The organism is Methanomassiliicoccales archaeon (assembly GCA_013415865.1).
Classification (GTDB): domain Archaea; phylum Thermoplasmatota; class Thermoplasmata; order Methanomassiliicoccales; family UBA472; genus MVRC01.
On sequence record CP058896.1, the window covers coordinates 230,687 to 288,357 of the forward strand.

General features: G+C 48.4%; 47 protein-coding genes and 1 tRNA gene (2 of these 48 running past the window's edge). 23 read left to right on the forward strand and 25 right to left on the reverse strand.

The features are described 5' to 3' along the window. Both HPY73_01215 and HPY73_01220 read left to right on the forward strand, forming a co-directional pair. A protein-coding gene (locus HPY73_01215; GenBank protein ID QLH74202.1) for a helix-turn-helix transcriptional regulator crosses the window boundary here: on the forward strand, nucleotides 1–195 show its 3' portion. Its footprint begins 156 nt before the window's first position; the window shows 195 of its 351 coding nt (coding positions 157–351); its start codon lies beyond the left edge, outside the window; the stop codon is at nucleotides 193–195. Nucleotides 196–294: 99 nt separating this feature from the next. Further along, nucleotides 295–1,119, forward strand: coding sequence for a universal stress protein (locus tag HPY73_01220; GenBank protein ID QLH74203.1), 825 nt, complete (start codon nucleotides 295–297; stop codon nucleotides 1,117–1,119). Here HPY73_01220 and HPY73_01225 read toward each other — a convergent pair whose 3' ends face one another. Further along, nucleotides 1,120–2,694, reverse strand: coding sequence for an aldehyde dehydrogenase family protein (locus HPY73_01225; GenBank protein ID QLH75597.1), 1,575 nt, complete (start codon nucleotides 2,692–2,694; stop codon nucleotides 1,120–1,122). It lies immediately after the preceding gene. Nucleotides 2,695–2,749: 55 nt separating this feature from the next. Beyond that, nucleotides 2,750–3,967: a glycosyltransferase family 4 protein gene (locus HPY73_01230; GenBank protein QLH74204.1), complete on the reverse strand. Its 1,218-nt coding sequence runs from the start codon at nucleotides 3,965–3,967 to the stop codon at nucleotides 2,750–2,752. 138 nt (nucleotides 3,968–4,105) lie between these two features. On the opposite strand from HPY73_01230, the gene HPY73_01235 reads away from it, so the two are divergent. The 4 genes from HPY73_01235 (at nucleotide 4,106) to HPY73_01250 (ending at nucleotide 8,132) form a co-directional block, all read left to right on the forward strand. Continuing rightward, a complete protein-coding gene (locus tag HPY73_01235; GenBank protein QLH74205.1) occupies nucleotides 4,106–5,029 on the forward strand; it encodes an ABC transporter ATP-binding protein in 924 nt (307 codons plus the stop codon). Continuing rightward, nucleotides 5,023–5,775, forward strand: a complete 753-nt coding sequence (locus HPY73_01240) for an ABC transporter permease (protein QLH74206.1) — start codon at nucleotides 5,023–5,025, stop codon at nucleotides 5,773–5,775. Before HPY73_01235 ends, HPY73_01240 begins: the two co-directional genes overlap by 7 nt. An 81-nt stretch (nucleotides 5,776–5,856) precedes the next feature. Then, nucleotides 5,857–6,612, forward strand: a complete 756-nt coding sequence (locus HPY73_01245; protein QLH74207.1) for a ribonuclease H-like domain-containing protein — start codon at nucleotides 5,857–5,859, stop codon at nucleotides 6,610–6,612. A gap of 2 nt (nucleotides 6,613–6,614) precedes the next feature. Further along, complete coding sequence (locus tag HPY73_01250; GenBank protein QLH74208.1) at nucleotides 6,615–8,132, forward strand: DHH family phosphoesterase; 1,518 nt, start codon at nucleotides 6,615–6,617, stop codon at nucleotides 8,130–8,132. Between the two features lie 58 nt (nucleotides 8,133–8,190). Here the strand turns inward: HPY73_01250 and HPY73_01255 are convergent, their stop codons facing one another. From HPY73_01255 to HPY73_01280, 6 genes are all read right to left on the reverse strand, one after another. Continuing rightward, entirely contained in the window at nucleotides 8,191–8,475 is a 285-nt protein-coding gene (locus HPY73_01255; protein ID QLH74209.1) for a hypothetical protein, read from the reverse strand. 427 nt (nucleotides 8,476–8,902) lie between these two features. Continuing rightward, nucleotides 8,903–9,832, reverse strand: a complete 930-nt coding sequence (gene argF / locus HPY73_01260; GenBank protein ID QLH75598.1) for an ornithine carbamoyltransferase — start codon at nucleotides 9,830–9,832, stop codon at nucleotides 8,903–8,905. A gap of 142 nt (nucleotides 9,833–9,974) precedes the next feature. Continuing rightward, nucleotides 9,975–10,916 (reverse strand): GDP-L-fucose synthase, encoded by a 942-nt coding sequence (locus HPY73_01265; GenBank protein ID QLH75599.1) that lies wholly within the window; start codon nucleotides 10,914–10,916, stop codon nucleotides 9,975–9,977. A gap of 9 nt (nucleotides 10,917–10,925) precedes the next feature. After that, the gene (gene gmd / locus HPY73_01270) at nucleotides 10,926–12,005 is read right to left on the reverse strand and encodes a GDP-mannose 4,6-dehydratase (protein ID QLH74210.1); all 1,080 of its coding nucleotides are present in this window, start codon (nucleotides 12,003–12,005) and stop codon (nucleotides 10,926–10,928) included. 92 nt (nucleotides 12,006–12,097) lie between these two features. Further along, nucleotides 12,098–13,000 (reverse strand): glycosyltransferase family 2 protein, encoded by a 903-nt coding sequence (locus HPY73_01275; GenBank protein ID QLH74211.1) that lies wholly within the window; start codon nucleotides 12,998–13,000, stop codon nucleotides 12,098–12,100. 76 nt (nucleotides 13,001–13,076) lie between these two features. Then, complete coding sequence (locus tag HPY73_01280; GenBank protein ID QLH74212.1) at nucleotides 13,077–13,880, reverse strand: CPBP family intramembrane metalloprotease; 804 nt, start codon at nucleotides 13,878–13,880, stop codon at nucleotides 13,077–13,079. A gap of 296 nt (nucleotides 13,881–14,176) precedes the next feature. Here HPY73_01280 and HPY73_01285 point away from each other — a divergent pair, with 296 nt between their 5' ends. From HPY73_01285 to HPY73_01295, 3 genes are all read left to right on the forward strand, one after another. After that, on the forward strand, nucleotides 14,177–14,752 hold the full coding sequence (locus tag HPY73_01285; protein QLH74213.1) for a helix-turn-helix transcriptional regulator: 576 nt from the start codon (nucleotides 14,177–14,179) through the stop codon (nucleotides 14,750–14,752). 53 nt (nucleotides 14,753–14,805) lie between these two features. Then, nucleotides 14,806–14,879: transfer RNA gene (locus HPY73_01290), tRNA-His, on the forward strand. A 326-nt stretch (nucleotides 14,880–15,205) separates the two neighbouring features. After that, on the forward strand, nucleotides 15,206–16,585 hold the full coding sequence (locus tag HPY73_01295; GenBank protein ID QLH75600.1) for an RtcB family protein: 1,380 nt from the start codon (nucleotides 15,206–15,208) through the stop codon (nucleotides 16,583–16,585). Here HPY73_01295 and HPY73_01300 read toward each other — a convergent pair. From HPY73_01300 to HPY73_01330, 7 genes are all read right to left on the reverse strand, one after another. After that, entirely contained in the window at nucleotides 16,582–17,283 is a 702-nt protein-coding gene (locus tag HPY73_01300; protein QLH74214.1) for a sodium:calcium antiporter, read from the reverse strand. The two genes, HPY73_01295 and HPY73_01300, sit on opposite strands and share 4 nt — an antisense overlap. A gap of 43 nt (nucleotides 17,284–17,326) precedes the next feature. Continuing rightward, nucleotides 17,327–18,646 carry an HD domain-containing protein gene (locus HPY73_01305; protein ID QLH74215.1) on the reverse strand — a complete coding sequence of 440 codons (1,320 nt, stop codon included), beginning with the start codon at nucleotides 18,644–18,646 and terminating at the stop codon, nucleotides 17,327–17,329. Between the two features lie 128 nt (nucleotides 18,647–18,774). Further along, nucleotides 18,775–19,152 (reverse strand): cell division protein SepF, encoded by a 378-nt coding sequence (sepF, locus tag HPY73_01310; GenBank protein QLH74216.1) that lies wholly within the window; start codon nucleotides 19,150–19,152, stop codon nucleotides 18,775–18,777. A gap of 238 nt (nucleotides 19,153–19,390) precedes the next feature. After that, on the reverse strand, nucleotides 19,391–19,567 hold the full coding sequence (locus HPY73_01315; protein ID QLH74217.1) for a hypothetical protein: 177 nt from the start codon (nucleotides 19,565–19,567) through the stop codon (nucleotides 19,391–19,393). Between the two features lie 36 nt (nucleotides 19,568–19,603). Then, the gene (locus HPY73_01320; protein QLH75601.1) at nucleotides 19,604–20,590 is read right to left on the reverse strand and encodes a DUF1616 domain-containing protein; all 987 of its coding nucleotides are present in this window, start codon (nucleotides 20,588–20,590) and stop codon (nucleotides 19,604–19,606) included. Between the two features lie 41 nt (nucleotides 20,591–20,631). Next, on the reverse strand, nucleotides 20,632–21,141 hold the full coding sequence (locus HPY73_01325; GenBank protein QLH74218.1) for an RNA-binding protein: 510 nt from the start codon (nucleotides 21,139–21,141) through the stop codon (nucleotides 20,632–20,634). A gap of 36 nt (nucleotides 21,142–21,177) precedes the next feature. Then, nucleotides 21,178–21,414, reverse strand: coding sequence for a hypothetical protein (locus HPY73_01330; GenBank protein QLH74219.1), 237 nt, complete (start codon nucleotides 21,412–21,414; stop codon nucleotides 21,178–21,180). Nucleotides 21,415–21,624: 210 nt separating this feature from the next. On the opposite strand from HPY73_01330, the gene HPY73_01335 reads away from it, so the two are divergent. Both HPY73_01335 and HPY73_01340 read left to right on the forward strand, forming a co-directional pair. Then, nucleotides 21,625–22,788 carry a hypothetical protein gene (locus HPY73_01335; GenBank protein QLH74220.1) on the forward strand — a complete coding sequence of 388 codons (1,164 nt, stop codon included), beginning with the start codon at nucleotides 21,625–21,627 and terminating at the stop codon, nucleotides 22,786–22,788. A 1-nt stretch (nucleotide 22,789) separates the two neighbouring features. Beyond that, on the forward strand, nucleotides 22,790–23,935 hold the full coding sequence (locus HPY73_01340; GenBank protein QLH74221.1) for a hypothetical protein: 1,146 nt from the start codon (nucleotides 22,790–22,792) through the stop codon (nucleotides 23,933–23,935). A 7-nt stretch (nucleotides 23,936–23,942) separates the two neighbouring features. On the opposite strand, the gene HPY73_01345 is transcribed toward HPY73_01340, so the two are convergent. Further along, entirely contained in the window at nucleotides 23,943–25,205 is a 1,263-nt protein-coding gene (locus HPY73_01345) for an oligosaccharide flippase family protein (GenBank protein ID QLH74222.1), read from the reverse strand. Nucleotides 25,206–25,396: 191 nt separating this feature from the next. On the opposite strand from HPY73_01345, the gene HPY73_01350 reads away from it, so the two are divergent. Continuing rightward, nucleotides 25,397–26,068 carry a hypothetical protein gene (locus tag HPY73_01350; protein QLH74223.1) on the forward strand — a complete coding sequence of 224 codons (672 nt, stop codon included), beginning with the start codon at nucleotides 25,397–25,399 and terminating at the stop codon, nucleotides 26,066–26,068. A gap of 151 nt (nucleotides 26,069–26,219) precedes the next feature. On the opposite strand, the gene HPY73_01355 is transcribed toward HPY73_01350, so the two are convergent. From HPY73_01355 to HPY73_01365, 3 genes are read right to left on the reverse strand one after another with little or no spacing between them, the layout of a single operon-like run. Continuing rightward, on the reverse strand, nucleotides 26,220–27,845 hold the full coding sequence (locus tag HPY73_01355) for an FkbM family methyltransferase (GenBank protein ID QLH74224.1): 1,626 nt from the start codon (nucleotides 27,843–27,845) through the stop codon (nucleotides 26,220–26,222). A gap of 22 nt (nucleotides 27,846–27,867) precedes the next feature. Then, nucleotides 27,868–28,614, reverse strand: coding sequence for an ABC transporter ATP-binding protein (locus HPY73_01360; GenBank protein ID QLH74225.1), 747 nt, complete (start codon nucleotides 28,612–28,614; stop codon nucleotides 27,868–27,870). Nucleotides 28,615–28,627: 13 nt separating this feature from the next. Next, nucleotides 28,628–29,317, reverse strand: a complete 690-nt coding sequence (locus HPY73_01365) for an ABC transporter permease (protein QLH74226.1) — start codon at nucleotides 29,315–29,317, stop codon at nucleotides 28,628–28,630. Between the two features lie 717 nt (nucleotides 29,318–30,034). On the opposite strand from HPY73_01365, the gene HPY73_01370 reads away from it, so the two are divergent. Together HPY73_01370 and HPY73_01375 are read left to right on the forward strand one after the other, a co-directional pair. Beyond that, a complete protein-coding gene (locus HPY73_01370) occupies nucleotides 30,035–31,153 on the forward strand; it encodes a hypothetical protein (GenBank protein ID QLH74227.1) in 1,119 nt (372 codons plus the stop codon). Further along, nucleotides 31,150–32,391 (forward strand): hypothetical protein, encoded by a 1,242-nt coding sequence (locus tag HPY73_01375; GenBank protein QLH74228.1) that lies wholly within the window; start codon nucleotides 31,150–31,152, stop codon nucleotides 32,389–32,391. The genes HPY73_01370 and HPY73_01375 overlap by 4 nt, the downstream gene beginning before the upstream one ends. 4 nt (nucleotides 32,392–32,395) lie before the next feature. Here HPY73_01375 and HPY73_01380 read toward each other — a convergent pair whose 3' ends face one another. Next, complete coding sequence (locus HPY73_01380) at nucleotides 32,396–33,913, reverse strand: glycosyltransferase family 2 protein (GenBank protein QLH74229.1); 1,518 nt, start codon at nucleotides 33,911–33,913, stop codon at nucleotides 32,396–32,398. A 139-nt stretch (nucleotides 33,914–34,052) separates the two neighbouring features. Here HPY73_01380 and HPY73_01385 point away from each other — a divergent pair, with 139 nt between their 5' ends. The 3 genes from HPY73_01385 (at nucleotide 34,053) to HPY73_01395 (ending at nucleotide 41,311) form a co-directional block, all read left to right on the forward strand. After that, nucleotides 34,053–35,342 (forward strand): nucleotide sugar dehydrogenase, encoded by a 1,290-nt coding sequence (locus tag HPY73_01385; protein ID QLH74230.1) that lies wholly within the window; start codon nucleotides 34,053–34,055, stop codon nucleotides 35,340–35,342. Between the two features lie 275 nt (nucleotides 35,343–35,617). Continuing rightward, a complete protein-coding gene (locus tag HPY73_01390) occupies nucleotides 35,618–38,356 on the forward strand; it encodes a glycosyltransferase (protein QLH74231.1) in 2,739 nt (912 codons plus the stop codon). A gap of 153 nt (nucleotides 38,357–38,509) precedes the next feature. Then, a complete protein-coding gene (locus tag HPY73_01395) occupies nucleotides 38,510–41,311 on the forward strand; it encodes a glycosyltransferase (GenBank protein ID QLH74232.1) in 2,802 nt (933 codons plus the stop codon). Here HPY73_01395 and HPY73_01400 read toward each other — a convergent pair. Further along, the gene (locus tag HPY73_01400) at nucleotides 41,280–43,187 is read right to left on the reverse strand and encodes a hypothetical protein (protein ID QLH74233.1); all 1,908 of its coding nucleotides are present in this window, start codon (nucleotides 43,185–43,187) and stop codon (nucleotides 41,280–41,282) included. The two genes, HPY73_01395 and HPY73_01400, sit on opposite strands and share 32 nt — an antisense overlap. A gap of 230 nt (nucleotides 43,188–43,417) precedes the next feature. Between HPY73_01400 and HPY73_01405 the strand changes: the two genes are divergently transcribed. Next, complete coding sequence (locus tag HPY73_01405) at nucleotides 43,418–43,957, forward strand: hypothetical protein (protein ID QLH74234.1); 540 nt, start codon at nucleotides 43,418–43,420, stop codon at nucleotides 43,955–43,957. On the opposite strand, the gene HPY73_01410 is transcribed toward HPY73_01405, so the two are convergent. Continuing rightward, nucleotides 43,958–44,518, reverse strand: coding sequence for a hypothetical protein (locus HPY73_01410; protein ID QLH74235.1), 561 nt, complete (start codon nucleotides 44,516–44,518; stop codon nucleotides 43,958–43,960). Between the two features lie 130 nt (nucleotides 44,519–44,648). Here HPY73_01410 and HPY73_01415 point away from each other — a divergent pair, with 130 nt between their 5' ends. Then, nucleotides 44,649–45,524 (forward strand): DMT family transporter, encoded by an 876-nt coding sequence (locus tag HPY73_01415; GenBank protein ID QLH74236.1) that lies wholly within the window; start codon nucleotides 44,649–44,651, stop codon nucleotides 45,522–45,524. A 16-nt stretch (nucleotides 45,525–45,540) separates the two neighbouring features. On the opposite strand, the gene HPY73_01420 is transcribed toward HPY73_01415, so the two are convergent. Together HPY73_01420 and HPY73_01425 are read right to left on the reverse strand one after the other, a co-directional pair. Continuing rightward, entirely contained in the window at nucleotides 45,541–46,293 is a 753-nt protein-coding gene (locus HPY73_01420) for a hypothetical protein (GenBank protein ID QLH74237.1), read from the reverse strand. Continuing rightward, nucleotides 46,280–47,098, reverse strand: a complete 819-nt coding sequence (locus HPY73_01425) for a hypothetical protein (GenBank protein QLH74238.1) — start codon at nucleotides 47,096–47,098, stop codon at nucleotides 46,280–46,282. Before HPY73_01425 ends, HPY73_01420 begins: the two co-directional genes overlap by 14 nt. Before the next feature lie 398 nt (nucleotides 47,099–47,496). Here HPY73_01425 and HPY73_01430 point away from each other — a divergent pair, with 398 nt between their 5' ends. Continuing rightward, the gene (locus tag HPY73_01430) at nucleotides 47,497–47,838 is read left to right on the forward strand and encodes a hypothetical protein (GenBank protein ID QLH74239.1); all 342 of its coding nucleotides are present in this window, start codon (nucleotides 47,497–47,499) and stop codon (nucleotides 47,836–47,838) included. Between the two features lie 150 nt (nucleotides 47,839–47,988). Here HPY73_01430 and HPY73_01435 read toward each other — a convergent pair whose 3' ends face one another. Beyond that, the gene (locus tag HPY73_01435; GenBank protein ID QLH74240.1) at nucleotides 47,989–48,864 is read right to left on the reverse strand and encodes a hypothetical protein; all 876 of its coding nucleotides are present in this window, start codon (nucleotides 48,862–48,864) and stop codon (nucleotides 47,989–47,991) included. A gap of 179 nt (nucleotides 48,865–49,043) precedes the next feature. On the opposite strand from HPY73_01435, the gene HPY73_01440 reads away from it, so the two are divergent. From HPY73_01440 to HPY73_01450, 3 genes are all read left to right on the forward strand, one after another. Beyond that, nucleotides 49,044–53,192: a C1 family peptidase gene (locus HPY73_01440; protein QLH74241.1), complete on the forward strand. Its 4,149-nt coding sequence runs from the start codon at nucleotides 49,044–49,046 to the stop codon at nucleotides 53,190–53,192. Nucleotides 53,193–53,305: 113 nt separating this feature from the next. Further along, nucleotides 53,306–54,469, forward strand: a complete 1,164-nt coding sequence (locus HPY73_01445; GenBank protein ID QLH74242.1) for a pyridoxal phosphate-dependent aminotransferase — start codon at nucleotides 53,306–53,308, stop codon at nucleotides 54,467–54,469. 270 nt (nucleotides 54,470–54,739) lie between these two features. Further along, on the forward strand, nucleotides 54,740–57,671 hold the 5' portion of the coding sequence (locus tag HPY73_01450; protein QLH74243.1) for a RecQ family ATP-dependent DNA helicase. Its footprint extends 392 nt past the window's final position; only the first 2,932 of its 3,324 coding nucleotides appear in the window; it begins with the start codon at nucleotides 54,740–54,742; its stop codon lies off the right edge, out of view.

Sequence of the window (57,671 nt, forward strand, 5' to 3'; positions counted from 1 at the left end):
GCAGGAATGATCTATTGTTGCGAGAGAAGATTGACGCAGGCAGGAAAGCGCATCTCGATGTATAAATCGCGGGTCAGGAACGCACAGATAATAGTCGAAAGGAACAGGCTCAGCGCCAAGATAGAAATGGTGGACGGCACTTCCACCGTGGCATCCTATGAGATGAACCTTTTCGCCGATGTGGCCGTTCCATGAAACGATATCCTTGATGAACATGATGATGGGCCAAGTGGCCTGTCGATTCATTTCTTCATGTCATATTATTATACCTTGACCTGCATAATGTTCCAATAGATGTTGTTCGACAAGGTCCTTATACCGGTCGACCTGAGCGATGCTTCTGTCGGTCAGGTCGATTGCATCGTAGGGATGAGGCATTATGGCCTCAAGGAGGCCGTTCTCTATTATGCGATAGACGTGGGAGACGCCCCGACCCAGGACGAGAGGTCGAAGCTTGAGGCGTTGGCAGAAAAATTTTCCTCTGCGGATATCCCGGTCAAGGTCGTGACCGAGGTGGGCAAACCGTCAACAATGATCCTGAAGGCGGCAAAGAAGGAAAAGGCGACCATGATAGCCATGGCATCTTCGGGGAAATCGAAGAAAAGGGAACTTGTCGTGGGCTCGGTCTCTCTGGAGGTCGTAAGGAGGTCAAAGGTCCCTGTACTGATAGGCAAGTTCGAAGGGGGCCTTTCCCACAAGGTCGAGAAATGCCCTTTTCTGCTGGAGAGCGTTCTAATATCTATGGACCTCGGTCCAAGCACCAAGATTCTGATGCAGACCTTCAAAGAGATCGATGCTGCTGGTTGCAAGAAGGCGGTCCTATTTCATGTGGTCCAGAGCGCCAAATACAGCGTCGAGGACGATGTGAAGTTCCAGCAGGTCAAGGAAGACCTGCTTAAATGGAAAGAGGGCCATAAAGGGACGAGCGAGCTCGATACCCACCTACATTATGGAACGCCCGCATACAATATCCTTGAGGCGGCCAGAGAGTTCGATTCGACCCTCATCATCATGGGAAATGTCGGTAAAGGGCTGCTGCACTCGATGACGCTAGGTTCGGTCTCTGACGAGGTATTGAGGAAGTCGCCTGTTCACGTCCTCATTGTCCCGGTCAGATGATCATTGGATGGTCCGGGCGTGTTGCCTCATGAACTGTGTGAGATAAAGTGCGGTCCCCGTGCCCTTGCCCGTGCTTCCAGATGCCTTCCAACCGCAGAACGGCTGAGAACCGACCATCGCTCCGGTCGTAGCACCCCTTGCTCTGTTCGCATAGCATACGCCGGCCTCTATGTTGTCAAAGAAGTATTCGATCTCCGACCGCTCGGTCGAATATATCCCCGCCGTGAGACCGAAGTCCACATCATTGGCCTTCCTAAGGGCCTCTTCCAGGGACCTTACTCTCTGCACGCATAATATCGGAAGGAAGAGCTCGTTCTTCAGCAGGAAATGGTCCTCATGCAGGCCGGTGACTATTGTGGGGGCCACATAATAGCCTTTTAGGCCAGGCACCTCTATCTTCTTTCCGCCGCAATGCACCTTTCCATCCTTTCGCGCCATCTCCACGTATCTCTCATAATCTTGGACGGCCTTGGCATGAATGACAGGGCCGGAATAGGTGTCCGCCTTCCTCGGGTCGCCGAACCTGAGGGATTCTGTCCTGCGTACGAGCCGGCCTACGAGATCATCGAAGATCTCCTCATGAACGTATGCTCTGGAGCAGGCGGAGCATTTCTGACCAGAATAACTGAACGCCGAGTGAGCTATGCCCCTGACGGCCTTTTCGAGGTCCGCGGACGGCATGACCACCGCGGGATTCTTCCCTCCCATCTCCGCGATGACCGGCACAGGGTATCTCCTCAATGACCTTTTGATCAGGTCAAAGCCCACTTCCTTTGATCCAGTGAAGACGAATCCGGATATTTCGGGGTGAGCTGTCAATCTGCCTCCTACCTCGGCCCCTCCTCCGGTGACGACGTTCATGACACCTGGGGGCAGCCCCGCTCTCTCCAATATGTCATAGTAGAGGTAAGGCATCAAAGGGGCCGGCGACGCTGGTTTGACGACGACGGTGTTCCCCGTGACCATAGCCCCTGTCATCATGCCACAGCTTATGGCCAATGGGAAATTGAATGGGCATATGACGGCCCAGACGCCATATGGCCTCAGGACGCTCTGGGACCGTTCGTCCTCATAGGCCCTGGGGGTCTCATTTGAAAAGCCGTTGTTCTCCTTCATGCATCCCACATAGTATCGCACGAAATCGATGGCCTCGTCCACCTCGGCTATGGCCTCGTGCCTGTTCTTACCATTGTCATAGGTTATCGCCGCAGCAAGTCTGAACCTTTCCTCATCCATGATGTCAGCGGCCTTTGTGAATATCCCCAACCTTGTCTCGAGATCGGCCCTCGACCAGTCGCTGAAGGCCCTTTTTGCGGCATCGACGGCCGCGTCGACATCCTCCGCGCTCCCCCTTGGGAATCTTCCAACAATGATGTTCTCATCGATGGGGGAGCGGTCATCGAAGTGCGATCTGCCCGTGATCCTTTGGCCATCGATGACAAGCGGGTATTGCTTTGGACCCAAGGCCAGGTCCTTGGTCATGATCTCGATCTCGCCCTCGTAGCGAAGGTCGTACAATCTCGCCTGCCCGTCCCTGACCATGTTGTGATAGGTGTTGACGTTCCGGAACACCATGAGGTCCACCAAGCTCTTACAGGAAGCTCGAGATAGATAATCCCTTGGGAAGGCATTATTTGGCCATCACTTCCTTGTATAATTTCTCCACCTTCGTAAGTATGGTATCAGGCGAGTATCTGGACAATACTATTCTTCCATGCGCCCTCATCTCGTTGGCCTTGACCTTATCATATAATACCGTCTCAAGCTTTTCCGCAAGGTCCCTGGCATCTCCAGAGCGGAATGAGAGGCATGCCTCCTCCAATATCCTGCTGGAGGGCCCCTTGTCCGAGACCACAAGGGGGACATTGAAGGCCAACGACTCGAGGAGCGTCCTCGCGAACGGCTCCGGCCATAATGCAGGGTGGACAAAAACATCGGCCAATGCATAATATCTCGCTATCTCCTCTTGAGGAAGGAAACCTGGAAAGACGACCCTGTCCCCGACCCCCAGCTTAACGGCAAGTTCCTTCAATTGTTCGGTATAATCGCCCTTCCCTACCAGATAAAGCACGATGTCCTTCCTGTCGATGATAGAGAGCGACTCGATCAGGACCTGCAGTCCCTTCTCGACCTCTAAACGACCAGTGTAGATGATGTTCTTCGTGCCCTTGTGCTCGGTCCTCGGCGTTGCATTGGCCAGCCCCATCATCGCGGGGTCGAACATGTTCGGTATCACCCTGATCTTATCTGGATCGAAGCCGGATGATACATAATATCGCTTTGTCTCCTCTGATAATGCTATGTACATATCAACATCCCTGGCATACCTTCGGAGCGCATGGAACTGGGCCCAGTGGAACGGCATGAAGGCCTTCATGGCGATCCCCCCTTTCCTTTTCATCGCGCATGCGAGCGTGTCCAAAGGAGTGCATGCGGTACATTCATCCTCCTCGAAGTTCGAAGGGTTTGTGCATACGGGGACCATATTGTTCAGCGTTGCCACGACCTTCGACCTGTTCTTTCTGGCATAAAAAACGGCCGCCGGGATCTGTTGGCAGTTGTAAACATGTATGATGTCATATCTCTTGTTCAATCCCTTCATCGCCTTGACCGCATACATGTTGAGCTGGAGAAGCACCTCCCTGCGCGGGTGGGGCAGATATCGGACGAATCCTCTTTCAGAGGTGATCTCGTCCCTGATGTCCCCGTTGAAAGCGAGCACGTCCACATTCATCCCTCTTGACCTCAGGCCCTCGACGAGAAGCCTGCAGCTGAGGGCACAGCCCCCTGTTATCCTCGGGGGGTAGTCTGGAGTTATCATCAATACAGTAGGTGCTCCTGCTTTCATTCTTATGACCTCATTAACAACTGGCTTATAGTTATAATTCACCTTTCGGCATGGTCAGGATGAGGGCCATCAAGCATATCCAAGGAAGATATCATTAAATGTGGTTTACTTAGATATGGGGGGAAATGGGGTTTTAATTTGCGTTCCATAGAGGTCTCGGGCCTTTTGAAACGATTTGGCAACATAACGGCCGTCAATAACGTTTCATTCTCGGTAGAGAAAGGAGAGTTCTTTGGGCTGTTAGGCCCGAACGGGGCAGGTAAGACGACCACCATAAGGATGATGACAGGCGTGCTGAGACCAGATGCTGGGAGCATCTATATCGAGGGGACCGATGTATTAAAACGACCTCTCGAATCAAAGATGAAGACCGGCGTCATCCCAGAGGTAGGGAATGTTTACCCTGACCTCTCGGCCAAGGAGAACATCGACCTTGTCGGCAGGTTCTATGGGCTCTCGGCCGAGAAAAGGAGATCGAGGGCCGAGGAGCTGCTGAAGGACCTGGGTCTTTTGGAGCGAGGGGACGACCTTGTCCGAAGATTCTCAAAGGGGATGAAGCAAAGGGTCTCGATAGCCTGCGCGATGATCCATGAGCCGCCGGTCCTATTCCTTGATGAGCCGACAGAAGGCTTAGATGTCCAGAGCAGAAGGATGATCGTTGACCTAGTAAAAAAGATGAACGCGAAGGGGAGCACGGTCGTCCTTACGACCCATAACATAGAGGAGGCCAACCGCCTGTGCCAGCGTGTCTGCATAATAAACAAGGGATCGGTGGTCTGCATAGAGGCCCCCGAGAAGCTTAGACGTACGTATGAAACGACCCAGACACTGGAGGTCTCTTTCGACAGAAAGATCGACCTTGGGTCGTTCTCGGCCCCGCATATATCGAAGGTGGAGATGGCGGGGGACAAGTGGCGGTTCTATACTGACGATCCCGACCTTGCCATAGAATCGGTGATGAGATTAAAGGAGGAAAAGGGCGCAAGGATACTTTCGATCACAACCTTAGGGCCGAGCCTTGAAGATGTTTTCGTCAAGCTTACCTCATCGGGGGTGTGCTGATGAACCTGGACGTCATGTTGCGAGGGGTCTCGGTCGTGATGCGCAAGGATGTCCGCATCTATTACAGGAAGGCCCCCGTCTTCATATTCGGTCTCATACTGCCCACATTCCTTTTCTTTGCCTTCTTCATAGGCCGCGACCTCGATATACCGACCTATTTCCCAGGGTTCCTTGCGATGTCCTTATTCTTCACGTCCTCGTCAGTGGGCCCTCTTATCGTACCATGGGAGAAGCAGACTGGGACGTTTGAGAGGCTGTTGTCCATGCCTGTGAACGTGACGACGGTCGTTCTCGGTGATGCGTTGGCTGGGGCCATCTTCGGGATGCTGATAGCAGGCATTGTTGGCATAGTAGGTATCTTCGCCTTAGGCATCGCGGTGAGCAATATCATGCTCCTCATTCTCCTTTTTGCCATTGGCAATTGCTGCTTCGCAGCTCTTGGTGTTCTCCTATCGACGTTCGGAGGGAGGGTGCCTGCGAACATCATGATGCTCGCGGCATTGGTGAGATTCCCTCTTATTTTCATCAGCGGCATCTTCGTGCCATTGAGCGAGCTGAGCGGGCCAGGGATCTACGTCGCATATTGTTCTCCATTGACCTACCTGGTAGATGGTCTGAACTACAGCCTGGACCATGGCAGCGAGCTGGGATGGGCGATATGCGTGGTGGTCCTTCTTGCATTCACAGCGCTCTTTGTGCTGGCGGCCATCAAGGTGCTCGAACGTAACCTGATGAAAGGGCTATGATGATCGATAAAGGAGGTTCTTTCGGCGTTTTCGGTACCGACCTGATAAGGGATTAATATCGTGACGGCCAAACCCCTTCGGATGATACGTAGCACGTTCATCATCCTGCCGCGCGTGGGCAATGTTACGGAGAGGGGACTCTGGAAGAAGGGTATAACCACCTGGGGAGACTTCTTGTGCAGATCGCACATCGAAGGGATAGGTGATGAAAGGAAATCAACGATGGATGACCGACTTGAGGATGCGGATAGGTTCCTGGAGATGGGGCGCTCAGATTATTTTTGCTCATTACTTCCGACCGTCGAGCAATGGCGGCTGTTCTCGACCTTTGTCGATGACGCGGCGTACCTGGATATAGAGACCGATGGTATCGGTCCAGGGGCAAGGACCACGGTCGTAACGGTGCATTCTAAGAAAGGCACCACGACATTGATAAGGGGTATCGACCTCACATCCGAGGGTCTCGCGAAGGCCCTTGCGGGGGCGAAGATGCTCATCACCTTCAATGGATCGTCATTCGACCTTCCTGTCCTGAGCAAGGAATTCCCTTTCACTGTCCCGAGGGTCCCTCATTTTGATCTCAGGCATGGTGCTCATAGGATCGGGCATGTAGGTGGCCTCAAGCTCCTGGAAGAAAGGTTTGGGATCAGAAGGCCTCAAGAGGTCGCTTATGTGACAGGAGAGGAGGCCGTCTATCTATGGAGGCTGTGGGAGAAACAGAAAAAAGAGAACGCATTGAGATTGCTCGTACGGTACAACAGGGAGGACACGGTCAACCTGGAAAAGATCGCTGGAATAGTTTATGATAAGCTTGTGGAAAAGACCTGGAGGGATTGAACATGCCTTCCTATGAGGAGCGCGTGGAGCGGTTTGAAAAAAGGGCCAGGGCGGTCGCGTCGCATCTGAGAGATGCCTCCAAGGTCCTCGTGGTCGGCCACATAGACGCCGATGGCATCTCTGCTACAGCTATCGCGAGGACCGCACTTGAAAGGGAGGGCATAGAGGTCATGACGAGGTCTGTGAAGAAGGTCGACGAGGCCGAGGTCTCGAGGATCGAAAATGAAGATTACGACACCGTGCTGCTCGTCGACCTGGGGTCCGGAATGGGGACGCGCTTCAAGGACGCCTCCGTCTGCATCGCCGACCATCATGCCCCGGATGTCCATGGAGGGAGGACATCCGATGTCGGTCATGATGTAAGAGGGAAAAGAAGGAAAAAGAGCGCAAATATACTGAAGGGTCAGAGGCAGATCGACCAACCACATCTGATCCTGAACCCCATGGACTTTGGTATCGATGGTTCAAGGGAGATCTCTGGTTCTGGGGTGACATATTGGATCACAAAGTGCCTAGACCCTGCGAACAAAGACCTTGCGGCATTGGCGGTCGTGGGGGCGGTGGGGGACTTTCAAGATTCGGACGAAGGGAGGTTGACCGGTCTGAATGCAAGGATAGTCGATGATGGTGTTGCCGCGGGAGTGCTCAGGGTCGAGGAGGACATCCGTCTGTTCGGAAGGGTCTCAAGGCCCCTTACAAAGTTCATCCAATACTCCGACCTGCCATTGCCCTGGACCTCGGACTGGGCGAGATGTAGGGAATTCTTCAAGGAGCTTGAGATACCTCTTGGCAGAAAGGAGAAACTTAGGACATGGTCCGACCTGACGGCTGAGGAGCGTGAAAGGGCCATCAACGCCTTGGAATTTGAGCTCGCGAAGCTGGGGAGGGGGGATTGCAGGTTGAAGGGGGAGATATACATCCTCACAAAGGAAGCACAGGGCACCGAGCTTTGTGATGCAAAAGAGTATGCAACCCTGTTGAACTCCTGCGGTAGGCATGGACAGGCTGACCTAGGGGTGGAACTGTGCACCGTGTCCAGGAACGGTGAAGCCTTCTCAGAGATTCTGAACAAGGTAAGGGGGCAGATAAAGACGCATAGGGAGAACCTGAGAGGGGGGATCGATGCGTTCGATGGAGCACTGCTTGTTCAGATGACCGCACTTCAGTATTTCAGGACAGAGGAGGAGTTCGGATTGCCTTCTTCGTTGGAGACCACTTTAGGTACCGTGCTAGGGATGGTCCTTTCTTCTGGTAAGGTGCCGAGCGACCGGCCGTTGTTCGCCTTCGCTAAGACCGAGGACGGCAAGCTTAAGGTTTCGGCCAGGGCGACCAAGGAACTTGTGGCCAAAGGTTTGGACCTATCCTCTGCGATAAAATTGTCCGCGGAGAAGGTAGGTGGGGTGGGCGGGGGGCATAACATCGCTGCTGGTGCAACGATCGAAAAGGGCAAGGAAGTTGAGTTCCTTGATAGGGCCGACATGATCATCCGAGAACAATTTGAACGTTCGGGGCTGAAATAGGCTCTGACAGAACAGAAAGACATTTGCCATCTCCGACCCTAATGATGCCCTTTTTAAATTAAAATGGGAAAGATAATAGTTTGAAATTTCCGAGAGATCGAGATTGCATCTGGAATACAGACTTTCTCTTCTCGTTCTCCATTGGAATGATCTGATGAATCATCCCCACTATTCCGACCTCTCCGATCTCTTTTTCCTCTAAGGTCTCCATCTCGAGATTGGCTCTGATCTCATTGAAAATAATGGCCCCTTGCTCAGAGCTCTTATTCTCACTGACGATGAACGAGCATGAGGCGTAATTGAATGTCGTACAGTTGGCGTTGACCTCTATACCGGCGGACACGGCATGCAGTGATCCATGCGGTCCTCTTGTAAATCATAAGCAATAAAGGAACTTGCCAGTTGCATATCAAATGACTGATGTTCACCTGCTAGTGAGAGGTTGTTTTGTCATTCCCGAGGTCCTCGATCTAACCCGATGAGGTAAGGTTGAACTTTGATCATTTCAGACCTCCCTAAGTGATGCTCTTGCCACCCTCGGTGATCTATTTTCAGATGTCGTCCAAATCCATCCAAATGAGGGCGGTAGCCACCTATACGGACACCAGAGCCGTCGCCGCGACAGTCTTTTTTGCTGTATTAATCTGTATTACCTGTTAGCACCTGGAAACAAGGACTAAGATAAGCATCTGATCGAGGTTAAATGATAATCTGTGAAAATGGATGACAATATATTTTGTGAAAAATGGGTTTCAGGAGCATGAGCTGCCCTACTCTTCTTCCTGCTGATCGCCGAGCAGTTTCATGAGTATTGCCTTCTGCACATGCAACCTGTTCTCCGCCTGGTCGAACACCACGCTGTGAGGTCCGTCCATCACATCCGCGCTTATCTCCATGCCACGATGCGCCGGGAGACAATGCATGGCGATCGCATCAGGCTGCGCCACTGACATCAACCTGGAGTTGATCTGATATGGCATAAAGACCTTTATACGCTCCTCGGACTGGTCCTCTTTCCCCATCGACACCCAGACGTCCGTATAGACGGCGTCCGCGCCTTTCGCGGCCTCAAGGGGGTCGGTGATAATCTCTATCGAACCGTTGTGCTTGTCCGCCAGGGTCTTGGCGATACCAGTGAGCTCCTTGTCAGGTTCGAACCCTGGAGGCACTGCGGCTATGAAGTCCATACCGCACATCGCGGCGCCGAGCATCAATGAGTTGCAAACGTTGTTCCCGTCCCCGACATATGCTATCTTGATCCCCCTCAGCCTTCCCTTATATTCTTTGATGGTAAGAAGATCTGCCATTATCTGGCAGGGATGTTCAACATCGTCAAGGGCGTTGATCACCGGTACAGAGGCGTTGTGTGCGAGCTCCAACATCATCGCATGCTGGTAAGCTCTGTACATTATACCGTCCACATAACGGGACAGGACCTTGGCGGTGTCCGCGACCGTCTCGCCACGGCCCAGTTGGAGGTCCTTCATGCTGAGATTAAGCGCATGCCCTCCGAGCTCCAACATCCCGACCTCGAAAGATACCCTGGTACGTGTGGACGATTTTTCGAATATCATCGCAAGCTTCTTTCCTTTCAAAGGAGCCTGGTCCTTGTATTTTCCAGCCTTCATCTCCTCAGCAAGTACTAGCAGTTCACCAAGGATGTCCTCCACGTCCAACATCGAAATGAAATCGCGTTTCATCAGCGTGTTCTCCTTCATCTATCGGCCATGTCTCCCGATATCGGGGCTGTGCAAGGCCGGCATCATATTAAAATAAATGATAGACTCCGGACAAAATTAATTTTGTTATGTCCATTTTTTTCAGTCCCATCCCTGAGACATTTCACCTGCGTATGGTCTCCAGATTCTCAAGGAACCATTCATAGGTAGACCTTATCCCCTCTTCCAACCCAATCGATGCTGTCCATCCTAACCCCTTTAATCGGCTTATGTCTAGCAATTTCCGCGGAGTTCCGTCAGGCTTGGAGAGGTCGTTGACTATTCTCCCCTTAAACCCAACGACCTTTGCTATCAGATCTGCGAGCTCGATGATCTTTATATCTTCCCCGGTCCCAATGTTGAGATGCATCTCCCCTGAGTAATTGTTCATCAAGAAGACGCAGGCATCTGCCAGGTCGTCCACATGTAGGAACTCTCTTCTTGGTTCACCTGTACCCCAGATCACGACTTCATCTACCCCAGCGACCTTTGCCTCATGAAACTTACGTAACAGGGCAGGTAGGACATGGGATGAGCTAAGGTCAAAATTGTCGTTAGGTCCATAGAGGTTGGTCGGCATTACCGAGATAAAGTCGCATCCATATTGCCTACGATAGAACTTACATAGCTCTATTCCCGTTATTTTGGCGACCGAGTATGCCTCGTTCGTTGGCTCGAGACCGCCTGTTAAAAGATATTCCTCCTTTATCGGCTGAGGGGCAAATTTTGGGTAAATACAAGAACTTCCGAGGAACAACAATTTATTAACATTGGTCTTCCTGGCCGCCTCTATGATATTCGCCTCAATCATGAGATTGTCATAGATGAACTCCGCAGGAAATGTATTGTTGGCAAGAATGCCGCCCACTTTGGCCGCGGAAATGAAGACGAACTCAGGCCTCTCCTGCTCAAAGAACCTTTCGACCTCATATTGCCTTCTCAGGTCCAAGTCCTTAGATGTCCTTAGCAATAAATTTTCATAGCCATCTGCTTGTAGCTTGCGCACAATCGCAGAACCGACCATCCCCCTGTGGCCGGCTACATAGATTTTACTGTCCTTAGACATCATATGGATTCAACCCTTTCCGTTGGCCCTTATCTCCTTGGCAACTTTTTCCATATCTGAGCGTACCATCTTCTTAACCAAATCGTGGAAGCTTGTCTGCTTAGGGTTCCATCCCAATAACTTGATCGCTTTAGTTGGATCACCCAGTAGGTCATCTACCTCGGTCGGACGGAAATAACGACGGTCAATCTCAACCAGGACCTTGCCATTCTTCTTGTCGATTCCTTTTTCATTGATCCCGGAACCCTCCCACTTTAGTTCAATGCCTACCTCTTTGAATGCAAGTTCGCAGAACTCCCTGACGGTGTGTTGCTCGCCGGTCGCAATGACAAAATCTTCGGGCTTCGGATGTTGTAACATCATCCACATGCATTGGACGTAGTCTGGAGCATAACCCCAGTCCCTCTTTGCATTTAGATTGCCCAAATATAGCTTCCTTTGGACACCTGCCGCTATCCTCGCTGCTGCAAGAGTTATCTTCCTTGTGACGAAGGTCTCTCCCCTTCTTTCAGATTCGTGATTGAACAATATGCCATTAACCGCGAAAATACCATATGCTTCACGATAATTCACAACTATCCAGTATGCATACAGTTTTGCAACGCCATATGGGCTACGGGGATAGAAAGGAGTTGTCTCGCTCTGAGGGACCTCTTGCACCAGGCCATATAGTTCAGATGTGGACGCTTGATAGAACTTTGTCTTTTTTTCGAGGCCAAGTAACCTGATTATCTCAAGGAGCCTCAATGTCCCGATCGCGTCGGCGTTCGCGGTGTACTCCGGTGCTTCGAACGAGACTTTAACATGCGATTGGGCGGCCAAATTGTAAATCTCATCTGGTCGTACATTCTGAACTAACGACATGAGACTATTGGTATCGGTCATATCGCCATAGTGGAGGAACACGCGTTTCTCTTTGTGCATGTCGTCAATGTAATCTTTTAGGTAGAGATGCTCGATCCTTCCAGTGTTGAACGAGGAGCTCCGTCTGATGATGCCGTGGACCTCATATCCTTTTTTTAATAGAAATTCAGCGAGGAATGAACCGTCCTGACCGGTTATACCCGTGATCATTGCTACCTTTTTCATTTTAAAGCCTCACTCAAGAGAAACTTGATGTTGTCACCATATCTTGTTGAGATAAATAAATTACCTGCTCAAAAAATGATGCTGGATGTTCATCATCTCAATTTGTCCATCAAGATGCCTAAGGAATTGAGTACGAGAGATGTGAATATTAAAAATAGGCCTGTCCCAAATAGCGAGATACCAGCGATCCCCTGAGTGACGAGTGTCCAATCGAATATCAGCTTTGTATTAAGGAATGTGGCGAATGACAAGATGGTGCCTGCCAAAAAAAAGGCAATCCCTGGGACCCCGAAAAGGAGCAACGGGCGCTTATAACCAACGAACCCGATCAGCTTCGCAAGGACGGACATGCCATGTTTCAAAGGGTTTTTCTTATGTCCGTTCGGCACGTCATAACGTACGGTTGTTGGCACCTCCGTGATCTTCAGCCCTTTGTTCGAGAAATGGATTATCATGTCCGATTCAACACTGTAGGAATCAGAACGGAAGTCAACGTGCTCTAGCGCATTCCTCGACAGTGCCCTGTATCCCGACTGGCTGTCTGTTACCTTTGTCATTGAGCCCAGGTTCGTCGTCGAGTTGAGGACCAAAAGCCCCATTTTCCTGTACTTAGGTATGTCTGTTCTTTCCAGGTATCTTGAACCGATGACCAGGTCCGCCTCGCCATCCAACACCGGTCTGCAGATATTGGGAATAAGGGAGGGGTCCATCTGACCGTCGCCATCTATAGTGACTACGCAATCAGGGTCGAATTTCTTGCACTCCTCAAACCCTCTTCTGAGAGCCGCGGCCTTTCCAGTGTTCTTTGGTAATTGTATTACCATGGCCCCAGCCTTTGCTGCAATCTCTGATGTCCTGTCTTTGGAGCCGTCGTCCACAACTATTACCTTCCAGACATATGGCACAGACATTAGGACGACGGATGCTATCGTCAGCTCCTCGTTAAATGCCGGTACCAATGCTATGACCTTTTTGAGACGTGCATCCCTTTCCATTTTGAATTAATGCAGACGTTCCTCATATTTGAAGGATTTTTTCGAATTTTTATTTGTATAAATAAAAAATGCCTGTTCAATCGAATAAGAACCATCCTTTCGGAAGGAACGAAAACAGGAAAAAATTGATCAGACCATGGATCAGGGCGATGAAAATAAGATTCCTCGTCCTCAGATAAGAGACCCCTAGGACAAGACCGACGATGAAAACATATGCAAGATATAACAGCGACCCATAGCCCGAGTGCATCACCGAGAACATCAGAGCTGAGAATACCACGGCCCCGACCGCGCCCATCCTTTCCTGCGCTCTCGTCTGAAGAATTGTGCGGAACACTAGCTCTTCACCGAACCCCACAAAGAAGACCATGACCACGAGCAAAGCGGTTATGCTTGCCAAAGACATGTCGGGAACAAGGGCATCTGGTCTGAGCACCGCATACTCAAAGAACGCCATGAACAGAGCGATCAAGGTCGCGAGCGGAATGAAGATCAGCTTGAAGGTCGGGACCTCGCTAGCTGAGACCCCGTTCATAAATTTCCAGATGTCGCCGATCGAAGGCCTCTTCCCCTCGTCGATATTGTCTGCCCTCCAAAGAAGGTAGGCTGCTATGATGACAGGAAGATATATGAACGGGAAGAAGTAAATGGAGAGATCAAAGAATGTAGGCATTCCCACGTTCAGGACCCTTAAAAGAGATATCAGGACAAACGCTACCAGGAGGTCAGAACCTTTGGGGCGGAATATTGCCAAGATGACGCATAGGAATATGTTGAGAAGGTGGACCTCAAGACATTCCTCTGTTCCTCCGTTGAAGAAGAAGGCCTCTGCCGTCACAATAAGCGCGGCGGGAAGGGCGATGTTCAACTTGTCCCGCATCACCGCTGAATCCTGGACTTTTTATTAAATCATTTCTTGGTGAATATTAAAAAAGGAGGAAAGGATGATCGTAAAAAAGCTCTTATTTCATCTGGACATGAAATAGATCTGGTTCTGCGCAAATGTTATGTTGGTGGGGTTCATCTTGGTGCCCGTGTCTCCCGACTTCTTTTTTAATATCATATTTTCACATTCCTTCTATATTGTATCGCTCAAATTGCATTTTATCGATAATATTAGTAATATTTAAACATTATGATGTAGTTAATACGATTAAACAGGATTTGAGTGAACTGATGTCAAAGATCGGTGTTGAACAGATAAAGGTGCTCTCGGACCCCAACCGGCTTGCGATACTCTCGCTCCTTTCAATGAGAGAAATGACCACTTCACAAGTGTCAGAATTGCTTGAGCAGAGCATACAGAACACGCAGTACCATATCAAACGGCTCTTGGAGGCGGGGCTCATTTCGCAGACCAGGACGGAGATGGTCGGAAACCTGATGGAAAAATATTATCGCTCAGCGTTCGAACCTGGCATGATCTCCCAGGCCACCGATGAGGAGGATGTGGACATCCATGAGAGGCTCAACCTCGTGTTCGCCGCATTGGGTTCCATAAAGGGCGTCCTGAACCATGGGATCGAGAACCTGGACAAGAGAAGGGATAGCTATTTCACAAAGGTGGGTGAGAGGCCGAAGTATCCATTCGGCGCGAACTATGTGATAATCCCGAACAATAAGGAGTCATATGCCAGGGCCGAGAAGCTCATAATGGAGCTGGATGAGAAGCTCAAGAGATTGTCGGACGATTTCCCAAATGAGGAAAAGACAAAGTTCGCCGTCATGTACGCTGTCTTCCCATACGAATGACCTTGGCAAGGGAATCTTTATTTAGCACGAAGCGTTGCAGAATTCCCGTCATGGCCGCGATGGGGTAGCTTGGTCATCCTGTGGGACTGTGGATCCCTAGACTCGCGTTCAAATCGCGATCGCGGCCCCCTATACTTCTTATCAAAATATGTTCAGGTGCTCAATTATAACAATGATCTTCACCAGACATTATTTAATATCGCCATTGTTACTACATTGAGAGGATGATGATTGAACGAAAAAAAGATGACTTGCGCCCGAACCTCGATCATGGCTGGAATGATAGACCATTGTTCTCTCGATATCGTCCCATTTCAATATAGGCATGGACCTTTTGAAAGGTTTATCTAACACCCCTATCATGCTTCAACTGGTGCTGACGTGACTTGGAAGGGGCCTATTGAGAAGATAGATGATTATCGCTGGGAGATCCCTCAGAGCTATAAGAAGGGGATGCGGACCAGTGCTGTCATATTCGCAGACCCGCGTATGATAGAGGTCATCAAAGGGGACAACTCCCCGGAACAGGCGGCCAATGTGGCCTGTCTCCCCGGAATAATCGGGAGGTCCCTGGCCATGCCTGATATTCATTGGGGGTATGGATTCCCCATCGGTGGGGTGGCCGCGCTGGACGCCGAGGAGGGGGTGATCTCTCCCGGGGGCATAGGGTTCGACATCAACTGCGGAGTGCGGCTGATGAGGACGGACCTGAATGTCGACGATGTACGACCAAGGATCAAAGAACTGGTGGATGAATGCTTTAAGAACGTCCCAGCAGGCGTAGGTTCCAAAGGGATCACCGAGATAGCGGGGGCACAGATCGATGAGATACTCCGTGAGGGTGCAGAATGGGCCGTGAGGAACGGTTATGGATGGCAGGAAGACCTTGCCTCTACGGAAGAAGAAGGGAGGATGAAAGGAGCTGACCCATCCAAGGTCTCCATGAAGGCCAAGCAACGAGGCATACCGCAGGTAGGGTCCTTGGGGTCGGGTAATCATTTCTTGGAGATCGACAGGGTCGACAAGGTGTTCGACACCGAGGCGGCGAATGCCTTCGGGCTTTACGAGGGGCAGGTGACCGTGACCATACATTGCGGTTCCCGCGGATGCGGACATCAGATCGCGACCGATTACCTTCAGGTCATGGAACAGGCGGTAAAGAGGAACAGGATGGAACTGCCAGATAGACAGTTGGCATGCGCATATGTCAGGTCAAAGGAGGGGGAGGACTATTTCGCTGCAATGCAATGCGGTGCGAACTATGCCTGGGCCAACCGCCAGATGATCATGCATTGGGTGAGGCAGAGCTTCGAGAAGGTGTTCGGGACGGAGGCCGAGAAAATGGGAATGAGGCTCGTATATGATGTGGCGCACAACATCGCAAAGCTCGAGGAACACGTGACCGACGGTAAGAGAAGAAAGGTCTATGTCCATAGGAAGGGGGCCACGAGGGCATTTCCTAAAGAACACGAGGAGGTTCCTCGGAAATATCGGTCAATAGGACAACCGGTGATAATACCGGGCGACATGGGATCGGGAACGTATGTGCTTGTGGGCAACGAGCAGGTCATGAAGGAGACCTTTGGGTCCACGTGCCATGGTGCCGGTAGGCTGATGTCAAGGGAGGCCGCCATCAGGAAATACACCGTGAATGGGATAAGACATGACCTGGAGGCGAAGGGTGTATACATCAAGGCCTCGACCAAGGATGGGATACTCGAGGAGGCACCTGGGGCCTACAAGGACATAGACGATGTGGTAAGGATAGTTACCGGCGCAGGGCTGACAAGGCTGGTCGCTAAGCTCACCCCGATCGGTGTGATGAAAGGTTAGGGATTGAGCAGCACCATCCCAACAATAAAGGCACCATAAAGGGCAAGCAATATGTATCCTGCCTCTCTCGTGACACCGCACCTCTTCCTTAGAATGGCGGTCAGGAACAGACAAAGCCCTATGATGAAAAGGATGCCAGGGAGGACGGTATCTTTTGGGAGGTCAAGGTCTGATAGCAAAGATGCCGACCCCGTGACGACCATGGTGTGTTCGTTGTATTCTGTCCTGACCTCCTTTGAGACGCAACATTTCCGGATGCTGGTAAGGACCCAATAAATGTAAGCCATGAAGGTCAGGAGCAATATCGATCCTTCCCACAACACGATCTTCCCATCGATGGCAAAGATGAGGAAGAGGCAGCTTGCCATCACGGCCACATAGGATTCCCTCCTTACCTCGTCGAACATAGAGATGATCGGTGCGATGACCGCGCATATGCCTATAACCAGGGTCACGTTCGCGACGTTCGCACCTATGACGTTACCAACTGACACCCCTGGAACGCCCTGTGCGGCGGATATCATGCTCAAAAAGAACTCCGGAGCTGAGGTCCCAAAGGCCACGACGGTGACGCCTATGATGATGGGCGGCATACCGAACAGTAGAGCGAGACTGCTTGCGCCCTCCACCAGGTATCTACCTCCATAATATATGATGGCCAGTCCGCCGGCCAAAAGGATGATGTCTAAGAGCATCACCGTCATAATGTGAAGAACTGGTTTAAAAAGGATCCCAAGGCGCTCAGGAGAATATGCATCTCTCCGTGGACCTCCTCACCCTCTCCTTATGCTTCTCAGGGCATGAGACAAGGACCGCCCAATCGTTGACCCCTCGGGCCTGTATCGCCTTTGCAAGCGGGGAATATTTCGATAAAGACCTTACCCTATCGCCGTTCCAGATAGGTACCTCGGTCTTGCCCAGCCTCGGTTCTGTGAGCAGGATCTCTTTAGATGGCATATCGACAATGATGTCCGCCTCATCCAGGTTCGCCTTTTCCGCGATCTCCCTCTCTTTGGCCCGCCTTCTATCATAATCGGTCAATTGAGAAAGGATGTTGAGCTGTTCCTCGTCCAGGTCGCCGATCGACAAGGAGAACGCTTTCTTGTAAAGACGACGGTACTTCAGCATCGTCATGATCCTTGAGGCATGCCCGCCCTCGGCAAAGAGCTTCTCGGACAATGATGAATCTGTGTCCCGATGCACGGACCTTATAGCCTCCTCAGACGCATGCTCGACCGCCTTGCACAGCATCATCTCTGCTATGCGGACGGTCTTGTGGAAATAAACGGATGTGTACATCAGGGACCTTGCCACCATCAGCCCCTCCACGGCGACGATCCCGTTCTTCCTTATCGTGACATCCCCGTTGTGGATCTCCATCGTATCGAGTAGACGGTCCAGGTCGATGGTGCCATGTGCCACTCCAGTATAATGCGAGTCTCGGAGGAGGTAGTCCATCTGGTCGGCGTCCACAGGCCCGTGTATGATCTGTCTCAGGAACCTGTCGCTGTTGAAATGCGCCTGCCCGTCATCCACCGCCAAAGTGCACTGCCCGTTGGGGTTAGGGTCCTCAGGGGAGACGATGATGTCAGCGACCAGGTCAGGGTCGACGCCGTTCTCCTCCAACAGCTCTGCGATGGTCCGCTGAGGTCCCAACACCTCTTCCTCTTCATCATCCCAGACACGTAAATCCCCGGATATCATGGCCTTGCCTACATCGGTGTGCGACATGCCTGTCCTGTGCTCCAGGACCGCTTCCAGTGTATGAGAGTAAGGAGAATGTCCTATATCATGTAGAAGTGCGGCGGCCTGGACCGTCCTCTTATCCTCTTCGCTGATTCCCAAGGCATCCGCCATCCTTCCTGCGACGTGGAAGGTGCCGAGGGAATGTTCCATCCTAGTATGATGCGCCCCGGGGAAGACCAGATAGGCCATGCCCAACTGATGGACACCATGGAGCCTTTGTACCTCGGGACGGTGCATGACGTCCACGAAGAAACCTTCCACCTTGACGCTCCCGTGGACGCTGTCGTGGATGACCTTGTAATCGCCCCTGCTCATATCCGCCCCTCCGGGCCATCGAGTCTAAGATCTCCTGGCCTGATAGCATTGACCATGGCTAAATTAGGCTGGAAAGGCATGGACCCAGGATAAGGAAAACGAAAGGCGGAGGGCCGGTCCTCAGGCCTCTAATGGAACCCGCCGCGTATCTTGTTCCTGTCGATCCTCATTCCGTTAGGCGTGACGACTATGAGGTTGTTGCCTATGGCAGCCACGTCCCCGTTGCAATCCCTTGCGACGTTCTTGAGCTCGCTTGTCACACGCTTCAGCTCATTGGTGTCGTTCGCCATGTTGCTATAATCTATGAGCAGAACATTTCCATCATACACAGGTTGGGTAATCGCTCCCACATCCTCATAGCGATATATCTCCGCTACCTTCACGCTCGCCCCGCTCAGGCTTGACTCCTCTGGGAAGAACATCGCGCCCAGGTCTATATACTGCTCTGTTTCGACAGGCGAAACGTCGTCCTTCCCCCTCTTCAAAGGCTTCTTGAGTATTGGCATTTCCATCCCTCTTAAGGTTGTTTCCGGTATCAACCAGAGCGTTATTAAAGTTTATGTCTGGCGCATGAAATTTTCAACAAAATAAAAATGATTTATTTAATTTGCAATTTTATATTAAATAATATATCAATCATAGGAGGAACATTTGAATAATTTTATATTATAAAAATCGGCCAAGGAATGAACAACAATTTGATAAGATAATATATTATAAAAATAAGACCGCTCATTACATTCACTATTTCAGCTCGTCTTTTTGTCCCGTTCTGCGCCTATTACATTTCCAACATCGATCGTTCCTTCCGACGTTCAATGCCTCGCATTCACATTTCCATAGACCTCTCAGATCGTACGTATTGCACATCTCACATCGGCATTCGACCTGCTCCCAACCACGGTCCTCATACATGACCATGTTAACTCGAGCATGTTGTTAAAATACCTATTGAAATCAGGACGATATTCTCAGATTCAGATTAAGGCTCTGGACCTCGTTCTTGACCGCTAGAATTATCCTCTGCTCCGCATCTGTGCCTGTGAAATCAGCGTATGGTTTCATCTCTATGCCAGATGGCAAGGCCGGTGCCCCGTCCTTGTACAGCAGGAACCATAGCTTGTACTTCCCTGTCTTATTGACAGAGAACGTGTAGAACAATTCCCATTGGGCGGTCCAGTTGCCCTCCAGGTCGACATCCTGATGATCAAGCTCGATGTTGAAGCTGTCGAACCAATACATCTCATGGACCTGCGTCTCATTGTTCACGAAAGTTGCGTTGACAAGCCAGAGCTCCACCGTATAGTTCACGGTCCTGTGCTCATGATTGGCGATCCCTATTATTATCGAGGCCTCCTCCCCGGCCGTCAGATCGTGAGGATATCCCTCGGCCTTTCCCCCCGGGCCCAAGATGTAGAACTCGGTGAAGCTCTCTCCCTGCCTCGGGACGGCGATGACATAGACCAAGGCCACGACCGATGCGATGATCGATATGACCAGGATTATCGTCAGGGCCTTGTCCACCCCTTTCTCTTTTCTATAAGAAGCTATGGCATCATTGTATAGCTTGACCGGGTCGAATGGAAGATATGGAGCTATGGCGAGATTCCTCCTGTATTGACCGACCAGAGCGACAACGATATTGAAAACCGAGAGACAGGCCAGTATGGGCACGAGCCTGATCCCGAAGGGCGTGTAGTTGAGACCGAACCCTATCAGCGGGGCGATGGCGATGCTGAGACCGAATGAAAGTGCCACCCGCTCCAAAGGCTCTAGGTCCTCCTTTTCCGGAAAGAGCGCCAGCACTGTCACGTAACCAGGGAAGAACAACAGGAAGGGAAGGCCAAGGACGATCCTCAATGGCACGTCCGGCATCAGGAATATCGAAAGGATGAGGAGCGGCGTCACAACAAGTACCATCAGGACATCCCAGTCCCTCCGCATGTCGACCTTGAGGTTTTTGAGGTCGATATCGATGCCGTCGCTCATTTCCTCTGCCCTTCCTCTTCGTCGTACTTCCAGAGCTTGTCGCCTACATATGTCAGCGACCTCACGGCCTTTCCTGGCCTTTTTTGCCTGAGCTCTTCACCAGACAATAGGCTCTGACCGATGGCCAACGGCTTTAAATTCTTAACATCCCTGACCCAAACGAGGTCGCCAGACCTTATCTCAGGATCGGCATCGACGATCCCGGGCCCCATGACGTCCGCCCCCTTGGTCACGAACGGAACCGCGCCCATGTCGACGGTCACGAATTTCTTGGTCGCCCTGTATCTCAACAGACCTCGGACCGTGAGGAACGGCGTCCCTTCTACAATCAGGCCCAGTATCTGTCCGTTGACGAAGATTAGGTCGAACTCTGAGGATTCGGCTGAATCCACCACGTCATCAGTCCCGAAGAGCTCGGTGCCAAGATCCTTTGACAGCCTCTCGGACATCTGTTTTATGTCCTTCTCCCTCATCCTCTTACGATTGCGGACCCTCAGCTCGCTCATGTGATGACACCGGTCAGTTAAAAAAATTCAGCAATGTCATTTCTTTCCTCGTCCAAAAAGCTTCCCGATGAATCCCTTCTTGACGGATACTTCACCTTGCTCATCCGCCTCGGGAGAGCAGGCCTTCTCCTCTATCTCCATTCCATTAGCGACCTTTTCAAGGTCATCGAGGTCGTGGAAACTGAGATGTGCACAGCAATGGGGACATATATCAACGTTCGAGCGTATGGTCCTCCCACAGCTAGGGCACTCGATGTCGATAATCTCGGTCATATCGGGTCAGGGAGGTGGAAGACAGGGGCTGTATTAACCATTTTTGGAACAATTTTTAAAACTGGCTATCCAAAATGCTTTTACACGATAGATCGGCGCAATACGCCGCCGATATGGAACTGGCCTTGATCTGGCGTTTATTGAACATCATTCCTCTTTATGATACCTGACCTGTAAGGTTCATAACCATGCACTGTGGTACAGGGTGACATGCGCTGGAGCCTAGTCGCAGTGCGTATATGCATGATAATGATCACTTTGACCGCGGTCCTGATAATTCTATTATCCACCGTCCCACTTGCGACGGGCGGGCTGGAGTTCGATTTCCCTGACGAGGAGGATGACGTCTGGGAGATGGACGGGAGCCGGGTCATCGGTACGGTGCCCATCGGAATAAGGAACGGAGGGTTTTTTGACATTGAGGATTTCAGCTTCAGATTGAACCTCAGCGACACTGACGGTTACGGGCTAGTTGATGTCCAGACCGACCCGGTCGACCTTGTCGCTGGGAAATGGACGGAGGTTGTCGTCGAGATGAGCTTCGACCTGAACGACCTGCCACCGGAAAAACAGTTCGAGATCATGTTCAACGGCACTCAGGCCAGCTTGGCAATAGGGGTGTCGTCATACTTCGGACTGAGGACGATCAGGACGTCCATAGACATACATAGTGATGAGCAGACGATCGAGATCCCTCCGATGATCAATGAGGTGAGCGTCGACCCGTCGAGGCTGCGTGTGGAGCAAACGGGGGAAGGATATTGGTTGACATTGCCATATTCATTCTCAGCCTCTGAGATGGTATCTGGTAAAGAACTCTACCTCGATGTTTCTATCAGCAATGCGACCAAATACTTCGGGGAGGACTCCGAGCTTATCATTCTTGACCAATACATAGAGGGGCAATTGACCTTCGCCCTGAGCGAGGAGGATTTCAAGAACCTGAGCGCCTACCCTGATACCCTCTACGTCGATGTGGCGATCACGTTCCTCGGAATAACGATGGAAAGGGAGCTGACTTACGAGTGGACACCTTTCATCAGCAATTTCCAGGTACAGAGCGTTTGGGCATATTATACGGGGTATGATGGTCAGATCGACCTATCATATTACTTTGATGCCTCCGATACAATATGGTACCATAACGTCGTCGTTCACATCACCATAACGGACGAAATAGGGACGATCGCATCAGGGGATGACTATTTCACGATATTCAGCAACAATCAACGTTCTGCCTGGCTGTTCGTGCCGAACGATGTGATGTCGAGGGTCTACGGCAATGAGGCCGATTGGGAGATGACCTTTGAGATCGTCGGGGAGGGCTTCACCATAACCAAGACCGTCACGTACCATTGGAACGGGGGTGCGTGAGATGGCCCAAGTTTCTAAGGAGTTCAATCTCAAGTTGGGCTCTGCCGGAAAAGGCCTGATCTCCTCGGTCTTGGCCTTCGTGAAGTTCTTTGTAGTGCCGTTCATGGTGCTGAACCTCATCTTGACGATAGGTGATGGTTCCGGGGGCGAATGGTGGCCTAAGGTCAAGGTTCTCATCGAAGAGATGATGCCGTTGGTGATCGTGTTCGGCATAGCGATCACCGCTGTAGCTTTCGGACGGGGTTTCTACCCGAAAGGGTCTTACCCCAGAGCAGTCTTTTCGGCCGTCTGCGCGGTCCTGGTGATGATATACGCATACATGCTTATGCTGGGAGGAGATGTCCAGTCCTTTTTTGACTCAGAGGATATTGCCCTCGATGTGATGTTCGTTTTCCTCCTCTTTGCGCTGTTGTTGGTCATTCGGACGCTCCAGCATCTGGGTGAGCTTCCCGACCACCGTCACGAGTTCCTGACGCTCATGGCAGGAAAGCTCGGGACACCGATGCCTGAGCCTTTGCCGGTCGAGGATGTCGACAAGCACAGGTTCTATCATGACCTCCGTTTGAGGTATGGAAGGCTGGAACCCGGATTCAAGGACATGAGGAAGGCCGCAGGGAAATATCTCGCATGGCCGGTATTCCTGTTGATCATTATCGGCATAGTGATCACCAAGATAGGCGATTCTGTGCCTGTGGAGTTCAAGAATGAGCTGGACGGGCTTGTCGGCACCATAGCCCTTATAGGGGCGGCCATAGCTGTGCTGATGTTCTTCAAGGGTTTCTATCCGAAAGGCTCGGTCTCAAGGATGGCCTTCTGGATTCCGGCCGCTGGCTGCATCTGCCTGTGGATATGGTATCTTTCATTCGGGGGCGATGTGGCCATAGAGCTCATGGACCTGGCAACGATAGAGCTGGATTATACGCCGATCATCATGCTGTTCATCATAGCGGCCGCCCTGTGGGCAGTGTACGCCATAGTGGAGATGGTCTCGTACAGAAAGGACTGGAAGGCCAATAACTTTCAGCCTGTCGATGACAAGAAGATATCCGCGATGAAGAAGCTGAAGAAAAAAGAGGCAAAGGAGAAGGCCAAGGCGGAGAAGCTGCAGAAGAAGCTGGATGAGAAAAGGTCGCAGGGAAAGGATTGAGCGGCCCCTATCCCTTCGTCATTGACCTTTTCTTTGACCTCCGCCAGCTGGCCTCCATGTATATGACCGAGCATGTGCAGATCCCTGCGCTGGTGAAGAGCATGTCGTAGCCGACGTCTAGCGGGGTCGCGTGATTGGCGATCACCAACAGCACTCCGATGACGGTGAATGCGGCGATGATCCACGCATAGACATGGTCGCTGGTTGCCATGCCATATTTCATGAACACGGACGCGAGGCCGAATAACGCGAAGGCTAGGATGACGACCGGAAGGCATTCGGCCGCATCTGCGTACGGGGCGCCGTAGGCGATCCTCATCACAACATCTGGGAACAGCAAAAAACCCGTCCATACCATCCCCAACGTAAGTCCGACGAGCCAGACGGACTTCCTCATCAACATGTGCGTCTCATCGATACGCTTCTCGGAGAACCTTGGGAAGGTAACGATGGTTATCGCACCCGGCAACCAGAGGACTATCTTGCCGAGCATCGAGGCGGAGGAGTATATGCCCGCATCATGATCGGCCATGAGCCCTCTTACAAGGAAAGTGTCGATGTTGGTAATGAGGGTGAAACATATTGTGCTGACCGCCACCGGTATGGTGTAGATGTAGACGCCCCTCATCTCAATCGCGGTCTTATCCTTCTTCACATAGTCCCAGATCGCGTAATACACGATCCCAAATGCCAGCGAGGTACCGACGACCATCGCCCCAAAGGCCCCGCCCACGCCCATCCCCACTGTAACGAATAGAACTCCTAGTGCAAGTTTTCCTATCGGCCCGAAGATGTTGTAAAGTCCCAGCAGGTGGAAGCGTTTGAGGCCCTGGGTTCCACCGACCGCGGGCGGACCAAGCATTGTAAGAAAGGCCCCTAGTCCTAGCAATATGATGGTATTCTCATCGGTTATCGAAAGGAACGTCTTCAGCCAAGGGGAAGATATGATGATGGCAAGGAATAAGACCGCGCCGACGGCCATGCTTATAATGAAGGACCTTCTGAGGAACCATGCGATCTCCTTGTCCTTGCCCTCGCCCCTCATCTTTGCGACGTATCGGACGACCGTCGTTCCTAGCAATGTCCCGGGGACACCGAGTATGTAGAAGATTGATAGAAGCGATGATAATAGTGAGTACTCCGCAGGGTCCAAGGAGTGTCCCATGAAGCTCTGATAAAGATAGTTGCAGGCCCCACCTGTCATCGTGGCTAAGAAGATGATGAGCGCGGGGCGGCCTAGGCCATCGAAATTAAGATTCTTACGAAGCAATGTAGGCTCGTATATGTTCCAGCATTAAAAGGGTTTCAGGGCCACGTTCCTTGATGCCATTGATCTACATTCGGACGTGATTGAAGAACTGATAAATAGGGGCATCGAAATAGCAACGGGAAAAGGGTGCGTCCAATATGGGAATAAGCATTGCGATTTGCGAACTGGATTCTGATAAGGCATCTTGCAAAATGGCCAAGACCTCGGTGCTCAAGGTCAATATAAAGAGTGTTGAAGGATACGAGTCCTGTGCTGAGTTCGATATGATAGTGCCAGTGGAAGAGGCCAAGAAGATCATAGGCGAAGATTGGGAGGGATTCCTGAAAAGGAACCGGATCGATCCGGACGTAGAGACCATATACATTGAGAAGGTAAAGAATGAGATGGACAGGGCTAAACTGCTCCCCGCAGCTAAGAAGCAATACACGGGATGGGTCGTTATGGAGAAGGCGGACCCTGAGCAGCAGAAGAAGCTGATGGATCTTGCGGACCCGGATGAGAGGCTGACCAAATGGGACATGCTATCGTTCGATGAGATGGGGGAGACCTGTAAGAAATGCGAGCTCTCATGGGACGAAGGAAGGGGATGCATCGGGACCTTCGGGCCTGAGAACTCTGGGCTTCCTGATATAGCGAGAAAATACGGTATGACCATCATCGCATCGATACCGGAGGCCGTTAAGAACAAGACAAAGTTCAAGGTTGAAGATGCACAGAGGCTTTTGGAAGAGGTCAGAGTTATTAGGGAGAAATTGCCATCCGAAGGGAAGATGGCAGTGCGTAGGTATTCAGGTGTTTTACAGCGCTTGGAAAAAGTGGCCTATATGAGTCTGAAATATAAGGTAAGGTTTTATTTCATTTGATTTTTCTTATTTTTTTCAATATAACAGTACATAACGCTTCTTCCTTTAATAATATTATATTCCGGGTTAATATTTAAAACCGTTTTCGGCAATTCTATTGAATCTTCTTTCTTGTGGTAAGTACAAATTGCCATTTTGGGTTTAAATATATTTATTGTTTTTTTGCTCCAAGCAATACATCATTTTCCATTCCTTCCACATCAATTTTAATAAAATCAATTCTATCAATCGAATTGGTATCAATATAATTGTCCAAAGAAATAATATTTTTATTTATATCCTCATTCGCTCCTAACATTTTGGGTATGATGGTTATAGATTTTTCATAATTCAATAATAAACTAATTTTATTTATTCCAGCTTGATTGGGTTCGAAGCAGTAAATATGAGACGCCCCCATTGCCGATGCAGTCGATGCAAAGTCACCCGGAGCTGCTCCAACATCAAACACGACGTCGCCAGTTTCAATTTTAACTTTTTCATTGAAATAAAAGCTTCCATGTAATGGTAAAATTAAACCAGCTCGACTTTTATTCCAATCAATAACATTTTTAGGATCTGTTGAAAATCTATCTCCAAGATATCTAAGGATTGGCAACCAATCTTTTAGGATTGAGTAATACTTTTTTTCTTCTTCAAGTGAATATTTTAACCCTAGAATATGTGGATAAAAAATATCAAGGAAACTATCTAATCTAAATGATTGCTTTGGAACAATAATACCATTAAAATCATAATATTTATTATCCTCGGAAATGTATGATTCAGCCATCTGCTGGATACAATTTCGATATCCTTTTGGAGTTACCCTTCCTTGAGAAGTTTCATATCCTTCTCTAACCCTGATTTCATGGTTTATACCATAAATAAACTTTGAACGTCGTTGAGCTTTTGACAAATCTTGATCAAAAATGTTGTATAAAAAGGACTCAAAATTTGAGATTGTAAGCTTTGATGAAATATAATCATTAATTATCCACGGTTTATTCATTTTTTCTTTCCATCTTTCGTCATTTTGATCTAATTTAATTATCTCTTCTATAGCTGGTTCAAAATCTGATTTATCTCTTACCCAGATGAAAGACTCCGGATTGAACTCTTTATCGATATGTGGATTCCCCCAATATATAGGAATTGTTTCAGCAGCCATAGCGTGAACGATTTTCTCAGTGGTGTATCCTGGTGTAGATGAATTTTCCATCGCGATTGTAAATTTATAATGTTTCATAACCTCGATTTTCGACTTTGCCCAATCAACTGACTTTCTTTCCTCTAACTCAGGTATGATCTTATTTCTTTGGCACGAACCTAAGGCATCTACAAATTTATATTCGGATAATTTTTTAAAAAAATCCACGCGTAATGAATCTGCCATGTTATCTGAATAAATAAAATTGCAAAAATATTTTTTATTGTATAAAATATCAGTTGATGAGCGTTTCTCTTTTAATAATTCAAAAATGCAGTTCCCATAGGTTCGATAATTTGGCCATCTTAAATATCTATCTCCAAATTCCATCCAATCAAATCCGATGCCATAATCACATATGTTGAAATCTGGTCGAATGTTTTCCCCCGTGTAAAAAATCCTGATACAATCATAATCTAAATGTCGACAGCCGAATGCTGAGTAGAAAATATAATCAGGCTTGTCAGAAATTTCAACATCGTATCTCTTTTTTAACGCCCCAGTGAACATATTATCATTAATATTAAAATGGGAATGAAAATCAACAAACTTTATTTTTATTTTTTTTTTATTTTTTAATTGTTCCATCGAATTTAACCTCATTATTTTTTTATATTTTAGCATTTTTCTTTGAACTATTGCAATAAGCAGATATTACTTCTTCAGGACAACCATATTTTATAACAGAACCTCTATCTAACCAGATGACTTGATCGCAAATTTGTTTAATCGTTTCCAAATTATGTGAGGTGACAATCACTGTTCTATTTCCTGTATTTATGAATTCCTGCATTTTCATCCATGATTTTTTTTGAAATTCAAAATCACCCACCGATAGAACTTCGTCCAATAATAATACTTCGGGCTTTGAGTGAATTGCGATAGAAAACGCCAATCTTGATTTCATTCCTGTTGAGTAGGTCTTAAAAGGATAATATATATGCTCTTCTAGCTCAGAAAATTCTATTATTGAGTCTACGATTTTATCAATTTCTTTTTTAGTTAGACCATTTAATAATGCTCCCAAATAAATATTATCTAATCCACTCGCATTGGCATCAAATCCAACTCCTAGAGTTAGTAAGGAAACGCGATTAGAATTGATAATAATTGTACCGTCAGTCGGCTCATAAACCCCTGCTAAAAGTCGTAATAATGATGTTTTTCCGGCGCCATTTCTACCAATTATACCGATTTTATGTCCTTTTGTAATAGTTAACGTTACCGATCTTAACGCATGAATAGGTCCTGGGTTGATTATTTTTGAAGACGCCCATGAACCAGATATTAAAGAAAATCTTTTTATTAAATTGAATGTGAGTGATACATTATCCAATTTGAAGACTGTGTCATCCATTGTAATCACGGCTCTATTTCATTAGAACATATCTTTTATCGTTATTATTTATCAAGTTATTGCCAATAAATAATAGAATTAATCCAATAATTCCAAATATTATTAAATAGAAATAATCAGGTGAAACTCCGAACATTAGGCAATCTCGATATGATTGTATAAATATTGTTGCTGGATTTAACAATAACGATGTTTGAATCTCTGATGAGAGAGTGTTATAATTGTAAAAAATTGGTGTTGTAAAAAATAGTAGCCAATTTATATATGTTATACCCAATTTAAAATCTGCTATCCTAGCCCCAAAATGGGCAAGAATAAGACCCATGCCATACATAAAGATTAAAAATATTATAGTTATGGGAATAAATTCAATGAAATGCCATGTTATTGGAAATTTAAATATAAAGATGAATATAAATATTAAAATGCAACTTAATAAAAATGTAATTGTTGATGTTATTAAATCAATTAGTGGAAAAAGTTGTTTTTTTATCGGAACTTGCTCAATAATACCCATCCGAACATTGATTGAATTCGTACTTTGAACTAAAGATGATGAGAAGAATCTCCAAATCACTAACCCAATCACCAAATAAACAAGATTTTCTGATGTTACCCGATTAAAAATTATATAATAAACAAATGATAAAACCAATACAAACATTATTGGATCGATAAACGTCCATAATATTCCCAAATACATATTTTTATACCTTGTTTGGAGATTGTTGATTGAAGAAAATTTAATATAGTCTCGGTATTGCCAAATTGACTTGATTAATGTCAGCTTGAAAACCCCTTTAATTATTTTTAAATCACCATAATAACGTTGGGAATAGCATTATAATTTAAATATTAATACTTTAGTGATAAGGTAAAAAAATAAACATTATATATAAAATATATTATTTTATATATAATGAATAAATATATATAAGATATAATATCCAATATATATTATTTTAAATATGTTTCGAACGAAGAAAGAAAATTATGTTCGATTCTTAACCTTATTTATTTTTTAGCGAGAAATGAATGGAAAGAGAAAAGAGTGGTATCATCAGAGGAACAAACACTTAACTCTATACGAATTTAAAGGCGTTAATTTATTATTTCTAATAGCAAGACAATAAACTAATAAATTTTCAATCAAGAATGAGAAATTTATGTAGTGATCTTACCTCTTTACAAATTTAGAAATTAATATTCTGCATATTATTTATGTGGCATATCCATCACCATGTTTGTCTCGTACTTATCCTTAATAATAAAAATCCTCTATTATAAATTGATTTGATTATCGCTAACTTCAACACCTTTCTTCACACGGTAAATAGATTAGATTAGAAGAACCAGCTGCATGATAGGCTCAACTATATATCATAATGTAATATTCATAAATCAAGAGTTGTGAATATCAATGATGAAGAATATTAGAGAAATTATTGATAAGCTGTTCATCAATTCACTTGAACCTGAATTCGAAAAACCTGGAAATGAGTATCTATCTTGGGTTTTGGATCGAATTCATGGGGAAAAGATATTGGATGTTGGTTCCTACAACAATGTTTTTTCGGCGATATTATATAATATTAATAAAAATGTAGATTCTGTACCCATAGATGCATCTGGAACCGATAATTTTTTAAATTTCATTCCATCCTATGAGAACGTTCAAGATTTTTTTAATAAATTAAATAATAATTATAATTTTAATAAATCTTATGACACAGTTTTAGTAACCGATCCCCAACGATGGGGGATGAGTTTGATAGATATTTTTAAAATTGATTCCCTGATAAATGATGGAGGAAAAATTATAATTACCATTAGATTTGGAAAGTTTGGCGACGATAATTTTTATGGGGACTATGGGATTGATTTAATTAATTTATTAAAAAACGGATATGAATTAGAAAGTCTCGATACTATAGGTAAATTTATCGATGACTTTCCATATTTTTGGCTTTGTGCATCATTTGTTAAAAAATCCTGTCCAATGAATATTGATAATGAATTAACGTTCCAAAGAAGATTAAACTATTTAATCGAAAATAGAGAATCTCAATACGTAAATTTATTAAAAATGAAAAAAGAAAAATCGAGAAATAATATACAATCATTAAATCATGAACTAATTGAGATTACTAAGGAGTTAAAAAATATTCAAGATAATTTATATTCTATTTACAATCAAATAATTCCTGCGCCCAAATCAATTCAAAATGATTCCGATTATAAGGATAAAATTGAATCGGAAAATGAGGTTGTCCCATTTGATGATTATAAAGCTGAATATCCGTCCCCAATTTTAAATGAATCAAAAATTTTGTTTCAAATCGAGATTCTTAAATCGAAGCTCAATGAAGCTGTAAAATTATTAAAAAGTGAATTAGATGAAGAAGAGAAATTATTGAAACGCTGTAACGAACTACAAAGAAGGCTAGAGAGATCGGAACAAAGATACTCAATATTGGCCAATTCAACCCTCGGAAAAATTACACTCACATATTGGAAATTCCTAAAAAATATGAAATGAAGGATGATGTTATGGAATTTTCAGATGAGATTAAAAATAAAATCGAGGAGATGGAGAATGATTTAATAAATATGCCTTTGATAAAATCAAATAAAAAAAGATGTTTTTTAGTTTCCAGACACTTTCTACCTTCAACGGCTTCACGCTCATTGACTATGTTTAAATTATTGAAAAATTCGTCTTTTGAATATATTGTATCATCCCAATATGTTCAGAACAATAAATGGCTCTACGGCGTCAAATCAAATATGACCTCAAGAAACATTCATCAAATAATTACTACTGAGGAAAATGAATGGGAAGAGCTCGTTGTCAGGGAATTTTTTAACCTTGATCCAATATATAAATTCGATTTTATAATGACCTGTATAATGCCCCCATATGATCATAAGATTGGGCTGGAAATTAAAAAAAGACGAAATACTATACCTTGGGTAGCCTTGTGGAGTGACCCAGTGGCATTTTCCCCATATGCTAATAAAGCAGGGGATTTTGAAAATGTTGCAGAAATTAAAAAAAAGGAATATGAAAAAGAAATCTTCCGTAAGGCCGACCTATTGGTCTTTACGAACTATCATCAGATGATCTATATGCTTGGAGATGATTTCAAAAAATATCGCGAAAAATCGGTAATAGTTCATCATGGTTTTGATCCAGATTATTATCCCAAAGAAAATTATCCCTCCGAAGAAGATAGAATTGTACTGGCATATATAGGTCATATGGATGAATATCGAAACTTGTATGAGCTTGCCAATGGGTTAAAATTGTCTAAGTATGGTTCAATGTTTAAGGTGATATTAATCGGTCATGTACCAGAAGAACAGTTAGACTATGTTAAAAAGTTGGGTCTGGAAGATATATTCGAATATCTAGGAGAGAAAAGTTGGGAAGAATGTTTAATTGAGATGAAAAAATGTGATATCTTGGTCTCAATGGATCCAAATTATGTCAACATGGATTATAGTCAGCAGATGAGTTCTAAGATCGCAGATTATCTTGGCGCAAAAAAACCAATATTGTTCATGTCTTACGATAAAGGAATATCTGCAGATATAGCAAATTATACAAATAATAAGTTGATAAGGAACAGAGGAGAAGATGTGGCCAAATTTCTAGACTCAGTTGCTACTCTTGGAATTTGGATGCCGGACTATGAAAAATATGAAATATTCAATTCCCGCAACATCTCTGCTTACTTTGATAAACAAATTTTTTTAAAATTATTGAAAATTTGAAATATTAATTCTTATTCCTTAAGAATTTGATCTCATGATATTTCCGTAATTTTGTCAAATTCTTCTTTTCCACTGACCATAATTTTAGTGCTTTTATCCTTTCATCTTCTGAATGTATCAATTCTATCCTCTCATCAATATCTTTTATTACCCAGTCAAAATATTTATACATGCTATGTAAACCATATTCATTAAATCTTTGACTGATCATTTTAGAAATTTCAATTTTATCATTGATCAGTTTAAAATTATAAGTTTTCGTAGTAGAATCGTCTCTCATAGTCCTCAAATAAACAATTTCTGAACAAACACCGATATTTTTTGAATAATACCATGCCTGAAGAGCAAACGGCATGTCTTCCCAAAATACGCCCTCCGGAAACATTATATTATTTTCTTTTAATAATTGGCTCGAATATAGAGTGCAGACAATGTTCATGAACATCGCTGACTGGTCGTTCCTTATATTGATAAATCTTCGACTGAGATATTTAACTAACTTCTTCTCATGACTTTCCTGAGGAATTATTTTAGAGTTCAGATTCCACGCAATCCGTCCTACTACCATATCGCAGCAATACTTTTTTGCTACCCAGAACAACATTTCGCATGCATTTGGGACATATTCATCGTCCGAATCCAAGAACATTATATACCTGCCAGTAGAGGCTTTAATACCTTCGTTTCTGGCGGCTCCCTGTCCTTGATTTTCCTGATCAATAATCTTTATTTTTTCAGGGTACCTACTTTGATACGATTTCATTATTTCTAATGAGTTATCCTTGGAACCGTCATTGATGAGAATTATCTCAATATCTTTTATTGTCTGGGCCAGCAACGAATCGATACATTTAGGAAGATATTCGCTTGTGTTGTAAATAGGGACTATGACCGATATTAGATGACTATAACCCATCCGTTCTTTCGAAAAATCGTAACCGCTCCAGAACGGATTGTGTATTATCACCTCATGCGATCCTGGAACGGGATCCATATAGTCCAATAGATTCACTTTCTCTCTAACCTTCTGGATGCGGCTCCATTCAATATATTCTTCTGATAGCGCGCTTTTTTGCCAGATTATAAAATCATCAATTGTAAAATTTAACGGATCTGAACCAATATTTATCCTTACTTTAAATGATTTCGCTCTTATATGTCGAACCGAGGTCATATTGAACTTCGATTGACCCTTTTTTACTTTGAACGCCTTGTTATCATTTAGAATCCTTTTTTCATCATCATATTGTAGAACTGCTAGAACAAACTCACCTTGACCCTCGGATTCAACGGAAACGGAGATATCTATCACATCTGTATCATCTTTATAGGCTGATTTTTGATGAAATCTGTCCGATGACGGGACATCATAACCTCTATCGAACACCTGGACCCATTGATGGGAAGATGCCTTCTTTGGAATCGAAATCGTTATCCTTCCAGTATCTTTCTTGATATCAAACTCTTTTGTTATCTGATAAAAATCCGATGGTTCGATCGATGTCCGTAATAATGTTCTCATTCGATACCAGGTAACATAAATGACATAATAACAACTTCGGTCTTTATCATGACATATTTTAATATATAATTAATAATAATTTAATACTGACGATTTGCTAGATTTTATATAAGTCCCATACATTGCGGAAAGGTCAGAGATGACTAGATACATGCAGAACAAACCATCGATCTGCGTCATCGGTCTCGGTTACATCGGCTTGCCCACGGCTCTCCTTTTCGCCAATAATGGATTCAATGTTTCTGGATGTGATATTAATCAAAACATAGTGAATCTCATCAACTCAAAAAAACCTCCCTTCAACGAGGAGGAGCTGCTCGAACGACTGGAAAATGCAATAGACTCTGGTAAGTTAAGAGCTTATACATATCCAATGGCAAGCGATGTTTACATAATAACTGTCCAAACGCCTTATAAAGAAGAGATCTGTAATGCGGAGCTAGGATTCTTGAACAACGCTGTTGAGAGCATTAAGCCGATCCTAAAAGATGGCGACCTTGTCATTGTTGAATCGACAATTCCACCTGGAACAACATTAGGTCCTGTATGCGATGCTTTGGCCTCCATAAGAAATGAGAAAAAAATATTCATTGCGCACGTCCCCGAACATGCGCTCGTTGGGAAATTGTTCTTTGAATTGATCAATAACTCAAGGTTAATTGGCGGGGTCGACCCTGAGTCGACGGATAGGGCGGCCGACCTGTACTCCAAGGTTGTGAAAGGGAAATTGATCAAGACGGATGCAACTACCGCGGAGCTCGTCAAGATTATGGAGAACACATATCGTGATGTCAATATTGCATTGGCCAATGAGCTCGCCAAGTATGCAGAGAGCATCGGAGTCAACATTTGGGAGGCGATCGACGCAGCTAATAAGCACCCAAGGGTGAACATACATCGACCGGGACCGGGAGTGGGGGGAGAATGCATTGCTGTAGACCCGTTGTTCCTTCTCAACAACGACAAGGTCGATATGCCATTGGTAAGAGCAGCGAGGTCGGTGAACGACTCTATGCCTCAGTTCGTAGTAAATAAGATTGAGAAAATACTATCAAAATCTGGTCAAAAGCAACCAATGATAGCATTGCTCGGCCTTTCGTTCAAGGCAAATGTATCAGACTCGAGGAACAGTCCTTCAAAGGACATTTGCCACATCCTTGATCAGAAGGGTATTAGATATAAGGCCTACGATCCTCACGCGGCAAAAGGAACGGTCAATAATCAGGTCGACAACCTGATGGATGCGTTAAAAGGGGCTGACTTGGCCGTTGTCCTTGTGGATCATGATGATTTCTTGAGGATGTGCCCTAAGACCATAAAGGGTTTCATGCGCACACCGGTCATATTCGATACTAAGAATTGCTTGGACCACTCTGAGTATCGTCATGCAGGTTTCAAGACTTGTTTGCTAGGATACAAGTGCAATTGATGCGCCCTGTAAAAGCAAAAAGAATATGACATAGCGTCATATCAGTTTGGGATGCAATGAGAACTGCCAGAAAAAGAGGTTTCTTTAAGCTTTACAAAAAATATTGGCGATTCTACAATAAGATATCCCCTCACCTCGATCTCGCTAAGATAAAGAGCTCATACCTTGGGATGCTTGTTCCATCTTATCATAAATTTAACAAAATACTCAGCCATGGGTTCGACCTGGCACCTGACCAGAATATGAGGCCAGCCCCCTCAGAGGAGTCGCTGAGATTGAGAGAGAAGATCAGAGCTGGGAAGGTGCTTGATTTCAAGATTCCAGATTATCTCGTAGATCTGAAAGGACTAAGGGTCGCCTGCATTCTTGATGATTTTACATTTACAACGTTCTCTAAGGTCTGCGATGCTTATCAAATAACCTCCAGTTCCTGGCGTGATGAGCTGGAGTCCTTTGATCCCCACATGCTTTTTGTTGAAGCGGCATGGCATGGAAAAGGGGACAGCTGGAGAAGAAAGATATCAATCATATCTGACGAGCTTGTCCAATTATTGACGTGGTGCTCAGAGCGGAACATTCCGACCGTGTTCTGGAATAAAGATGACCCCCCGCATTATGCGACGTTCATCAATACGGCCGCGCTGTTCGACATTGTCTTTACGACAGACATCGACCTAATTGGGGATTATAAAAAAGGTCTTGGCCATGACCGGGTCTATCTGTTGCCATTCTGGGCAGAGCCGAGCATTCACAATCCGATCGAAAAGTATGAAAGAATCAAGGGATTTTGTTTTGCTGGCACTTATTACATGAAATATCTTGAGAGAAGAAGGGACTTTAAAACCTTCTTCGATGCTCTCTCCCCGCTGGGCCCTTTTGACATTTATGATAGGAACGAATATGCTGGTAATCCTAACTATACTTACCCGGATGAGTTCAAGGATTTTATCAAAGGCACCCTGCCGTATGATCAGATCGATGTGGCCTATAAGGGCTATTTTTTTGGAATAAACATGAACTCTATCAAGGATTCCCAGCTCATGTGCGCCAGAAGGACCTATGAGCTAATGGCGTCCAATACTATCGTTCTAAGCAATTATTCCAGGGCGGTAAAGAACATCTTTGGGGACCTGATAATCGCCACAGATGACGGAGAGATATTAAGATCAAAGGTCATTGATCTTCTTTCAGATGATAATCTGAGGGACTCTTATAGGCTCCGTGGCCTCAGGAGAGTGTTGTTGGACCACACAACTGAAAATAGGTTGTCATATGTGGTCGAGAAAACCTTCGGCAAGAGGGTCGAACCGGTCATGCCGTCGGTCACGATGGTCTCGTTCGTAAAAAACAAAGAAATGGCGGAGTCTGTGACGAGATTATTCTTGGCCCAAGGATATGCTAAGAAACAGTTGGTGATTGTCGCAGAGCAGGGAATCGACGTGCCTAAAGTGGCAGTCAAGGTGCTGACAGACCCTTCACCAGATAGATTAAGAGAGGCGATCGAAGGGTCCGATATGCTCGGGATATTTGATGCGGGAGTGATGTACGGAAAAAATTATCTCTTAGATCTCTGCCTGGCCGGGAAATATGCAGATGCTGAAGCGTATCAGAAGTCGGCCGATGGTGAGAAGGAATATTCCTTTTCAGGGACCGTTCATCTTGAAAGAGGGCTTGTAAAGTCCACCCATGCTGAATCTTTCATACATCTGTCGTTATCTTGTAAAGGACCTTTCCAGTTAAATTTGAAAACCCTCACGATCGACAGATTCCTTTCGGAACCTTGTAAATATGAAGGAGAGCCATGGGATGAGGGCATACCGATCAGGTCGATTTTTTCGCTGGCCGAACAGACCAAGGCCGGTGAAAGAAGGTTGGTCGTCAAGCATGGTATCCTGGTCGTGGCACCCCACTATCCAAGTTACGACAACATCTACCGATATATATTCGTTCATCGAAGGATCAAGGCATACCTATCGTCCGGATTGAAGGTTGAGGTGTTCAGGTTCAACCGTTCCCTCCCAAAGGGTTTCAGTGAGTTCGATGGGGTCGATGTGATCACAGGTAGTTCAAAGGAGTTTGATGACATAATATCTCAAGGGGACTGCAGGACCGTCTTCGTACATTTCCTGAATGAGGAGATCTGGAACTCACTGAAGGACAGAAAGATAGAGCGGATAGTAGTCTGGGTTCACGGAGCTGAGATACAGCCATGGTATCGTAGAGAGTTTAATTATGACAACTTCGCTCAAAGACGAAAGGCGAGAATAGAATCGGACAGGAGGTTAAGGTTCTGGCGCCATCTTCTGTCCGATCCTCCAGAGAATGTGCACTTTGTATTTGTCTCGAGGTATTTCTTCGATGAGGTTTGCAAAGATCTGGGGGTCAGGTTGGATGATGAAAAGTACAGCATTATTCACAATTATATCGATAAAAAGAGGTTCCTGTTTGTTGAGAAGGGGCCTGAGATGAGGAACAGGGTCCTATCGGTCAGGCCTTTCTCTAATAGGAAGTATGCGAACGACCTGTCCGTCAAAGCCATTCTTGAACTGTCCAAGAGACCGTGCTTTAAGGATATGGAGTTCAGGATGATCGGCGAAGGGCCTCTGTTCGATGAGACGGTGGCCCCTTTAAGAAGATTTGAGAATGTCATTCTGGAGAATCGCTCGTTGAGCGAGGCTGAATATTCAAGGATATTCGATGATTACGGTGTCTTCCTCTGCCCGACAAGATGGGATTCGCATGGTGTCTCAAGGGATGAGGCCATGTCAAAGGGACTTGTCGCGATCACGAACAATGTCGCTGCAATTCCTGAGTTCGTTGACGAATCTTCCGCAATGATAGTTCCCCCTGAGGATTATGTGGCCATGGCAGATGCCATGCAAAGATTGTATGATGATCCCGACCTCTTCATCAAACTTTCAAGAAGGGGACCTGGAGTGGTTGAGGCGAAGTGCGGTTATGAACAGACCATTGCTAGGGAGTTGGAGTTAGCTGTTAAAAATAGGGCGACCTAGCGTCATCATTATAAGTGGATAAATCATGGCATGGCCAAGTGATGATTGAAGACCATGAGGCTCCGATCGTTTTATTATAGGATCTATTCTAAATTTGATGCGGCAGCAATAGCCAACTCATCTCTTGGTCACTTCCTACTTTGGGCTGCGAGCTTGAGCGGCAGCGTCCTGTTCAAACTAGGACAGTTCGAGAGCAAGCCTTGGTTCATACGGTCCAGCATGTGGTCGGTGCGTAAAGTAAAGCCAAAGGCTTTGGAGAGACGGGACGAAAATTTCATCCTACCGAGAGAAATCTCTAAGCTTTCTGAACTAAGGGTGGCATCGGTCCTGGATGATTTTTCCTATCTTTCCTTCGCCCCAGAATGTCAACTTCTGTCCTTATCTGCAGAGAGGTGGAGGGAGGAGATCGAAGCGTTCCACCCTCACATGCTGTTCGTGGAATCGGCCTGGATGGGAAAAGAGGACTCCTGGAAATGGAAAGTCTCGGTGGTCAGCCCTGAGCTTATAGAGCTCGTCGCGTGGTGCAAGGAACGGAAGATCCCGACAGTGTTCTGGAATAAGGAGGACCCGAAGCATTTCGAGACGTTCATAAGGGCGGCAAAGTTCTTTGATATCGTTTTCACGACAGATCTGGACATGATCCCTGAGTACCGAATGAGGTTAGGTCATTCAAGGGTCTATCTGCTCCCGTTCGCAACTCAGCCAAGATTGCACAATCCCATTGAGACATATGAAAGAAAAATGGGATTCTGCTTCGCTGGCTCATACTATTCCCAACAGATCGAAAGGAACAAGACCTTTGCCAAGTTCGTGAACATCGTGTCCAGATACGGCGAATTGGAGATCTTCGACCGTTATATGAACACTGAGGATGTCAGAATGTCCTTCCCTGAAAGATATCGGAGGTTCATCGTCGGCTCCTTGCCTCCAGAGAATATTGGAAGGGCATACAAGGGTTACATGTTCGGCATCAACATGAACTCGATAAAGAACAGCCAAACGATGTTCGCACGAAGGGTGTTCGAGCTGCTGTCCTCCAACACTGTGACCGTTGGTAACTATTCAAAAGGTGTTCATAACATTTTAGGTGATCTGACGGTCAGCACCGATGATATGGAGTATCTCAAGGCTAGATTGGATATTCTTACAAAGGACATGGAGATGAGGGACATGTTCCGCCTGGCCGGTCTAAGGGAGGTCCTCAGCCATCACACCTATTGCCATAGATTGACTACCGTGGTAAAGAAGACCTTCAATGTTGAGCTGGACGTTGCCATGCCCGAGATAGTGGTCATCTCCAGGCCAAAGACCTTGGAAGAGCTCGAGCGGGTTCTCGACGCGTTCAAACGTCAAACGTATGATAGAAAGAGGTTGGTATTGGTGGGTGAGAAAGGCCCAGGTAATGCCAGGGACGTCACACGGAACATGGATGTGAGCGTTGATGAGATTGTCTCAAATGCTCATGGGGGCGTTTATTTAGCCTTTTTCGATCCTAGAGATCTTTATGGGGACGAATACCTGAAAGATCTCGCTCTTAATGCGTGGTGGAGCAATGCAGACGGGGTTGGAAAATCTTCGTGTTTTTTACGAAACGGGGCGATCAATAGACCGCATCTGGAATATCGCGAGGTGGAAGATCTCGATTGGAGATGTTCGATAGTAAAGGCCAGGGAAATGAAGGTAGAAGAAATAATCAAAGGACTTGAGGAGGGCGGTCTTGTTCTCAAATTTAAAAAGAACATCTCGATCGATAGGTTCAACTATTGCAGAGATTGGGATGGACTTGCCCCTGAAAGATTCATGGACCGCCCTCCATTCGACCGAGGTGCAGAACTTGCAAAGATCGAGGAGATGGTTGATTCATTGAACGGAAGGCCTTTTGGTTTTGTGGCAAAATCAAAAAAATTAGCTATTTATGGATTCTTCCCTGAGCAGAGAAATCAAGCGAGGCATGGATATCTATTGAACCGCCCAATGTGCGAAAAACGTTTAGGGCGATGTCCTGACATCGTCAAATTGAACAGGAGCGGTCAGGATAGGTTCTATGATGTTTGGGGGGTGGACGTCTGTCATTTAAGCGAGTTCTCGCTCAGTGATGTACTGATGTCCCGACAACATGAAGAGATCGACCTTCATCTCTTTGATCCCGCTCTGTGGAAATGCATATCGGATGGGATGGGAGGTCGGCCTACGACCATTTTCGTTTATGGTCCTGAGCTTCCAGAGGCCGGGGCCATGGATCTAGCCGTCGCCGAGGGACGGTCTGAGATGTCTTCGATCGAGATATGGAGGAGGCTCTTGATGGACGATAGGTTCAATGTCAAGTTCGCCTCAAGGTATCTGGTTGGCCAGACCGAGAAATTGTTTGGTCGTTTCTGGGATGGTAAGCGACATGGGCTTTTTTCCGTTCCTATCGATCATGAACTGTATTTCCGTGGTACCTTAGGAAACGACCCTTTAAAAGTGATCTGTGTGAAGCCGTATCATGGGGCCAAGGTAAACACGACATTGTTGATCGATATCATAGAAAAGATTAGGACAGAACCAGGTATGGAAAACATTGTGGTTACGCTCCTTGGAGATTGGTCTCAGGAGATGGTGCATCTTGGTCCCCTCATTGATGGAAAAAAGATCGTTCAGAGGAAAGAAGGGGATGATGTCAGGGAAAAAGGGGAGGTGTTCAGGAAGAACGGGATCATAATGATGCCACTTATAAAGGATATGAACGGCTCAACGATAAGGGAGGCGATGGCCTGCGGCCTTGTGCCCATATTGAACGATGTTGGATGCATAAATGAGATAGTTGACAGAACCTGTGGTTGGGTCGTTGAACCTAAAGCCGAGGCGTTCGTCGCTGCTATTAAAAAATTGATCGAGAACGAAGAGCTGTTTCATGAACTGTCCAAAAACGCGTCCAACAGGATTAAAATGGACCAAATTTCAATAAAAGGATAATTTTGTGCCTATCTTGAATATTTAATACTGGAAGAGCAAACATAGTCTCATTTCCAAGATCTTGAGATAATTGCGGTCCACACATATCGTTCCTCTCTTTTTCAAGTGTCAAGGTCTCATTCGGCCCAATATCTATCACAAAATGCCATGAGCCCCCGGTTCCCTTCTCCGCCTCTATCTTGTTGCCATCGGAGACAAGATGATACCACGGCGGTGATTTGGTGTATAATGTGAATCCTTTAATGGGCAGGGAGGTCGGGTTCTTGACCGTCACACGTGTCGGGCTCTCATACACTTCCACCTGCTGTAAAAGGCAAGACCTGTCATAAACGTCCCTGACCGTTGCGTACCAGATGTTATGATCACCGGTCCAGTTCAGGAGCTCATGGAAGGAGGGCAGCATGTGCCAGGCGCTATCTGAGAACACCTTCCTTGGGTTAAGGTCCGACCACGGGAATTGAGCTATACCATCGTCCTCAGGCAGGACGCTGAACCTCCCTGTCGCATTGGTCACATAGAAGAAGTAAGGGAAATAATCATGGTTCACAAATACAGACCTCTCGCTGGCCCATGACCTCAACCAACTACCGACATCCTCCTGACGCCCGGGGTTCTGATAGAACATCAAAGCCTGCCCGAACGATACCCTGAACAGAGGCAGGTCTCCATACTCAGCCCTCGAATAGCTCATACCCTCCAGGTTAAGGTCATAAAAGGAAGATGCCGAGTGCCATTCATGTGAGCATACCGCCCCTATGTCTTTGATCAGGTCCTTGACGTAATAGATAGAACCGAGCGTTGTCCCATTCTCGCAGATGTCCTGTTGACGGAATCCATGGTCCGACCAGGTACTTATCGGACCGTACTCGGCCGATATGTTCTCTATCGCGGCAATGACCTTCTCCCTCGTCAGGTCCATGGCCCCTCCTGCGTGTATCCCCACATCCCATCCCGCTTCGTTGAGCTCTCGCAGCGCCTCCCTGAAGACCGCGTCATCCGTCCCAAATTGATTAAGATGGCTGAAGTACCATGCATCATAGGTTCCATGTACACCATGTTCGATCGCCTCTTCGGCCATTAGTTCGAACATCTTAGGATAGGCCCTATCGGCATGGATGTGTAAGGTGAAGCAGAAGTCCTTGCCATCTGGCACTATTGTCTTATGCAGCACGTCGATGTACCGATGGGGAGAGCCGTTGCCAACTTGGAAGGAGCTTATCGTCATATGTCCCTTCGTCATCTCATTCTCTCCGACCATCTCGACCTTTTCCAATGAGAATACAGTGACACCTGAGCTCGGTACCTCCATCTTACCGGGGATGCCGTTGATGCCTATCCCTATCTCCCCATCCCTTATCTCTAAAAGGACATTAAGGACACCTCTTTCGTCATAGAACATATCGTCGTAAACCGTGCCAGAGAAGCCTTGGACGACAAAGTCACATCCTATATCCACATGATGCCTGAACTGCACAACGTTGACGAGATAGCTGTTCTCGCCAGAGGAGATGTGGAACGATACCTTGACCGCCGCATCTTTGTGCCTCATGACCCCCGTTATGTCCAGTGAGACCGATGCCTTGTCCATGCTCACCGGCTTTCTGACGGATAAACCGCTGCCCTTACCAAGAACGTCGAACGTCATTCCCCCTCTGCTGAACGATGACGATGTTGTTGGAAGGAATGCCGTAGGTGCGCTCCCATCGGTGAAATCCTCCTCGAGCACCGGGTCAAGGATCTCGTATCCTGTGAGCGGTATGCCTGATGTTCGATGGACTTTCACGGAGACAAGGGAATACGCCGCAACCGAGGTCAACATGATGACCAGTGCGATGGCCAGGACTTTAGACCTTCTCTCATCTTTCCTCTCTTCCACAGGGACACCGGCCTTGGGCTTTATGGATATTGATAAGATAATATTTGTCGGCCAAGGGAGAACCTTGAGGAAAATTAATGGGGGGCATGATACCGATACAGAGAGAGCAAAGTCTCTAGACCGCAAACAGATCTCTGTTCCTCGCCACATTTTCTTGGCAATTTAGATACTCCCATTCAGTGGGTATTATGAACCTAGAAGGATGTTCTTAAGGCTCAGGGGTGTCCGTTGTGGCAGAAAGGGCTTCGGTCAGAGAGAAGGTCCTGTTGGCGGTCATTGCGGTGCTGGTCGCGCTGAACCTGTTGACAGTAGGGCTATTGATCATGGAAGATGAGGATGTCGAGACCGATGATGAGAGGGTGCTGAAGGTCGGCGACTCGTTCCATTACATCGTGAGCGGGGATATCACCGGCCATATGTGGTTGAACGTCACTGAGGAAGAGGAGGGCAACTATACCATCTCGATGTGGTCGAGCTATGACAACTACCAGGACGAGGGGATGACCTTCAAGCTGCGGGAGGACTTCTTCGTTCTCTTCTGGTATGATGTCTTTGGCAAGGACATGTTCGAAGATGGTCTTGTCGGACGGTTCGAGGACGACACCCCGTTCGGCCCGAGGGTGATGGACCACTACCATCACGTGTCAGGCCAGAGGACGTTCGACCTGTATTTCGGTACGGAGAACGGTGTCCTCTACAGTTACTGGTTCTCGACGAGCTCCGGCTCATTCGGATATGTGCTGATGGACTCGACGGTCGATTGGGCATGATCAAAGCTCTGCCTTCACCAGCTTGATGTCCGTGCTTTGTCCGAGGCCCTTGAAAGTCAGGGCATCGGGCACTTCGCCGTCGTCGATGGAGAAGCCTATGAGCATCGAGACCCTCTGCCCGGGAGAGATCTCCCCGGTGAAGTTGCCCTTTATGCCAGGGAAGGGGCCATAGTCCACCCCGCTCTGCATCCTGAGCCGGAACATGTCGATGAAGAGCGTGACAGGCTCGTCGAGCTCGCTCGTGACCGTCACCTGGACGATGACATACACCTTCCCTGTTGGCGGCAACATGCCGGTATAGTTGTCCCAGCTTCCTTCTGACAATACGATCTTGGACTCGGGAGGTGCATGATAGATCCCTTGGAGCGTCACCGAGGCCAGTAAGGTGGCGAGCACCAGCAGGGCAAATACACCTAAGACCTTCAGGACAGAGAGGTCTCTCGTCCTAACGTCAGGGGCGCCTTTCGCTCCGTCAGAGCGCTCAGCATGACAGAGGCTGCATGGCCCATCGTCCGGAAGAAGCTCGCTTCCGCATTCGGGGCACCGCCTCAGGTGGTCCATATTCAAGACATTGCAGATAGGGGAATAAAAGACATGGCATCCATCGATGTACATCCGTACTCCGATGGACCGGCCGATGCGGCCCGCCCACAGCAAACGTTTAATCGGACAAGATGCTCACCACCGCCTCATGGTCTGGTCAGAAACGAAGGAGGGGGCCGTCGGGATGACGGTGTTGTCGAGCCTCATGCTCGGCTCCTCCTACGTGTTCATCAAGATGGGGGTCTCCGAATACGACCCTTATCTCCTTGGCGCTTTGGCGATGGCGATCGGCACGCTCGCATGCCTGGTCTTCATGGCCTATCGCAGGACCCTTACGATCAAGATGTTCCGTCATCGGGAGTTCTGGGTCGCCCCGGTCGTCAACACCGGTGTAGTGGGGTTCTCTTACCTTGGCCTCACGCTGACGACCGCCTCTGCTGGTGGGCTTATAATTGGATCGAACGTTTTGTTCGTCGCGCTTTTGTCCCATCTGTTCTTCGGCGAAAGGCTGTCCCTTAGAAAGGCGTCCGGCCTTACCCTGGGCTTCCTCGGCCTCGTGACGATAACCACCAGATGGGACCTCAAAAGGCTCGAGGGCGGAGAGCTGTTGGGGGACGCATTGATGCTGATGAGCGCGGTGTGCATCGCGCTCGTGGTGGTCCTTTCGAAAGGAGCGATGAAGAAGCTCACATACGACCAATGGACGCTCTCGCTCCACATGTTCCTTCCGTTCACCCTCTTCGCGCTGTCCATGCTGGTGCAGGACCCGCATGGGGTGAGCGATGAGATGCTGCCGATAGCTGTGTTCCTTGGCCTGGTGACCACGACCGTCCCGACGCTGCTATGGACATACGCTCTCCCTAAGATAGGGGCAGTGACCACCGCGACCGTCCTAATGCTCGAGTCGACGTTCGGCGTGCTGCTGAGCGTCCTGATACTGAATGAGGTCTTGGACGCGTTCGTGGTTGCCGGGGCGCTGCTGACCTTCGTAGCGATATTCTTCGTGGCCAACGGAGATAAGTAGGTGGGACCTCGACGGCTCATCTGACAAGATATGTCAGTTCGTTGAGCGTCCTATTAACAATATCATAGTCCATCCTTCCGTATCTTTCGATGGCCGATCGGTCGTTCTTGATCGATTCGATCACACTGAGGAGGAATGGATATCTCGAAATATAATCGCCCAAATGGTCCAGTCGAATTTCCCTCCCCCCATATTGTGGGTCGATCAGAGCGAGGATATCGCCCCTGTCCTTCTTCAATTTGTCCAATTCCCAGTCTCGGTCATGAGACGTGTTGTTCACGACGCGATATTCCCGGTCCCATGCTGCTTTCATCTTCATCATGAGCAGTTCGGTTCTAAAGGGAACTGAGATTATCACCCCTGTCTCCATTTCCCACGGGAGGGTGTTGCCGTCCAAGAACCGATAGTCGAGCGAACTGTCCATCCCCTCGAACGGGTCTGGCCTATCCCTTCTTCCAAAATCGATCATGATGCTCGTGCCATTTGGTAAAATTTTTTTGACCTCTTTGGAATCATCTGCAGTTTTATATCTTATGAACCCTCGATGTTCAATTAGATATTTCTTCAAACTATGTTCGGTCTTGTGGCTGGTTATCAGGTCGATATCAATAGAGCCATACCATGCATTGTAATGATGAACGGCCCAACCCCCTATCAGGACCGTCGTGGGGGAGGCAATGTCCTCTTTATCGGATAGGAAGGTCGCGACTGCCTTCAATTCCTCAAAGGACGCCCCGATGATAGGGAAAAGGTCCCTATAGTTTACCATAGATCTCCACCATTACTTTGGTCATGTCCCTGCCGTTGTAACCAAGGCCAGCAAGGTCTAGTAGAGTCTGTGATGGCGATACGACCTTCACTCCTTGAATGATGTTGGCATCAGTATACACATCTCTGTCCGGCCTTAGAATTTGGAGCTTGATCTCATGATCTCCATCCCTCAGTTCCTCAATGTCGGCCAAGAGCTCCTTGTCAAGAGCATTGACATACATCTGCAACACATCAAAACGGACCGAATGTGCCGTGTACAATGAACCGGCTATGTGACCTGTGAATGCAAGCGGGATAGACCTCCTATCTGAATATAAAGTGATCTCTCTCGCGATATCCAATAGCCCATCTCCTCGGACCTTGACCTCTTTGACGATGAGAGATGATAGAGGTCTTTCCCATGCGACCCCGTTCAGAAGCTTATCGACATCGACCAACGAAATCGATGTTCCTTTTTTTACCGCGATGCCCTGTTCTATCAACCCTGTCACCGTGGTGTGGGCCCACCCATATGAAACGTTCTGCCCTATGGCAAGGGCCCTTATTGAGCTGGACCTCGCCTTTAATAGACCTGAGATGATCTTCCAGGATTTCTCTGTCGTCAGGCTCATGAACCTTTTTGTCCTGACCTTATCTGAACGGGGTAAATTCATGTTCTTAGGGAGCTCTATGACCTCTATGCCAAGCTGGTCTGACAACTCATGTACCTTTTTTGATATTGATCCTGTGATCAATATGAACTTTGAATTCTGTACGCTGTTGTTCTTCGAGATAAGATCTTTGAACAGATTGATATAGGCCACGTCGCCCAGGGCAGCTCTCCTTGTTATCTGAATATAAGATCTTGATCCAGAGGTTCTTCCTATAGCAAGGATGTCTATTTTGAGGTCTTGATACATTTGATCAAACAGAATGTCCTGGGCATCGTTGTCACCGAGATACGATTGAATGATCTCTAGCAATTTATTTCGATCGTCTTGAGATGACATCATATCGCTATTTACTGATATGTTTATATAATTATCACTGATACATATCTTCAATCAGCAATAACATTCGATTCTATCAGTAATATTCGCAAGGAATGATGGTATCAGTAAAATTAAACCATTCGATTATAGGTCCATACGAGCGGCATTTATCGAGATGTGATGAGAAAAATATATGATTAGGGGGAGGAACTTTCTATAATGGTGATGGCATGGTTCAGTGTCCTGAGTGCGGTAGCTTTGACTCTGAAGGCCTTGGGTTCTGCATCGCCTGCGGAAAGGTCCTGCCCGTCTCAAAGAAGGGAGAGGGGGCTGGCAGGAACGTTCATGGTCCTATAGAGAAGGGCGCCCCGATGGACCTCGGTCAGGCGAGGAACGAGGTTATCACGAGCCTGTCATTGGTGGCGATGACCGCGGCATTGATCCTGATGTACCTGCTGGCAAATGACACGGACCCTTTGCTCATCATCATGGTCGAGTCGTTCCCGTTGCTATGGTTGATCATAATATTGATGCAATGGCGCTCCATCGGGGGCAAGAGCGGCAATCTGTGAACAGGCAAGGCACGCCTCCTTTTCCAAAGAAATTGATCATCGCCGCCCGAATGTGATGTTGATCAGGATCTGCCATAAGGGGTCGGTGCAGGGGCATTGAGCATCTATTGATAATGCCGACGTTCAGTTGGCTTGGAGGCCGCTCCTTTTTCAGACGTCCACGACGTGCGCCCCGTACCTCCCCTCAGGGATCTGTCCTATCTTCCAGCCAATGCCTGTGGTCTCACAGTAGAAGTAATCTACGCCGTTCTCAGTATAATAAGTGCCCCAGGCGTCCTCGCTCGCAACGCCCGCTGCGATGTGGTCCTCATAGATTATTATGGCGGCATCGACGCCCATCGCCTCAGCAATCGACGCGAAGAGGAAGCCAGTGTCCTCGCAGTCCCCGGCATAGTTCACCAGGGTCTCAACTGGGAACGTCCAATAGTCCTCAGCCTGGAACTGGTCTATGTCATATCTGTATGGGATGTACTGGACGAAGGCCAAGGCCAGTTCGAGCGTCTGATAGTCCGAGAGGCCTGCCCTGTCACCCATCTCGATGATGTTCGTGGCCACCTCCGCTATGACCGGGTCCCACGGCGTTATGAAGTCTGCCACGTGGTCGTAGTCTATGTTGCCCCAGTAGTCAGAGGTGAAGTGCCTGGTGATGCTGATATCGGCGTAGAACTCATACTGCTGGTCCGTTATGTTCAGCTTCATCACGTACTCCCTGCCTTCGTATGTCCATTCGTAGAGGCGTTCCCCCTCGCCGACCTCGACGGGTTTGGTGATCCCCTCTATCACGATGTAGCCTTGATAGGCGACATAGAAGAACGAGGCCACGATAAGTGATACGACCACAAGGGCGATGATCGGGGCCTTCTTATTGACCGGCCTGGGCTGTGCGGGGGTCGGCATCGTTGCATTCGGGCCCTGGGCCTGTGCAACTTCCATCCTGTTCTTTCCGCAAAAGGGGCAGAAATTGCCCGTCGACTCTACGTTTGCACCGCATTGGGCGCAGGTCCATCTGCTGTTATCGTCTGACATGGGTCATGGTCGGACCTCAGTGCCAGATATAAATTTTTTTTGAAAGTCCGATTGGTCGATGAGATAACGTGGTCCGGAATTCTGGTGCCCCGGACCGTTCCCAACGAAGGCGCTCTCATAGAAAGGATAAATGACCGCAAACCATTATAGTTCCAGTCATCGTTCGACCGCTGTTCAGCATGCACCGAAGGACCATTTCCCTGCTCATCTGCATGATGATGCTGATGACACTGACCCCCGTGACGTCGGCCATAGGTTCCAATTCGACAGAGGTCCCGGTCCTAATTACTTCAGGGCCAGATGGAATGACGGCAGATCCAGGGAAGGCAGTGCCGACAGGCTACCGCCTTGCCACAGAGGACGACATCTCGCTGATCAAGCTGCAGCTCTTCGGAGACGGTGAGTCAAACACCTCACTAACGATGGACCTTATGACAGGGGATAGGATGTTCCCCACTGGCCTCCTCATTCCGACCAATGATGAGCTGGATGGGATGGTCGGAAGGCTGCTCCTGCCAAATGAGGGCGGCCATGTGCTGACGGAGGCCTTCCCAACTTCCTTCGACCTTTCCATCGAGCCTTACTTCCCCCAGATCAGGAGCCAGGGGAGCGAGGGGTCCTGCGCCGCCTGGGCGATCATCTATTATAACTTCGGTTACCTGGAGGCGGTGGACAACGGGTGGGACGATGCATATCAGGGTAACAACGAGCATCTTCTGAGCCCGGCATGGTCGTACAACAAGGTCGTTTACAACGGCTACGGCTCATCGCTGCAGGACAATGCCCTCGTGGCGCAGAGAACTGGCATATGCACCTGGGCGGAGATGCCCTATGTGAACGGGGACCATATCAGCTGGGGCGGCGAGACCGCCTGGAGGGGCGCCCCCTTGCATAAGATATCGGACCAGGTCTACCATCCGTTCTCGGACAGCTCGACCATCGAAAGCATCAAGGAAGCATTGCTGTCGAAGCATCCGGTCAGCATCGCTATCGACGCCACGCCCATCAACGGCGCGCAGCCCGCTTTCTCGGACGGAAACAAGATCTTGTCGTCCGCTGAGTACAGCTCGACGACGACGAACCATGGGGTCACCATCGTCGGCTATGACGATTCCGTGACGGACGATGGGGATGTCGGCGCCTTCAAGATAGCGAACTCTTGGGGGGCCTCCTGGGGGGAGAACGGATACTTCTGGATGACCTACGCCGCGATAAAGGAGGTAGGCAACAAGCTCCAGATGACGACCCTGATAGACATCGAGGATAACCGCCCGACGGACCTGGCCGTCTGGCACTTCGACCCTGCTCCGACGAGGGAGGCGAAGGTGAAGCTCTCTGCGATAAGGGTCTTAGACGGTCTGGTGATGAGCACGGTGGAGCCCTTCTTCGACTGTGGTTCTAGCGATAGAATGCCTGATTTTATGGTGCAGGACATCAGCGAGCTATCGCCATACATCCAGGACCAGAGATACAGGATAGACCTTTCTATCGGAGACGGGGCGCTTGACGGCAGTGTGTCGTCCTTCAGGCTGGAGAGGTGCGCTATACCATATGTCAATGGAAAGGCGTCGATGGCAAGCGGCCAGTCCCCTGGCGTTCCGTTCCTCACGCCCGGGCATGCCTCCGTGCAGCTCCTAGGGACCGAGGTAAGCGCCCCTGAGGCGCTGTCCTATGACGGGGCCTTCTCCTTCCTTGGCAACGCGCAATGGGTCGGGATGAGGGACGTCAAGGGACGGGAGCATGTCATGAGGAGCGGCGATGTCGGGAACGGCAATTATTCCTCGCTGATCGTCCTCCTGCACGGCCCCGGGACGTTCACCTTCGATTGGGCGGTCTCGTCCGAGATCAACGTCGACCGTCTTTCTGTCAACATGGATGGTATGCTTAAAGAGAGCATCACGGGAGCGAGCGATTGGGCCACAAGGTCGATCGAGGTGCCTTCGGGGTTCCATCACATATCCTTCATCTACGCCAAGGACGCGACGGCGAGCGCGAACGACGACTGCGGCTATCTCGACAATATTTACTGGAATGGAGGGAGGGTCGCGGTCTTTGACGATTTCGAGAATTCTGATCTCACCTGGACATTCGCTGACATGAACCCTTCCTCGGGCGAGGATTCGTGGAATGGGAGCACCCTCTTCCGCTGGTCTGGCTCAAGGTCGCTATGGTGCTCCGAGGACGGGATGGGGACTAACGGACGGCCTAACCATCTCAACGGATACTATGATAAGGAGATGGATGCGGTGGCGGTCCTCGCCCTGCCTGACCTTTCGCTCTTCAAGGAGGCGAGGATGTCCTTCGTGTATTGGGCGGACACCGGCACCACCTCGCTGTCGGACCTGGCCTACGTCAGGGCCCTGGATCATGAAGGTTGGTCCATCATATGGACGCAGCCCTCGCCCGTTACCACTGGGTGGACGGTGGTGGACCTCCCGCTCCCGGTCGATGTCACGCAGCTAGAGCTGTGCTTCCACAGCGATGATGTCGCAGAGGCAGGGACCCATAAGGGGGTGTTCATCGATGCCCTGCTGATGACCGTATGGGAGGAGGAGGTTCCGTCGCCCCCGGTGTCGTCCATCGACCCTCTGCCGAGCTTTTGGAACAGGACGTCGCTGAACATGAGCTACACCGCGAGCGCTTACAGCGGGAAGGAGGTGGACCATGTGCAGGTCTTCTTCAGAAAGGGAACATCGGGCAACTACTCGCTGTATGCCCCGATCTCCAACCCGTCCGGCAACTGGACCTCCGGTATAGTTCAGGTCGAGCTGGAGGGGCTCGGCCTCGGTGAGGGGTTGTATCAGTTCTACTCGTTGGCATATGACAGTGGTGGGCTTGTCGAGACAGCTCCTTATGCTCCAGATGCATCGACGACCTTCGACCTCGGGGCGCCAGTCACGACGCTGTCGCACAACGGCAAAGATCCCCCGGCCTGGAATCCCCCGGGCGTGAGGGTGACCTTGAGCGCTGGCGATGCCGTGAGCGGGGTGTCGGCCATATACTACAAGATCGACAATGGGCCATGGACCTCTTATTCCCTACCCTTCTTCCTGACGTCCCACGGTCAGCATGTCGTCCGATATTATTCGGTGGACAGGGCCGGCAACTCTGATGTTGTGCGGTCGGTCGTCCTGAACATAGACAGCCTCGACCCCGTCTCGACCAGCACCCTGACCGGTGAGGTGGGCGAGGACGGATGGTACATCGGGCCTGTGGTCGTCAATATCACCTCCACCGACCAGGGCAGCGGGGTGTATCGCATAATATACCGCATCGATGACGGTCCCTGGACCACCTACCGTGGCAGCTTCATTCTGGACATCGAGGGAAAGGATACGCTGTACTACAGGGCACAGGACCTTGTCGGCAACATCGAGTCCGAGAAATGCGTCATGCTGAGCGTAGACTCCGCCCCGCCCATCACGCGGGCATCGATAGAGGGCCCGGGCCTCATCGAAGACAAGATGTTCAACGGCCCGGTCATGATAGCGTTGGCATCGGAGGACGCCAGGAGCGGCGTGTCCTTCATAGAGTCCTCATTGGACGGGGGCCCGTGGCTCACATACTCTGGGGCCTTCGTGGTGAGCGAGGAAGGGGCCCATGAGCTCAGGTACAGGGCCACCGACGGGGCGGGCAACGTGGAGGATATCAAGGCCTTGGCTTTCATGATCGACATGACGTCACCGATGGTCGGAATGGTGGTCAATGGCACTTCTGTGAACGAGGGATGGTACGTCGGGGACATAGTGATAGAGATGAATGCCGCGGATGCCCTTTCTGGGATAAAGGGATTGACCTACAGGGTCGACGGCGGGGACTGGAAGGATGCGGATGGGAGCAATGCCACCATCTTCGTCTCGGGGGAAGGCGGGCATACGGTCGAGTACATGGTCGTCGACCTTGTCGGGAATGCGCTCTCGTCATCAATCGGGGGGCTGAATATAGACACCATCGCTCCTTCCATTACCTTCGGCGCGGTGGATGGGGCCGTATCGAACACCACGTCCCTGGACCTGGATGTCTCGGTCAGCGACGCGGGGAGCGGGGTGTCGTCGGTACGATATATATTAGATGGCGGAGAGGAGGTCCTGATGCCGGACGGGACCGTACATCTGAATGGTCTTACGGAGGGGGGCCATGAGCTCGTGGTGGTCGCGGAGGATGCTGCGGGCAATGTTGCAAGTGCGAGTCTGACCTTCATCGTGGACCTACCTGATCCTCCTCTCGAGGAGGATGATGGCCCAGATGAAATGGTGCCGATCGTGATCGCGGCCCTTGCGGGCTTTGCTGCCGTCATCGCCGTGTTATTGGTCTTCAGAAGGAAATGATCCGGACCGAGGCAATAGGATGATTGGCCCAAATAACGCCGTGGCGCAAGGTCGGGCGGAAACTGAGGTCATCATATACCATCAGAGACGATGCACCGGCAGGAGAGGGAAGGATGAGGCTGGACGTCAGCGAGCGCTCGAAGATGATAGTGCAGTCCGAGATAAGGAACATGACGCTGGAGTGCAACCGGTGCGGGGGCATCAACCTGGCGCAGGGGGTGTGCGACCTCGAGGTGCCGAAGGTCGTCATCGACGGCGCCTGCGAGGCGATGAGGCAGGGCACGAACGCCTACACGAGATATGACGGGCTGCAGGTCATAAGGGACGCGATAGCCCACAAGTTCAGAACGTTCAATAAGGCCGAGATCGACCCTGATAGCAATATCATCGTGTCCGCAGGGGCGACCGGTGCCTTCTACTCGGCCTGCATGGCCCTGCTGAACCCGGGGGACGAGGTCATCATCTTCGAGCCCTTCTACCAGTACCACGTGAACACGGTGCTGGCGGTCGGGGCTAGGCCTGTCTTCGTGAGCATGAGGGGGGAGGATTGGAGGATAGACATCGATGAGCTCCGCTCCGCCATCAACGATAGGACGAGGGCGGTGGTGATAAACACCCCCGGGAACCCTTCGGGAAAGGTGTTCCCAAAGGAGGAGCTGAAGGCGATAGGGGACGTTTGCATCGAGAAGGACCTCTTCCTGTTCTCCGACGAGATCTACGAGTATTTCGTGTACGACGGGCTGAGGCACGTCAGCCCTTGGTCATTGGAGGAGCTGAGGGAAAGGACGATCGTGATCTCAGGCTACTCGAAGACGTTCAGCATCACCGGCTGGAGGCTCGGGTACGCGGTCTGCGATGAGCGGTGGGCGCAGATGATAGGGTATGTGAACGACCTTGTGTATGTGTGCGCGCCGGCGCCGCTGCAGGTCGGGGTGGCGAAGGGCATAATGGAGCTGCCACCGTCGTATTATGAGGATGTAGCGAGGATATACCAGGCGAAGAGGGACATGATGGTGGATGCCCTGAGGAAGGTGGGGATGGAGCCGATAGTGCCGAGGGGGGCGTATTATATTCTGGCAGATGTCAGTAAGATCCCAGGCGTAAGTTCTAAAGAAAGAACGCTATGGTTGCTATCCAAGACAAAAGTTGCGTCTGTCCCTGGCTCGGCTTTTTATTCAACGGGCAATGGAGAGAATTTTGTCAGGTATTGCTTTGCAAAAGATACGACCATCCTGAAAAGATCGATCGATGGTCTGAAGATGTTGAATACCTTATGATCTTTTGATCAAAATTATATCGAATTTCATTAATATTACCATCGCTCTTCCCATTTTTCATCGTTGCGTGGGGAGAACGATATTGTGGGGGTCAATGATAATTTTCAGAATTGCCCATGGTTTTTCCCTTGCCATACCTCGTCCATGGTCATGAGCTCGGTATTAAAATTGATCCGATGTGATGATTATTCTGATGATAAATTAAGAAAATTATCGGCCCACTCATCTGGTTTTTCAATAATTGGAGAAAGGGAAATTGAAAATACAGAAGTGGATGAAGAAAGGGCGTTCCTGGCGGCGGTCCTTTCCAAGATCTATCAAAGGGGCAGTCCTTCACCCTGCAGTCTAGAGACCGAGAGAAGGTTGCTGATGAGATGTCAGGAGCTTTCTATTTTGAAATTTGAGGAGTCCAATAGGTCTGGCAGCATTGTATTCGATGTGACGGGGTCGGTCGAAGGTCTTTCCTCGATGCTCGAATCTTGTTTCTTCCCGGAGCTGTTGGTCGAGGGTAAGGATCTCGATGGCCTCATCGAACTGTACCTCTCAATATGTACCGGGCCTGAAAAGGAATTCTTCAATAAGATATGCAGCGCGCTCCCTCTCAAGAATCTGGCCTTGATGATAGTTCCCCAAAGGACCTTCAGATCGATGGGGATCGACGGGCATGTGTCGGAACGCGTGGATTTCGCTATCGAGGTACCTGACCTCGACCGAGGGGGCTGGCTCAAAATAGTCATCGAGATAGACGATTCCAGCCACAATTCTACTCAGTTCAAAGATAAGCAAAGGGACAAAGACCTCAGCAACGCCAAATGGAAAGTATATAGATTGAGGACCAATGAAAAACATAAATGGGACCGAGCGGTCGAGAACATTGCCATAGATCTGATCACCGCAGTAACTCCGAATATAATCGAGGCCTCGGTCCGGCTTAATAAAATGGAAGAGAAGCGGAGAAACGCCATCAGAGATATGGTCCTGGTGCCCATGGCGGAATCCAAGATTGCGTTTTTGGCATCTCGAGGATTGGTCCGAAATGTTGGACAGGGGATCATTGTCAAATCACCTCGAAATTTAGACCTTGAGCCGGCAGTTAGATCTGTTATGGACACGATCCGCCACATCATTTCGCTTTATAATCTCAATGTCCATTTCAAAGTGAAGTTGGGACCTGAAGGGACTGTCGATTATTATGCCTGTCCCCATCCTTCGATGTGGAGCTCGGTCGATCCGGGCGAGCGGCTCTGTCCGATCGTTGTGTCACCGGAAGTTGTGGAACGTATGATCGTTGCTGACCCGGTCCCGTTGTATTACAAAGGATTCGAGGAGACCGTTGACAGGTCCCTCAGATTCTTCCTTCAGAACATATTTAGAAAATATGATTTCAGATATGGTCAGCTTGAGATAATCCGGAGAGCTCTTTCCCTGGAACATGTGGTCGGTCTTCTTCCCACCAGCGGAGGGAAGTCCCTCTGCTACCAATTATCCTCAATTCTACAACCAGGAATATCGGTCGTGATCGATCCTTTACGGTCCTTGATCGTCGATCAGGTCGACAATCTGAACAGAATGGGGATGGACAGGATCGGGGTCATCATAAGCAGAGGTAGAAAGAACATCTCGGAAGAATCGGCCTTGAGAGAGAAAGTGATGGATAATATGATGGGCGGGATGTATCAGTTCATCTTCATCGCCCCTGAGAGGCTCCAGATCCAAAAATTCAGCAAGTTGATAATGGAGCAGATCGAGATACCGATAACATATTGCGTGGTGGATGAGGCGCATTGCGTAAGTGAATGGGGCCATGATTTCAGGACCTCGTATCTGAACGTCGGTAGAAGGTTCGCTGAGAGGGACATTGACAGACCCAATTGGAGGACCCACTTCATCGCATTGACCGGGACGGCCTCCAGGAATGTTCTGGTCGACATCATGAGAGAATTGATGATTGAGGACGAGGAGGCCATAGTCGAACCCAGGTCCTACGACCGTCCAGAATTGCATTTTTCCGTTGTGAAGGTAAGTAAAGAAGAAAGGATCGGAACGATCGTGAGGTTGGTGAGCAGGATCGTTGAAAAGAATTTTTATGAGTCCAGAAAGGTCCCGTCTGGCCTGATCTTTACAAATTTCGCTGGCAGCGAGATAGGGGTCATCCCATTAAAAAACGCCATAAGGTCGGAATTGAGCGGTGTGAAGGTCGATTGTTACGCCGGAAAGAATCCGGAGAATCGGGACAATAACGAAACGATGAAATGCGATTGGGAGGATCAAAAGATCAATGTCCAATCGGATTTTAAAAACGGCGCGGTCGATATATTGACGTGCACCCACTCATTTGGCATGGGTATCGATAAGCCTGACATCAGATTTACGATCAATGCCATGTTGCCCCGTTCCATCGAGGAATTCTATCAGCAGGCGGGAAGGGCAGGCAGGGACGGAAATGACTCGGACTGTTATCTGGTGTTCTCCGATGACGAACCCGGTCTCAGTGACCAGATATTGGATGATAATAGGACTCCGCTTGACGATATCTCATTCAGGGTCAATAATCTGGACTGGGAGCGGAGGGATGATGCCCTGCATAATACCTGGTTTCTCTCGGCTGCATTTCAGGGAGTGGAGGAAGAGAAACAACAGCTGAGATATTTGCTCAGAAGGGAGATCGAATTGGTATTGAAGGATGAATCGAAGCTCAGGGTCACCAGCATTCCCTTCCTTCTCAGTCGAAAAGACCCGTTCAACGGAAAGGACGAGACTGTCCTAGAAAAAATAATCTACAGGCTCCAGACGATCGGGGCGATCAGGGATTATTACAAAGATTACAATGGTCAAAAATTCACCCTGCACCTGATCGAATTCGATTCAAGTTCGATCTACGAACAAACAAGAAAACACCTCGGAAGATACATTTCCGAAGGAGAGATAGAAAAGCGTCTGGGAAGGGCATCCCGATCGGACCCTTATGAGGCCGTTGAGCATTGTGGTGGCGTCCTCATCGATTTCATTTACGATAAAATCGTGAAAAGACGAAGAAGGGCCATGCACCAGATGCTTGAGCTTGCGAGGGTAGGGACCGTCGACATCGACAGGTTCAAGCTGGATATGCTCGCATTCTTAGAAGAATCGGAGTTCACGAAGCCGGTGGCCGGTCTTAGCTTGAGCGATGACCCGGATGCATGGCTCGAGATCCTGGAAAGAT

Excerpts from the sequence above, each read along its gene's own strand:
- HPY73_01220 (QLH74203.1), top strand. The coding sequence starts at position 295 with ATGTTGTTCGACAAGGTCCTTATACCGGTCGACCTGAGCGATGCTTCT.
- HPY73_01225 (QLH75597.1), bottom strand. The coding sequence starts at position 2,694 with ATGGTGTTCCGGAACGTCAACACCTATCACAACATGGTCAGGGACGGG.
- HPY73_01230 (QLH74204.1), bottom strand. The coding sequence starts at position 3,967 with ATGAAAGCAGGAGCACCTACTGTATTGATGATAACTCCAGACTACCCC.
- HPY73_01245 (QLH74207.1), top strand. The coding sequence starts at position 5,857 with ATGATACGTAGCACGTTCATCATCCTGCCGCGCGTGGGCAATGTTACG.
- HPY73_01250 (QLH74208.1), top strand. The coding sequence starts at position 6,615 with ATGCCTTCCTATGAGGAGCGCGTGGAGCGGTTTGAAAAAAGGGCCAGG.
- argF (QLH75598.1), bottom strand. The coding sequence starts at position 9,832 with ATGAAACGCGATTTCATTTCGATGTTGGACGTGGAGGACATCCTTGGT.
- HPY73_01265 (QLH75599.1), bottom strand. The coding sequence starts at position 10,916 with ATGTCTAAGGACAGTAAAATCTATGTAGCCGGCCACAGGGGGATGGTC.
- gmd (QLH74210.1), bottom strand. The coding sequence starts at position 12,005 with ATGAAAAAGGTAGCAATGATCACGGGTATAACCGGTCAGGACGGTTCA.
- HPY73_01275 (QLH74211.1), bottom strand. The coding sequence starts at position 13,000 with ATGGAAAGGGATGCACGTCTCAAAAAGGTCATAGCATTGGTACCGGCA.
- HPY73_01280 (QLH74212.1), bottom strand. The coding sequence starts at position 13,880 with ATGCGGGACAAGTTGAACATCGCCCTTCCCGCCGCGCTTATTGTGACG.
- HPY73_01285 (QLH74213.1), top strand. The coding sequence starts at position 14,177 with ATGTCAAAGATCGGTGTTGAACAGATAAAGGTGCTCTCGGACCCCAAC.
- HPY73_01295 (QLH75600.1), top strand. The coding sequence starts at position 15,206 with ATGCGGACCAGTGCTGTCATATTCGCAGACCCGCGTATGATAGAGGTC.
- HPY73_01305 (QLH74215.1), bottom strand. The coding sequence starts at position 18,646 with ATGAGCAGGGGCGATTACAAGGTCATCCACGACAGCGTCCACGGGAGC.
- sepF (QLH74216.1), bottom strand. The coding sequence starts at position 19,152 with ATGCCAATACTCAAGAAGCCTTTGAAGAGGGGGAAGGACGACGTTTCG.
- HPY73_01315 (QLH74217.1), bottom strand. The coding sequence starts at position 19,567 with ATGGTCATGTATGAGGACCGTGGTTGGGAGCAGGTCGAATGCCGATGT.
- HPY73_01320 (QLH75601.1), bottom strand. The coding sequence starts at position 20,590 with ATGCGGAGGGACTGGGATGTCCTGATGGTACTTGTTGTGACGCCGCTC.
- HPY73_01325 (QLH74218.1), bottom strand. The coding sequence starts at position 21,141 with ATGAGCGAGCTGAGGGTCCGCAATCGTAAGAGGATGAGGGAGAAGGAC.
- HPY73_01330 (QLH74219.1), bottom strand. The coding sequence starts at position 21,414 with ATGACCGAGATTATCGACATCGAGTGCCCTAGCTGTGGGAGGACCATA.
- HPY73_01335 (QLH74220.1), top strand. The coding sequence starts at position 21,625 with ATGCGCTGGAGCCTAGTCGCAGTGCGTATATGCATGATAATGATCACT.
- HPY73_01340 (QLH74221.1), top strand. The coding sequence starts at position 22,790 with ATGGCCCAAGTTTCTAAGGAGTTCAATCTCAAGTTGGGCTCTGCCGGA.
- HPY73_01350 (QLH74223.1), top strand. The coding sequence starts at position 25,397 with ATGGCCAAGACCTCGGTGCTCAAGGTCAATATAAAGAGTGTTGAAGGA.
- HPY73_01355 (QLH74224.1), bottom strand. The coding sequence starts at position 27,845 with ATGGAACAATTAAAAAATAAAAAAAAAATAAAAATAAAGTTTGTTGAT.
- HPY73_01360 (QLH74225.1), bottom strand. The coding sequence starts at position 28,614 with ATGGATGACACAGTCTTCAAATTGGATAATGTATCACTCACATTCAAT.
- HPY73_01365 (QLH74226.1), bottom strand. The coding sequence starts at position 29,317 with ATGTATTTGGGAATATTATGGACGTTTATCGATCCAATAATGTTTGTA.
- HPY73_01370 (QLH74227.1), top strand. The coding sequence starts at position 30,035 with ATGATGAAGAATATTAGAGAAATTATTGATAAGCTGTTCATCAATTCA.
- HPY73_01375 (QLH74228.1), top strand. The coding sequence starts at position 31,150 with ATGAAGGATGATGTTATGGAATTTTCAGATGAGATTAAAAATAAAATC.
- HPY73_01380 (QLH74229.1), bottom strand. The coding sequence starts at position 33,913 with ATGAGAACATTATTACGGACATCGATCGAACCATCGGATTTTTATCAG.
- HPY73_01385 (QLH74230.1), top strand. The coding sequence starts at position 34,053 with ATGACTAGATACATGCAGAACAAACCATCGATCTGCGTCATCGGTCTC.
- HPY73_01410 (QLH74235.1), bottom strand. The coding sequence starts at position 44,518 with ATGGACCACCTGAGGCGGTGCCCCGAATGCGGAAGCGAGCTTCTTCCG.
- HPY73_01415 (QLH74236.1), top strand. The coding sequence starts at position 44,649 with ATGGTCTGGTCAGAAACGAAGGAGGGGGCCGTCGGGATGACGGTGTTG.
- HPY73_01420 (QLH74237.1), bottom strand. The coding sequence starts at position 46,293 with ATGGTAAACTATAGGGACCTTTTCCCTATCATCGGGGCGTCCTTTGAG.
- HPY73_01430 (QLH74239.1), top strand. The coding sequence starts at position 47,497 with ATGGTTCAGTGTCCTGAGTGCGGTAGCTTTGACTCTGAAGGCCTTGGG.
- HPY73_01435 (QLH74240.1), bottom strand. The coding sequence starts at position 48,864 with ATGTCAGACGATAACAGCAGATGGACCTGCGCCCAATGCGGTGCAAAC.
- HPY73_01440 (QLH74241.1), top strand. The coding sequence starts at position 49,044 with ATGCACCGAAGGACCATTTCCCTGCTCATCTGCATGATGATGCTGATG.
- HPY73_01445 (QLH74242.1), top strand. The coding sequence starts at position 53,306 with ATGAGGCTGGACGTCAGCGAGCGCTCGAAGATGATAGTGCAGTCCGAG.